This window comes from Chitinophaga rhizophila (genome assembly GCF_019492185.1).
GTDB classification, from domain to species: Bacteria; Bacteroidota; Bacteroidia; order Chitinophagales; family Chitinophagaceae; genus Chitinophaga; species Chitinophaga rhizophila.
This window is the reverse complement of the sequence record NZ_JAICCF010000007.1, coordinates 57672-115342: the sequence shown is the minus strand read 5'-3', so window position 1 is coordinate 115342 and position 57671 is coordinate 57672. Positions and strand designations below refer to the sequence as shown.

The 57671-nt window shown below is 47.9% G+C and carries 19 protein-coding genes (2 of these 19 cut by a window edge); 13 read left to right on the top strand and 6 right to left on the bottom strand.

Annotated features, from left to right (window positions below):
* The 12 genes in view from K1Y79_RS28355 to K1Y79_RS28300 are tightly spaced (at most 41 nt apart) and all read left to right on the top strand, a layout consistent with a single transcriptional unit that may run on beyond the window.
* Positions 1-17085 carry the 3' portion of an SDR family NAD(P)-dependent oxidoreductase gene (locus K1Y79_RS28355; RefSeq protein WP_220253607.1) on the top strand. 381 nt of this gene lie to the left of the window's left edge, so 17085 of the gene's 17466 nt are visible here — the last part of the coding sequence; the start codon falls outside the window, past its left edge; it ends in the stop codon at positions 17083-17085.
* Positions 17082-40331, top strand: a complete 23250-nt coding sequence (locus K1Y79_RS28350; RefSeq protein ID WP_220253606.1) for an SDR family NAD(P)-dependent oxidoreductase — start codon at positions 17082-17084, stop codon at positions 40329-40331. Before K1Y79_RS28355 ends, K1Y79_RS28350 begins: the two co-directional genes overlap by 4 nt.
* 18 nt (positions 40332-40349) lie before the next feature.
* Positions 40350-40589: an acyl carrier protein gene (locus K1Y79_RS28345; protein WP_220253605.1), complete on the top strand. Its 240-nt coding sequence runs from the start codon at positions 40350-40352 to the stop codon at positions 40587-40589.
* Positions 40576-41799, top strand: a complete 1224-nt coding sequence (locus K1Y79_RS28340; protein WP_220253604.1) for a beta-ketoacyl synthase N-terminal-like domain-containing protein — start codon at positions 40576-40578, stop codon at positions 41797-41799. Before K1Y79_RS28345 ends, K1Y79_RS28340 begins: the two co-directional genes overlap by 14 nt.
* A 41-nt stretch (positions 41800-41840) precedes the next feature.
* Positions 41841-43100, top strand: a complete 1260-nt coding sequence (locus K1Y79_RS28335; RefSeq protein ID WP_220253603.1) for a hydroxymethylglutaryl-CoA synthase family protein — start codon at positions 41841-41843, stop codon at positions 43098-43100.
* On the top strand, positions 43097-43858 hold the full coding sequence (locus tag K1Y79_RS28330; protein ID WP_220253602.1) for an enoyl-CoA hydratase/isomerase: 762 nt from the start codon (positions 43097-43099) through the stop codon (positions 43856-43858). Before K1Y79_RS28335 ends, K1Y79_RS28330 begins: the two co-directional genes overlap by 4 nt.
* A 28-nt stretch (positions 43859-43886) precedes the next feature.
* The gene (locus K1Y79_RS28325; RefSeq protein ID WP_220253601.1) at positions 43887-44636 is read left to right on the top strand and encodes a polyketide synthase; all 750 of its coding nucleotides are present in this window, start codon (positions 43887-43889) and stop codon (positions 44634-44636) included.
* A gap of 6 nt (positions 44637-44642) precedes the next feature.
* Positions 44643-45722, top strand: coding sequence for a thioesterase domain-containing protein (locus tag K1Y79_RS28320; protein ID WP_220253600.1), 1080 nt, complete (start codon positions 44643-44645; stop codon positions 45720-45722).
* A 23-nt stretch (positions 45723-45745) separates the two neighbouring features.
* Positions 45746-46033, top strand: a complete 288-nt coding sequence (locus tag K1Y79_RS28315) for a DUF5952 family protein (RefSeq protein ID WP_220253599.1) — start codon at positions 45746-45748, stop codon at positions 46031-46033.
* Between the two features lie 16 nt (positions 46034-46049).
* The gene (locus K1Y79_RS28310) at positions 46050-47405 is read left to right on the top strand and encodes a glycosyltransferase (RefSeq protein WP_220253598.1); all 1356 of its coding nucleotides are present in this window, start codon (positions 46050-46052) and stop codon (positions 47403-47405) included.
* An 11-nt stretch (positions 47406-47416) separates the two neighbouring features.
* A complete protein-coding gene (locus tag K1Y79_RS28305; RefSeq protein ID WP_220253597.1) occupies positions 47417-48772 on the top strand; it encodes a glycosyltransferase in 1356 nt (451 codons plus the stop codon).
* Positions 48773-48783: 11 nt separating this feature from the next.
* Positions 48784-49545 (top strand): glycosyltransferase family 2 protein, encoded by a 762-nt coding sequence (locus K1Y79_RS28300; protein ID WP_220253596.1) that lies wholly within the window; start codon positions 48784-48786, stop codon positions 49543-49545.
* A gap of 26 nt (positions 49546-49571) precedes the next feature.
* Here K1Y79_RS28300 and K1Y79_RS28295 read toward each other — a convergent pair whose 3' ends face one another.
* Positions 49572-50912, bottom strand: a complete 1341-nt coding sequence (locus tag K1Y79_RS28295; RefSeq protein WP_220253595.1) for an outer membrane beta-barrel protein — start codon at positions 50910-50912, stop codon at positions 49572-49574.
* 263 nt (positions 50913-51175) lie between these two features.
* Between K1Y79_RS28295 and K1Y79_RS28290 the strand changes: the two genes are divergently transcribed.
* Positions 51176-51604, top strand: a complete 429-nt coding sequence (locus tag K1Y79_RS28290) for a thioesterase family protein (RefSeq protein ID WP_220253594.1) — start codon at positions 51176-51178, stop codon at positions 51602-51604.
* Positions 51605-51726: 122 nt separating this feature from the next.
* Here K1Y79_RS28290 and K1Y79_RS28285 read toward each other — a convergent pair whose 3' ends face one another.
* From K1Y79_RS28285 to kdpB, 5 genes are all read right to left on the bottom strand, one after another.
* Positions 51727-53427, bottom strand: a complete 1701-nt coding sequence (locus K1Y79_RS28285; protein WP_220253593.1) for a HAMP domain-containing sensor histidine kinase — start codon at positions 53425-53427, stop codon at positions 51727-51729.
* Position 53428: 1 nt separating this feature from the next.
* The gene (locus K1Y79_RS28280; RefSeq protein WP_220253592.1) at positions 53429-54553 is read right to left on the bottom strand and encodes a sensor protein KdpD; all 1125 of its coding nucleotides are present in this window, start codon (positions 54551-54553) and stop codon (positions 53429-53431) included.
* Between the two features lie 96 nt (positions 54554-54649).
* Complete coding sequence (locus tag K1Y79_RS28275; RefSeq protein ID WP_220253591.1) at positions 54650-55207, bottom strand: N-acetyltransferase; 558 nt, start codon at positions 55205-55207, stop codon at positions 54650-54652.
* Positions 55208-55218: 11 nt separating this feature from the next.
* Positions 55219-55782 carry a K(+)-transporting ATPase subunit C gene (locus tag K1Y79_RS28270; RefSeq protein ID WP_220253590.1) on the bottom strand — a complete coding sequence of 188 codons (564 nt, stop codon included), beginning with the start codon at positions 55780-55782 and terminating at the stop codon, positions 55219-55221.
* A gap of 27 nt (positions 55783-55809) precedes the next feature.
* Positions 55810-57671, bottom strand: the 3' portion of a protein-coding gene (gene kdpB / locus K1Y79_RS28265) for a potassium-transporting ATPase subunit KdpB (protein ID WP_220253589.1). 196 nt of this gene lie beyond the right edge of the window; only the last 1862 of its 2058 coding nucleotides appear in the window; the start codon falls outside the window, past its right edge; it ends in the stop codon at positions 55810-55812.

The following is a 57671-nucleotide window of genomic DNA, read 5'->3' as shown; positions in this document are numbered from 1 at the left end:
GCGGAGAATTTCCTTGCCTGGATAGATCTTACCGATGCTACTTTACAAGCGTTGCCGGCCGTCCTGACCGGTGGTAAACCAGCAACGGACATCATATTTCCCGGTTCTTCCATGCATCTGGTAGAAGGCGTGTACAGGAACAACCAGGTTTCTGATCTCTTTAATGAAGTGTTGGCCAACTGCGTGATCGCCTATGTACGGCAACGGATTGAAGCTGATCCTTCAGCCCGCATCCGGATACTTGAAATCGGAGCAGGCACCGGGGGAACAAGCGCACTTGTGTTTAAGCAGCTGGAACCTTATGTAGCTAACATTGCTACCTATTGTTATACAGATATCTCAAAAGCATTTCTGTTTCATGCAGAGAATACCTTTAGCACGCAGGCCCCATACCTTGAGACTGCACTACTAAACATTGAGCAGCCCCTAGCTATGCAGGACGTTGCTATTGGCAGTTATGACCTGGTTATCGCGGCTAACGTACTGCACGCCACGCGAAATATTCGCTTTACACTTAGAAACGCAAAGGCATTGTTGGTCAAACGGGGCCTGCTATTACTGAACGAGATTACCGCTGCCAGCCTTTTCCCTCATCTCACTATGGGATTATTGGAAGGATGGTGGCTGCACGAAGATACCGTACTGCGTATTCCTGGTAGTCCCGGACTCACCACACAATCATGGCAGTCCGTTTTACAGTCTGAAGGATTTACCAAAGTGAAATTTCCCGCTACCTCGGCGGCTGAATGGGGTATGCAGATTATCGTGTCTGAAAGTAATGGAGTCATCAGGCAGCCGGTGGTAAACAAGGAGCGGACAGCAGCAGCTGCCGGACAAGAAATAATGCTAGAGCCGGTGGTGGTACCAAGCGCACCACCAGTTACTGCTGTACTGACTGCGCACATCAAAGATACCGTTGTCGAAAAGATAGCCCAGTCGTTAAAGATGCCTATTGACAAGATCCGGAGTGACCGACCTTTTGCTGACTATGGACTGGATTCAATCACCGGCGTTAGTCTGGTGCAAAAGATCAATAAGGCGCTGGCAATCGATCTTCAGACAACCACATTGTTTGACTACAGTACCGTCAATGAACTGACTGGTCATATTGTTGAGACTTATGGTCAGCAACTACAGCCGTCCGCTCCGGTTATACATGCAAGCATCACGCCTCCTGTTTCAGCCGGCACGACACCCAATACGCTGGCACCAGTTGCGGAACGCATCAGCACAGATGGAATCGCTGTCATCGGAATAAGCGGCAGATATGCTGACTCACCTGATGTGAACGCCCTCTGGCAACATATCGCAGCGGGACACAACCTGGTAAAGGACATTAGCAGGTGGGATCTGTCAAAAGTGTATGATCCGGAAGAAGATACAAGGAACTATTGTAAGCGTGGAAGTAGTCTTGATGAGATAGACCTTTTTGATCCTGTGTTCTTTAACATTTCCGGACTGGAAGCTACTTATATGGATCCGCAACAGCGGCTCTTTCTGGAAGAGTGCTGGAAGGCGCTTGAGCATGCCGGTTATGCGGGGCAGGTAGTGAATGGCCTGCGTTGTGGGGTGTATGTAGGGTATGGTGGCAATGATTATGCGCGATTATTGGGTGATAATCCGCCACCGCAGGCTTTATGGGGTAATCAGGGGGCGGCATTACCAGCACGTATTGCATACTATCTGAATCTGCAGGGACCTGCCATCACAGTAGATACTGCCTGTTCCAGCTCTTTGGTCTCGATCCATCTGGCCTGTCAGGCGTTAAGATCTGGAGAGACGGACATGGCACTTGCGGGTGGCGTAGCCGTTGCAACAACACCAGCTTACCTGATGGCACTGAACAGGGCAGGAATGTTATCTCCTACAGGTACCTGTTACACCTTCGATGACAGGGCAGATGGATTTGTAGTGGGTGAAGGTGTGGGTGTAGTCGTATTGAAACGATTGTCAGATGCCCAGCGCGATGGTGACTATATTTACGGTGTTATCAGAGGAAGTGGTATCAATCAGGATGGTACGAGCAATGGTATTACAGCGCCTAGTGCTTTGTCGCAGGAGCGTCTGGAGAAACAGGTGTACGATCGTTTCAACATTGATCCTGCTGGTATTCAGCTGGTCGAGGCTCATGGAACGGCTACCCGTCTGGGAGACCCTATAGAATATCAGGCATTGACAAAAGCTTTCCGTCACTATACCGGTAAAACGCATTATTGCGCGATAGGATCTGTTAAAACTAATATTGGACATACGACAGCCGCGGCGGGTGTGGCCGGCGTATTGAAAGTATTACAGGCATTGCAGCATCAGCAGTTGCCCCCTTCATTACACTATGAAAACGGGAATAGTAATATACGCTTTGAAGGAAGTCCGTTTTATGTCAATACTACATTGCAGCCATGGACCGTTCCCGCCGGAGAAATACGACGGGCTGCTGTGAGCTCATTTGGGCTAAGCGGTACGAATGCACACATGGTGATTGAGGAATCAACAACACCACTTAGGGTGCATACTCCTCGTCCCGGGTACCTTATTGTGCTCTCTGCACAGAATGTCGCCGCGCTGAAGCAACAGGTAATTAACCTGCGGGACTATGCGGTATCACATCCAGGTAACAATGCAGGAAATATCAGTTACACGCTTTTACTTGGAAGGAAACACTTTAATCACCGGCTTGCTTTTGTGGCACCAACAACCACTGTTATCGCGGATGTACTCTCAACATGGATGGAAAATAAGCAATTGGCTAGTGTGTACACCGGCGTGTTGCCGGATAGTGATATTGTTGAACGATCAGATACCAGGCTGCAAGGACAGGAGGCTATCCGGCTTTGCAATACAACAACTGAAGATACTATTTACCTCGCCGCGTTACAGCAGATCGCGGGTTTGTACGTCCAGGGGTATACACTTGCTTACAACCAACTATTTCCGGAAGGAGAATACAATCGTATTACCCTTCCTGCATACCCATTTACAAGGCAGCGATACTGGGTAGATGCACAGCGGGACGCTGTAGTTAAGAATGCAGATATACCTGCCAAACCGACAGATACTCTCTTACTTCAGCCTACTTATACAAAGGCAACAGCGACATTGCGGCAAGTTGTAGATGTGCATATTATATTATTGTGTACCGATGCTTCGGGTTTAACTGAAGCCATCAGATCAGCATATCCGGCGGCTACCATACTTGCACCGGATTACGCTGGATTAGCGATAGCAGAAAGATATTTTAGCTATGCGACATTACTTCTGGAGCAATGTCAATCCCTGAAGTCCTCCGCTCTGATACAGGTATTGGTAAGTGAGGAGAATGGGCAGCATGTATTCACCGGTCTGCAAGGATTTTTAAAGACAGCAGCGGCCGAATATCCTGCAATTACGACCCAACTATTATCAGCTGAAACTACCGCAGCATTGCACTCATTTGTACCTGCGTTATTGCATTATACTGCTTATCCATTGGTGAAATATAGTGATGAATTTTATGTGCCTGGTTGGGAACCATTACCTCACCAGAAATCAGCTCCTGTGGTATGGAAGGAAGAAGGCGTTTATATCATCACTGGGGGCGCTGGTGGATTGGGCTGGCTATTTGCAAAAGATATCGCTTCGCACATTTCCAATGGAGTGATTGTGTTAACCGGCAGGCGTGAGTTGTCAGCTGAGAAGGTGCAACAATTAAAGACAATACAGACAGATCGGCTGCGGGTAGAATATCGGCAGACGGATATCACAAACAAGACCGACACAATGTTGCTTGTACAGGATATCAAACATCGATACGGACGGCTGGATGGAATTATTCATAGCGCCGGCGTCATTCAGGACGGTTTGATCAGTAGTAAGTCAACTGCTACACTCTACGACGTACTTGCTCCGAAGGTCAAGGGACTTATCCATCTGAAAGAGGCAGCCGCTATTCTAGCGCCGGAATGGATTGTTTGCTGCTCTTCCGTGTCCGCTATTACGGGTAATCCGGGCCAGGCAGATTATGCAGCCGGCAACGGATTCATGGATGCCATAGCGGGAGATAATGTAATCTCTATCAACTGGCCGTTGTGGAAAGACGGGGGTATGCAGATCCCGCCGGACGCGCTTGCGCTGCTACAGGAAGAAGGCCTCCAACCAATGGCAACTGAGGAGGGTATGAAGGCATTCCACCAGATAGTGCAGGGGAAGCATCGCAATGTATTGGTATTACATGGTGATACAGCGTTACTTCAAAGGGGGGGGCATAATACCCAGATCGCAGCAGCCAGCCCATCTGTCAATGTGCAGCAAGCAGATAATGACCAGCTGTACGAAAAGACCCTGAGTGCACTCAAAAGATTATTTGCAGAAGAAACACGACTGGATGTATCTCATTTTTCTGCAGATGCGCCACTGGACCAATATGGTATTGACTCTGTACTGACTACGGCCTTGAACCGACGACTGCAAAAGGTCTTTGGCAAGATCTCCCGTACATTATTATTCGAATACCAGAATCTGGGGGCATTGACTAACTATTTCCTTCAGCATCATGCGCAGCAGTGTGTTGAATGGTCAGGATTGGCTGTTCGCAGTACTGTTCAACAGCAGCCAATCGCTAAAGAACCAAATAGCAAGGTAACACGTACTGGCAGTGACCAGTCCTTGTTAAGAGAACCAATAGCTATCATAGGTATAAGTGGCAGATACCCACAGGCAGAGAATCTGGATGTTTTTTGGCAAAATCTGGCCGCTGGTAAGGATTGTATCACTGAGATCCCGGCAGAACGGTGGTCGATTGACGGTTTCTATGAAGCTGATAGAGAAACGGCCATCGCTTCAGGAAAAAGCTACAATAAATGGGGTGGATTCCTGGAAAACTTTAGTGCCTTTGATCCTGTCTTCTTCAATATAACTCCCACAGAAGCCAGGGATATGGACCCGCAGGAGCGGATATTCATAGAGGTATGTTGGGAAGCGCTGGAAAATGCAGGATATAGTAAGACTTTACTGGAACAACGTCATCAGCGTAAAGTGGGGGTGTTTACTGGTATTACCAAAACAGGGTTTGACTTGTATGGTCCCGCACTCTGGCAACAAGGGGTACAGCAGTATCCGCATACCTCGTTTGGTTCAATGGCTAACCGCATCTCATATCTGCTGAATCTGCAGGGACCAAGTATGCCAGTAGATACGATGTGTTCATCTTCATTAACAGCTTTACATGAAGCCTGTGAACACCTGTTAAGGGGCGAATGTGAAATGGCAATTACTGGTGGTGTAAATTTATATCTGCATCCGTCTTCTTACGTGGCGCTCAGCGCATACAGAATGGTGGCGGCAGATGCCCGTTCCAAGAGTTTTGGTGCAGGCGGAGACGGTTTTGTGCCGGGTGAAGGCGCCGGAGCTGTGGTGCTGAAACGTTTGTCACAGGCTGAAGCCGATGGTGACCATATCTACGCGGTTATTCGTGCAACAGGTGTTAATCACGGTGGTCGTACCAAAGGCTATACTGTACCCAATCCGGTAGCACAGGCGGAACTGATCAGGAAAACACTAGACAAAGCGGGGGTGGATGCTGCTACGGTAAGTTATATTGAAGCGCATGGCACTGGTACTGAGTTAGGCGACCCAATTGAGGTGACAGGTATCACGCAGGCCTTCGCAAAAGACACCGCTAATAAGCAATATTGTGCTGTAGGTGCGGTCAAATCTAATATCGGTCATCTGGAAGCGGCCGCAGGTATTGCTGGTCTCACTAAAGTGGTGCTGCAGATGCAACACCGTCAGCTTGTGCCTAGTCTCCATGCCCGTGAGCTGAATCCCAATATTGATTTTGAAGACACGCCCTTATTCGTACAACAGACGCTGACGGAATGGAAAAGACCTCTCATAAGTCTTAATGGCGATCTGAAAGAGTATCCACGGATAGCTGGCTTGTCTTCCTTCGGTGCCGGTGGTGCAAATGCACATGCGATCATTGAAGAATATACAATGCCGGCTGACCAACCACATTACGACAAACCTGTCGTTATTATCCTTTCCGCTATAGACGATGACCGGTTATTAGAAGTTGTAAAAAGACTGTTTGCAGCTGTTACCGCGCACAAATACACAGATCCGCAACTTGCAGGTATCGCGTTTACCTTGCAAACCGGCAGGGAACATTTCTCTTCCCGTATAGCGTTTGTGGCAGAAAGCATCGACATGTTAGCTGACAGGTTGAATGCATACATCCAAAAAGGGGCACAGGCTGAGCAGGTCTATACCGGGCATGTGAAAAGATATCAAGAAAACTTACTGGCTACATTATTACAGAAAGAGGTTAATCATCTGCTGCCTGGTTATGTAAAAGATGGCGCTTATCACCGTATCGCAGCTTTATGGGTCAATGGTGTTGAGCCGGACTGGCATTTGCTATATACAAACGCTGTTCCTCGTAGAGTACCATTGCCAGCATATCCCTTTTTAAAGGAACGGTACTGGTTCGATACGCTGGTTACTCATTCTCAGGCAGCTACTCCCTCTAAAGTTATTGCTAAGCAAGCGCCCATTCATACCATGCTATTGTCGCCAGGTAGAGTTGCGGCGGCACATGCTGTGCAAGCATATATTCCCGGCGTACATCACGTGCTGTTGATCAATACGCCTGATGCCCTTGTGACTGCATATAGACATTATTTCCAATCCGCACAGGTGGAAATCTTGCAGGCAGATAGCTACACGTCAGTTGCTACAGCAGTACTAACAATCTTGCAGCAGCTGATCCGCCAACAGAATGTATTACTACAGGTTGTCTGCCAAAAAAGTGACCTGTTGTATACTGGTTTGTCAGGCATGTTACTGTCTGCCGTTGCGGAGCAACCGGCTATCGCTGTTCAATTGATTGTTACAGATAGTTGGGAAATGCTGGAACCTGCATTGCCAGAGTTGGGTCAATATGCTGCCTATCGGCAGCTTTATCTGAAGAAGGACGGTATCTATACAAACGCATGGAATTACTGCCCTGAAGACGTGAAAACCGGCTCGCTATGGAAAGATAAGGGTGTCTACCTGATTACTGGCGGAGCGGGCGGACTGGGATTGCTGCTTGCTAAAGACGCAGCAGCTAAAAGTGAAGGAGCAACGATCATCCTGGCAGGACGTAGTCCGCTAACAGCCGACAAACAAGCCTTGGTACAGTCATTGTCAGCCACCGGAACAACCATTGTATACGAACAGGCCGATATAGCGGATGAGGATCAGACACACCGTCTGGTGACCGATATCATTAATCGGTATGGTGGCCTTGATGGCATTATACATAGTGCCGGGGTAATCAGAGATAGCTTCATTATTAAGAAAACCATAACAGAGCTGATTACGGTGTTACAACCTAAGGTACAGGGGCTGATCAATCTTGATAAAGCCACTGCACAGCTGCCATTGGACTGGTTGATCTGCTTTTCTTCGCTATCTGCAGTAGCAGGGAATGCAGGACAATCTGATTATGCAGCTGCTAATGGCTTCCTCGATGCCTTTGCTGTATACAGGAATCAGCTGGCGAGGACAGGAGACCGTTCAGGCCACACATTGTCAATCAATTGGCCATTGTGGGAGCATGGAGGCATGCAGGTTGATGCAGCAACACGCAGGCAGCTAAAAGCAATTGGTATAGTTCCTTTGGATAATGCAGCAGGCATACGTGCGTTGGAGACGGCGCTTAAAAGTAAAGTAGCGCAGGTTGTCGTATTGCATGGCGCTTCAGACCTGCCGGAGAAACTATTAAACAATATTAACCCGCTTTCCCGGACAGTGATGCCTGGAAAACAGATCGATAACCAGCTATTGCATGATAAAACGTTGTCGGCATTGAAGGAGCTGTTTGCTGCGCAGACCAGACTGGATATCACGAGAATAGATGCAGAAGAACCCCTGGAAAGTTATGGAATTGATTCAATCCTTGTTGCTCAACTGAACCGTCATCTGATAGCTGTATTTGGCAACATATCCCGTACGCTTTTCTTTGAATATCTCACGTTAGGGGCATTGGCCAAATATCTTGCCAGTACATATCCTGACAAATGTATCGAGTGGACTGGTATAACGGCAGCCATTGATCTGCCAGTTGAAGATGTGCCTCGCCCATTGCCAGTACCAGTAGTTCACCCGGGGAATGAGCGAGAACCTATAGCAATCATTGGTATAAGTGGCCGATATCCGCAGGCAGACAATATCCGGACCTTCTGGGAAAATCTGAAGACAGGGAAGGATTGTGTCACTGAGCTGCCCGAAGACAGGTGGCCGTTGCAAGACTTTTATGAGGGCGATAAGGAACAGGCCATTGCTATTGGGAAGAGCTATAGTAAGTGGGGTGGATTTTTGCAGCACTTTGCAGCATTTGATCCTGTGTTCTTTCACCTTTCCCGTAGAGAAGCACAGGGTATTGATCCGCAGGAAAGAATTTTCCTCGAAGTATGCTGGGAAGCGCTGGAAGACGCGGGATATAGCAGGACAGCATTGGGTCACCTGTTTGACGGGCGCGTTGGCGTATTCGCTGGCATTACTAAGACAGGATTCGATTTGTATGGTCCGAAATTATGGGAGCAAGGAGATCGGCTTTATCCGCATACATCATTCAGTTCGGTCGCTAACAGAATATCATATCTGCTGAATCTACAGGGACCAAGTATGCCGATAGATACGATGTGCTCGTCTTCACTGACCGCTATTCATGAAGCATGCGAGTACCTGTTGAGAGGCGACTGTGCCATGGCTATTGCCGGGGGCGTGAACATTTATGTACATCCATCTACCTATATCTCACTAAGCGCTTACCGGATGCTGGCAGCAGACGGCAGGTCAAAGAGCTTCGGTATAGGTGGAGACGGTTTTGTACCTGGAGAAGGCGCTGGCGTATTAATATTGAAACGACTGAGCGATGCAGAGAAAGACGGAGATCATATTTACGGTCTTATCAAGGGTACTGCTATCAATCATGGTGGTAAGACCAATGGTTATACGGTGCCAAATCCTAATGCGCAGGCTGCTGTGATCAGTGATGCCTTACGTAAAGCCGGGGTACATGCACGCACCGTTAGTTATTTTGAAGCCCATGGTACCGGAACGGAGCTAGGCGATCCGATCGAGGTAACCGGTATCACGCGTGCATTTGAAAAGGACACCGAGGACAGGCAGTATTGCGCACTGGGAACCGTTAAATCAAATATAGGTCACCTGGAAGCCGCCGCCGGTGTTGCCGGACTTACCAAGATCCTGCTACAGATGAAACACCGTCAGATTGCACCTAGTTTACATGCGCAGGTGCTGAATCCTAACATCGTTTTCGAAGCATCTCCTTTGTTGTTACAGCAACAACTGGGCTTATGGGAGCGGCCGACAGTAACTATCAATGGAGAAACCAAAGAATATCCACTGATTGCAGGCATATCATCATTTGGCGCGGGCGGATCTAATGCACATGCAGTCATCCAGGAGTATATACCTGCAGCAAAACAAATAGCATACTTTGACGGACCGGTAATTATTATACTATCTGCACCCCATCCGGATAAGTTGAGGATGTTGGCTGAAAGGCTGCTTGCTCACATTGATGATGAAGGATATTCCAGTCAGCATCTGTACAGCATTGCTTATACGTTGCAATCCGGGCGGGAATACTTCAGTGAGCGACTGGCTATTGTGACCGACAGTATCACACATCTGCAGCAATCGTTGAAAGACTATCTCGCAGGTATTACTGCCGCACATATACTTTCCGGCAGTTATAACAAGTATCAGAAGGAAATTGGAGTATCTGTAGGTGTCCCAACTGCCTATCCTTCACTAGTCGCTGCCAAAGCCTTTAATGAGATAGCAAACCGCTGGCTGCAAGGTGAAGATCCCGACTGGAAACAGCTTTACACACCAGGTACTCCACAAAGAATATCACTTCCTGTCTATCCATTCACCAAAGAAAGAATCTGGTGGGCAGACGATCTTTCATCTACAACACAAGCTACTATGCCTGAAAATAATATTTCTAAACCAACAGGTATTTCACTAACCAATGTCCCGGCGGAGGTGTCTGAATCAATAGATAATCCGCCGCCAGCATATATTCCGGAGACAGCCGCAAGGACTCAGGAGGTGGTTGTTGCCGATACAAAGCAACTGGAACGAGAGCTGACTAAAACTTTTGCCGAGGTGCTATTGCTGGATATCAGTGAAGTAGATCCTGACAGACCCTTTGTGGATATGGGACTTGATTCTATTGTTGGTGTGGAATGGATACGTATTGTAAACAGGCAGTTCGGAACAGCAATGCCCGCCACGAAAGTGTATGATCATCCAACGGTAAGAGAATTTGCAGCATTCCTGGCTACGCTGGTAAAAAGTGAATCTCCGGCCACTATTCCGGAGCCGGTAACTATTCCGGAGAAGACAATTGTACCTGAACAACGCCCGCTTGGCAAGGAGTTCGGATTAGTAGTAGATGGTGTGAAACTACTGGACGAGCTGGTTTTAGATAACTGGAAAGTGCCTGCTCCGAAGTCTGGCGAAGTCCTCATACAGGTAAAGGCATCAGCAGTGAATTTTCCCGACGTGATGTGTGTGAAAGGACTTTATCCCACCATGCCTTCCTATCCTTTTGTCCCTGGCTTTGAAGTCGCCGGGATTGTAGCAGCAATCGGGACAGGTGTTACTGATTTTATCCCTGGTGATGAGGTAGTTGCTTTGACTGGTGTACAGCTGGGAGGACATGCAAATTATGTATGCACGCCAGTGGTCAATGTGGTGCGTAAACCGGTGAACTGGACCTTTGAAGAAGCTTGTAGCTTACCGGTAGTATTCGGTGCTGTGTATCATGCGTTTGAACTGGCCGGGCTTTCTGTCGGTGATAAGGTTCTTATTCAGACGGCTACGGGTGGTTGCGGATTGATTGCCCTGCAACTGGCGCACTTATACGGATGTGAGGTATATGGTACTTCCAGTAAAGAAGAAAAGCTGGATATACTAAGGCAAATAGGTATTAAACATACACTTAATTATAAGGACGATTTCGATAAAGAAATAAAAGAGCTGACAGCAGGAGAGGGTGTCAACGTAGTACTGAACCTGTTATCCGGTGAGCCTATCCAGAAAGGTATTAACAGCCTTGCTCCCCGTGGGCGCTACCTCGAACTGGCCGTACAGGGATTGAAAACCAGTATGAAGCTGGATCTCTCAAACCTGGTGGAAAATCAGTCTTTCTATAGTGTAGACCTGCGCCGGCTCGCCTTTATGCAAGGCGTAGATATCAGGCAGTTGCTGCAGTTAATGGTAGAAATGGCTGAGCACCATCAGATCGTTCCGATAGTGTCCAGGATATATCCGGTCAAGCTTGTGACGGATGCGCTTAAATATGTTGAGAGTGGTCAGCACATCGGTAAAGTGGTGGTCAGCCATAATGTAAGTACTGTCAAAGATCTGACGAAAGATTGTATTGATGCATTGCGTACACACCGCTTACGGACAGTGGGCGGCCAGCTGCAACCATTGGGTAGAAAGACCGCTCCAGCCGTACTGCCTGTCGGGACAACTCGTGTTGCTTCAGCCCCGGTAATGGAAGGAATAGCAATTATTGGTATGAGCGGCCAATTCCCCCAAGCAGCAAATTTGGACATCTATTGGGATAACCTCGTTAATGGGCGAGACTGTATTACAACGATTCCGGAGGAAAGATGGCCAGCTGATGCTTTTTATGATCCTGATATTACAGTACCGGGGAAAAGCAATAGTAAATGGATGGGTATCGTTCCTGATGCAGATAAATTTGATCCATTATTCTTCAATATTTCTCCTGCAGAAGCAGCACTGATGGATCCGCAGCAACGTCTCTTTTTAGAGAACTGCTGGCATTGTATAGAAGATGCCGGCATCCGTCCCGCTGATCTATGGGGCAGTCGCTGTGGAGTCTATGTAGGTTGTGCAGCCGGAGATTACGACCGGCGTATGACAGGAGATGCCTTAAATGCGCAGGGATTGATGGGCTGTTCGCCCTCTATTCTTAGTGCCCGCATTTCTTATCTGCTGAACCTGAAAGGGCCCTGCAAAGCAATTGATACTGCCTGCTCTTCCTCCCTGGTAGCTATTGCAGATGCCTGTGACAGCCTGTTGCTTGGATCCAGTGATCTGGCACTGGCAGGTGGTATAAGTATGATGCTTAGTCCGATGACCAACGTTGTAATCAGCAAGGCCGGGATGCTTTCGCCAACAGGTCATTGTTATACATTTGATGCCAGGGCCGACGGATTCGTACCCGGCGAAGGCACTGGTGTTGTGCTGCTGAAGCGACTCAGCGATGCAGAGCGGGACGGCGACCATATCTATGGCGTAATCCGTGGATGGGGCGTGAATCAGGATGGTAAGACAAACGGCATTACTGCTCCAAGCGTGAAATCACAGATAGCGCTGGAGAAAGAGGTATATGAGCGCTTTGCCATAGATCCTGCAACAATTACACTTGTTGAAGCCCATGGTACAGGTACCTTGCTGGGAGATCCTATAGAAGTGGAGGCTTTGACTACCGCATTCAGACAGTTCACCCCCAGCGAGCAATATTGTGCATTAGGATCTGTGAAAAGTAACATCGGCCATTTGCTGACCGCATCAGGGGTAGCTGGTGTGCTAAAAGTGCTGTTATCCATGCAGCACCGGCAACTTCCGCCTACTATCCATTTCAATAATCTGAATCAGCATATCAATCTTACCGGGTCGCCTTTCTATATCAATGACAGGTTGCAACCCTGGGAGGTTGCCAATGGTGTGCCAAGAAGAGCAGCAGTGAGTGCATTTGGCTTTAGTGGTACGAACGCCCATATCGTAATAGATGAGTATGTCAACACGTACGCAGCAACACGGCCAGAAACGCCGGTATTGATCATCTTATCTGCCGCTACCCTGGAACGTTTACAGACCTATGCAGGTTTACTGAAGGAGTTTGTAGGCTGTCATGAGAACTACCAGCTGGTAGATATAGCCTATACCCTACAAACAGGCAGAAACGAGATGTTACATAGAATGGCAGTGACGGTATCGACGGTCGCGCAGCTTTTACTTGTCCTGGAAGAATTTTCAGCCCATGGCAAAGCCGCCGGTGTTTACACAGGTATTGTCAGAAAAAATGCAGAGGAACTGCCATTAGGCACTGAAGATCTGCAAGCTTTGTTGTCTACCTGGATACAGCAACAACAGTACGACAAGATAGCGGCTTTGTGGGTCAAGGGAGCCCAGATCGACTGGCACAGATTGTATGCGGTAAGGCCTTCGCGTATCTCCTTACCGGGATATCCATTCGAGCGGGAAAGTTACTGGATCCCTGCAACGTTTCCGACTCCGGGTACTACTGTCAATAGTGAGCCTGTTGCGATGTCCGTTGCTTTACCTGGAGATGTCTATACCTTCAGGGAAGACTGGAAGCCTGCTGCTGCAGTAGCAGGGTTGATCCGATTATCGTGTGTTGTCTGCTTTATAACAGGTTCACATGCCCAGGACCAGCTTACTGCCTGGGCCAGAACTCAATCTCCGGCTACCCGTTTGATATTTGTTAGTAAAGGAACAAAATGGCAGGAGCATACGGCTGCACACTATACAATCGATGCTGATGCTACTAATGATTACGAAAGGGTGTTCCGTGCTGTTACCGCTGCATACGGCACCATTGACGGGGTCTTTTACGGCTGGCCGGCAGAAGATGGTGGATGTATTCCCCGGTATGGATATATACTATCTCTTTTACAGGGATTACATCGCGCAGCTATACAGCCCTCCCGCATCGTATTAGGCGCTATTATAGACGGAAACCGGTCACGTAGCTATGTGGATAGCTGGATCGGTTTTGAGCGCTCTTTGGGCTTTATTCTGCCCGAAACGAAGCTATATGTAGTAGGTGACTCCGCCGGCAACCTGCAAACGATTTTCGAGGCGCTATTTGCAGAAACGGCGGAGAGCGCCCTACACATAGATAGTGTGCGTTATACTACACATGTCAGCAAGATTGTTGCTGATCATCAGGCTCCTGTCTTTAAGCAGGGTGGTACCTACCTGATAACTGGGGGCGCAGGCGGATTAGGCAGACTGCTAGCACAATATATCACCTCCAAATATCCTGTTAACCTGGCTCTTATTGGCCGGTCTGCACCCGATGCATCTTTTGCAGCATTGAAGACGGCCTTACAGCAGAATGGCAGCCAGGTAATATACCTCCAGGCAGACGTCACTGATGAGGCCAGCCTGACGATGGCTATTGATACAATTCACAAACAATTGGGCGCTATTAATGGTGTGATACATGCTGCCGGTGTAATGGGTAATGAGCTACTCACCGATACTACTGTAGCTGCATTTGATAAAGTGTTGTTACCAAAAGTACAGGGTGTCTTGTTGCTCGATAAGATCCTCAGCCAGCAGCAGCCGGAATTTATCTGTCACTTTTCCTCTTCCGCAGCTATATTGGGAGATTTCGGGTCGGCAAGTTACGCGGTAGCTAATCGCTTCCAGACAGCTTATAGCTGCCTGCAACAGCGCCCGCAAGGTGCAGGAAAAACTGTGGTGATCAACTGGCCATTATGGCGGGAAGGTGGCATGCACTTGCCCGCGGAAGGAAGTACTGCCCTTTACCTGCAAACCAGCGGACAACGATTGCTGGAAAGACAGGAAGGATTGCAGCTGTTTGAACGGTTATTGTCTCAGTCAGGTAGACAATATCTTGTACTGGCCGGACAGGAAGACCGGATCAACACTTTCCTCCGTAAAACAGAGGCTCCTACCTCATCACTTGAAGAGAAAATCGAACAGGATCTTAAACAACATATCAGCATACTGCTGAAGATAAGAGAAGAGAAACTGAACCTGCAGGATAATCTGGCAGATTACGGCTTCGATTCCATCAGCCTCGCAGCGCTGGCTCGTCAGCTCAGCGAGCATTTTAAGCTGAATATTACACCGGCACTATTTTTTGGCTATTCTTCTATCGGTAAACTTGTTAGCTACTTCGCCGATAATCACCGCCAGGAAATGACCGCCTATTATACGCAAGCTCAATCTGGTCAGGTAACACCAGTCGTGCGCACTGCGGATCTGATCAGCGAACAGCCCGTTACGCGTCAGGACCGTCCAGCTACAGCTGATGAACCAATAGCAATTATCGGTATGAGTGGCCGCTTTCCAGGAGCCAGGAGTATAGAAAAACTCTGGCAATTACTACTGAACGGGAGAGAGGCGATTGAAGAAATTCCTCCGCAACGGTTTGACTGGAAAGCGTATTATGGTGATCCGGTGAATGAGCCGGGAAAAACGAATGGAAAATGGTGCGGTATCATACCCGGTGTGCGGGAATTTGATGCAGCATTTTTTAATATCTCCCCCAAAGAAGCAGCGGATATGGATCCCCGTCAGCGGTTATTGCTGCAGGAATCCTGGAATGCATTGGAAGACGCCGGTTATGGACCTGACAGGATCCGGGATGAAAAAATAGGCATGTTTGTCGGAGCAGAAGACGGAGACTACAGCATGCTGTTAAATGAAGGTAATATCACCGGCAATCACAACGGTATTCTGGCCGCCAGAATGGCTTACTTCCTGAACTTTAATGGTCCAGTTATGACCATCAATACCGCCTGTTCTTCCGGATTGGTAGCAGTACATCAGGCCTGTCAGAGTCTGCGTACCGGCGAATGTGATACGGCGATGGCTGCAGGCGTTAACCTGTTGCTGACTCCCGCAGGATTTGTTGGAATGGGACAGGCTGGCATGCTGTCTCCGGACGGTACCTGTTATGCGTTTGATAAACGTGCCAACGGGCTGGTTCCCGGTGAGGCTGTAGCAGTTGTAGTATTGAAGCGGTTGTCGGCAGCACTGGCTGACGGTGATCCGGTAATGGCTGTCATACGCGGTAGCGGTATAAACTATGATGGTCATAGTAATGGCATCACCGCACCCAATGCCGTTGCACAGGCAGCCCTGCTCAAAGGTGTTTACGACAGGAATGGTATTCACCCCGAAGACATTGGCTATATCGTTAGTCATGGTACAGGAACCCGGATCGGTGACCCCGTAGAAGTGCAGGCACTGGATACCGCGTTTGCAGGCTATACCGCTAAAAGGCAGTATTGTGCTGTCACCTCCGTTAAAAGCAACATCGGACATACATTCGCCGCTTCCGGCCTGGTAAGTATGCTTACCCTGGTGAAATCCCTACAGGAAGGCGTTATACCGGCCAGCCTGCATTGTGAGCAGGATAGTGATTATATCAACTGGAAAAACAGCTGCTTTTACATTAACAAAGAAAACAGGAACTGGTCAGCCAACACCAGCGGTCACCGCCTTGGTGCTGTCAGCGCCTTCGGTATGAGTGGTACCAATGCGCATCTTGTGCTGGAAAGTTATGCAGCTGAAGAAAAAGAAGTGCGCTCCTTATCAGCTTACCTGTTGGTGCTGTCAGCAAAAACTGAACAGGCGCTGACTGAACGTGCCAGGTCCTTGCTTGCATGGTTATATGAAACGCCTGCTTCCCCGGGTCTGCTTCCTGCACTTGGTTATACTTTGCAAACCGGCCGGTTTCATTTCCGTTACCGTTGCGCACTCATTGTACACGACCTGCAGGACGGTATCCAGCAGCTGCAAAGTATGCTGGAGGGAAAACATCCGCCCAGGGTGTTCCGCGCGGCTGTTCCGGCAGGGTTTAGTCCGCAGCCGTCTCTCCAGCATTACATGGAAGAACTGCTCCGTGAATACGCCGGAAGAGGAAATGAACCTTCCGGTTATGACGAACAACTGCATGGTCTGGCCACCCTGTACTGCCAGGGGTATGATATCGACTGGGATGAACTTTACCGTGACGAAATACCCGGTAAGATCCATCTGCCGGGGTATCCATTCGAGAGAACAGAGTACTGGACCAAAGAAAAGTCTCCCGGAAATGTGCCTCAGGCAGCCCCGCTTACGCTGAAAGCTACAGCGCCGGCATCGACATCCCGAGAGCCTGACAACTTACATTATTACGATCGTCTGCTGGATGAAGTAATAGACGATACCATCGATATAGAAAGTGCTATCCTTAAAATAATGACTAATCCTCCCCAGGTATGAAAGAACAGAACACCACAGATCAGCTGCAATTCCTGCTTCAGCAATTGCGCGATAAAAAGTTATCCAAAACAGTGGCACTGGAAATGATCCGTCAGTTGAAACAGACGGGAAGTTATACCCGGCAGACCATCAAGACACCGGTAGTTACTCTAAGTCCTGCGAATGGCAATGGACATACCGACACCCAGGAAGTACTCACCCTTCATGAAGATGATGCTATCATCATGCAGATCAGGAATACGCTGGCAGAAGTCATGATACTCCATCCCAACGATATCGATATTGACCAACGCTTTATTGATATGGGGGTTGATTCAATTGTAGGTGTTGAATGGGTTCGCCTGCTGAATAAAGCTTTTGGTATCAATATACCCGCTACCCGTTTATATGATTTTCCCACTATTACCGGTCTGGCCGGATTTATAGCAGCGGAAATGAAAGAACGGCCTGCTATCACCCAACAACCAAAGCCTTCCCCGGCAACCGATCACCTTATTATTGCTACTGATATAGAAACCACCTTGAAAAACAGTCTTTCTGAGGTGCTTTACCTGGATACGGCTCAATTGGACAGTAATGCCCGATTTACAGACATCGGAATAGACTCTATCATCGGCGTAGAATGGGTACGTACCATCAACAGGATCTATTCTCTTAATCTGCCTGCCACCCGGTTGTATGATTATCCCTCCATACGGGAACTGGCCGCTTACCTGCGTACATTGAAAGAACAAGCTCCTGCGCCTGAAAAACTACAGCCGCCGCAGCCCATTATAGACAGACTACCGGAAAGTTATGGCGTGGTATTATCCGGGGTACAGACGTTGGATGAAATCAGTATTCAGCCCTGGCATGTACCTCCGCCAACAGAATGGGAAGTTACTATACAAGTGAAGGCTTCTGCGATCAATTTCCCGGATACAATGTGTATCAAGGGGTTATATCCGACAATGCCCGATTATCCGTTTGTCCCGGGATTTGAGGCTGCTGGCATTATTACAGCAACTGGTAGTAGCGTAACGCAGTGGAAAGCAGGAGATGAGGTGGTGGTAACCGGCGGACAACAACTTGGTTGCCATGCCAGTTATGTGAACGTCCCCGTAGCTGGCATAGTCAGGAAACCTGCCACATGGTCGTTCGAGGAAGCCTGTTGTATGCCTGTAGCGTTCACTACGGTATATCATGCCTTTGAGCTGGCTGCATTGAAGCCGTCAGAACGCATATTGATACAGACAGCCACCGGCGGTTGCGGCCTTCTGGCATTACAACTTGCCAGTCTGACAGGCTGTGAATTGTCTGGTACCTCCAGCCGCCAGGAGAAACTGGATATATTGACAGCGTTAGGAGTATACGCCATCAACTATCTGGACGAACAAGCGACGAACAAGCGACGAACAAGCGACGAACAAGAGGTGGACGTGGTGCTTAATATGTTAAGTGGTGAAGCTATTCAAAAGGGGCTGGATATACTGGCTGCGGGGGGAAGATACCTGGAACTGGCAGTACACGGCCTCAAGACGAGTAAAGCGCTTGATTTCTCCCGCTTACTGGATAACCAGGTGTTCTATAGTATCGATATGCGCCGCCTGGGAGCTACTGATCCTGAACGGATTGCAGGGTATATGGCAAAATTAGGTAAAATGGCTGCATCCGGTGATCTGGTGCCTATTGTGTCCCGGATCTACCCCGTTAGCCAGATTGCCGAGGCCTTACGTTATGTTGAAAGTGGCGCACATATCGGCAAGGTCGTGATCAGTCATACGGCGACCGTCATGGAAGATCGTACTGAACGGATGCTCAAAGCATTAAAAAGTCAGATGCAACGCAGATCATTTCCGGATCTGTTTTCAAATATACCCGCCGCTGCGCCGGTGCAGGAAGAGCATATTGCCATTATCGGGGTAAGTGGCCAGTTTCCTCAATCTCCGACATTGGAAGCATTCTGGGATAACCTGAAAGAAGGCAGGAACTGTATAAGGGAAGTCGGGCCGGAACGCTGGTCCGTTGAAAATTTTTATAGTCCTGACCCGGAAGCTGCCGGAAAGACGAGCTCTAAGTGGATGGGAGTATTGGAAGACGCAGACAAGTTTGACCCACTGTTCTTTAACATATCGCCGGCTGAGGCTGTACTGATGGATCCGCAACAACGGTTGTTTCTGGAGAACTGCTGGCATAGTATCGAAAATGCAGGTATCAGTCCTGCCTCCCTGGCCGGTACCCGTTGTGGTGTATTTGCCGGTTGTGCAGTAGGAGATTACGGTGTAGGGTCAGACCAGCTGACTGCACAGGGACTTATGGGCGGCGCAAGTTCTATCCTGAGCGCTCGTATCTCTTACCTGCTCGATCTCAAGGGTCCATCCCTCGCCATTGAAACTGCCTGCTCTTCTACACTTGTTGCCATCGCTGCTGCGTGCGACAGCCTGGTCCTTGGCCGTAGCGATCTGGCCCTGGCCGGCGGAGTCTGTGTAATGGCCGGTCCTTACATGCATATTATGACCAGTAAAGCAGGCATGTTATCACCTACCGGTCGCTGCTACTCTTTTGATAGCCGTGCAGATGGTTTTGTTCCCGGAGAAGGAGCAGGGGTATTCCTGCTGAAAAGGTTATCCGATGCCGAACGTGACGGCGACTATATCCATGGTGTCATACGTGCATGGGGTGTGAATCAGGATGGAAAAACCAATGGTATCACTGCGCCGAGTGTTCGCTCTCAACAGACGCTGGAACAGGAGGTATATGAACACTTCAGGGTAGATCCGGCTACTATCACTATGCTTGAAGCGCATGGTACCGGAACGCCACTTGGAGATCCGATAGAGGTTGAAGCCTTATCAGGCGCTTTCAGAAAATATACCAGGCAGACCGGCTTCTGTGCATTAGGCGCTGTTAAAAGTAATGTGGGACACCTGATGAATGCCGCCGGTGCAGCAGGACTTATGAAGATACTGTTGTCCATAAAGCATAAGTCCATTCCACCTACTATACACTTTGAACAGCTCAATGAGCATATTAATTTGGAAGACGGCCCTTTCTATATCAACACAACATTACAGCCATGGACCCCTCCGGCAGGTACGCGGCGGCGGGCAGCTATCAGTGCTTTCGGCTTCAGTGGTACTAATGCTCACCTGGTAATCGATGAATATAGCCTGCCTTCAAAACAGGTGAAGCCGAACATACTGGGTTCATTGTTCTTGCTGTCTGCCAGGAACGAAGAACGGCTCAGGGCATATGCGCAGGAATTGTATCAGTATGTACAGTCAACAGATGAACTTACACTCCCCGCGCTTGCCTATACGCTGCAGACCGGAAGGGATACAATGAACAGCAGACTGGCAGTACTGGCAACAAGTAAAGACCAACTATTGTCAGGCCTACAGGATTATGTTGCTGATTCTCCGAATCCTGCCTACATATCAGCTCAGGTAAAGAAAGGTCGGGAAGGCTTTTCCGGATTGGGCGAGGATGAAGATGTGCAGTCGCTGGTACACAACTGGCTGAAGAAAAGAAAGCTTGCCAGGGTGGCGGAATTATGGGTAAAAGGGTTAGCTGTTGAGTGGGATATCTTCTATGGAGATGACCGCCCATACCGTATACCAGTACCCGGGTATCCGTTTGCAAGAGAGCGTTACTGGCTCAATAATGAACCCTTGCCGGCAGTACAACAACCTTCTTACAATGTTGTCGGTCCTGTATGGAAGCCCGCCCCCGTAACCGCCAATCAGGTAAAAGTGTTTGATAAACACTGGGTGCTGTTATGCGGAATACAGGAAGACTATATACAATGGCTGAAGCAACAACTGCCTGCTGTGCATGTTGATGTTATACAGCCACATGGCGAGTACATAGCGAGTAGTTATTCCATGCACGCAACAATGATTTTTGAGCAGTTGCAGGAGTTTCTACAAAACAAAGGCCATGCACAATTATTAGTACAAGTGATTATTGCTGACAAGCCGGCTAACAGAATCTATGAAGGATTAACAGGATTGCTGAAAACAGCAGGGCTTGAAAATCCAAGAGTAACAGGTCAGGTGATTGTATTACCAGCTACAGTAAAGGAAGAGATACTGGAAGTGATCGATGAAAATGCTGCAGTTAATGACGCATTCGTACGTTATCAGGGACAAGCACGGTTGGTGCAGGACTGGGAACCGGTTACCGCACAACATGTACTGCCTGTATGGAATGCAGGTGGCGTTTACCTGCTTACCGGCGGACTTGGTGGTATCGCCCTGCTGTTTGCAAGGGAGATATTGCAGCGGGAACCGTCAGCCACATTGATACTGGTGGGCCGGTCTCCATTGACTGCAGAGAAGGAAGGTCAACTAAATAGCCTGCAGACTCAGGTAGGTAATGTTGAATATTATCAGGCCGACTGCTCCCAGCGGGAAGCAGTAGCAGCACTGTTTCAGCATATTATCAGGAAATATGGAACCCTCAATGGCATTTTGCATAGCGCCGGCCAGATAAAGGACAACTTCATTATTCGCAAGACAGTCGAGGAATTTGAAAGTGTACTATCTCCCAAAATTCACGGTGTTCAGTATATCGATGAATTGAGCAAGGAGTTGCCGCTGGACTGGTTTATCTGTTTCGGTTCCGTAGCCGGCGTATCGGGTAATGCAGGCCAGGCAGATTATGCGGGCGCAAACGCCTTCCTGGATGCGTATATGCACTACAGGCATACCCTTATGCTAGCCGGACAACGTTCAGGTATCAGCTTGTGTATCGACTGGCCATTGTGGAAAGACGGTGGTATGAAAGTAGACACCGCAACGGAACAGGCCATGACAAAAGCAGGCATGCCATCCCTCGATACTGCTACAGGTATAGCTGCCTTCTATCAGGCGATGGCCGCCGACCAGCCACAGGTGATGGTAGTAGGTCGTACTACAACATATAGGGATACGTCCACCGACGTTGCTGTAGCGGTATCAACAGCCAGGAAGCGAATAGCAGTCACCTTATCAGCTGACGAGTTGAAACAGACTACACTAGCATTGTTAAAAGAATTACTGTCTGAACATATCCAGTTGCCCGCATCCGCTATTGATGAAGACGAAGCGTTTGAGAGCTATGGTATTGACTCAATAATGATTAATCAACTCAATCAGCGCCTGGCACGCATATTCGGTAGCATCTCCCGGACGCTGTTTTTTGAATATCAGAGCTTGCGTACACTTGCAGATTTTCTGGCAATACACTACCCCGACGCTTGTCATCAATGGGCTGGTGTAAGCGAAGAGGAGGTAGTTGTCGCACCTGTAGCGCGGGAAACGAAGATAGCGCCGGATGTTACGCCAAATAAACGAGTGCCTTCGTCGCCGGCTGAACGGGAGGCGATTGCGATTGTTGGTATCAGTGGTCGTTATCCGCAGGCGGCCAATGTACATGCCTTCTGGGATAATCTGCGTGAGGGGAAAGATGTCATCACGGAAATCCCGGCTGACCGTTGGTCACTTGAAGGTTTCTGGACACCTGATATAGACGAGGCAATAGAACAGGGTAAGAGTTATGGTAAATGGGGTGGTTTCCTGCAGGATCATACCGCATTTGATGCAGCCTTCTTTAACATATCTCCCCGGGAAGCATTAAGTATCGATCCCCAGGAGCGCTTGTTCCTGGAAGTTTGCTGGGAAGCACTGGAAGATGCAGGATATACCCGCAAGATGTTGCTTGAACAATATAAACAACAGGTAGGGGTGTTTGCCGGGATTACCAAGACTGGCTTTGATCTGTATGGCCCGGCACTGTGGGCACAGGGAGAAAAGATATTCCCGCATACGTCTTTTAGTTCAGTCGCTAACAGGATCTCTTACTTCCTGAATATACATGGACCAAGTCTACCTGTAGATACCATGTGTTCGTCATCACTCACAGCGATTCATGAAGCCAGTGAGTATCTGTTAAGAGGTGATTGTACAGTAGCCATAGCTGGCGGTGTAAATCTTTACCTGCATCCGTCCAGTTTTATCAGTCTGTCAGCACACAGGATGTTATCTATCGATGGTCGTTCAAAAAGCTTCGGTGCAGGCGGAGATGGCTTTGCACCTGGCGAAGGGGTCGGCGCGGTTGTACTGAAACGCCTTTCTGATGCAGAGAAAGACGGAGACCATATATATGCCCTGATCCGCAGCACAGGCATTAATCATGGAGGCAAAACCAATGGATATACAGTGCCGAATCCCGGAGCGCAATCATCGCTGATTCGTGCTACGCTTGATAAAGCAGGTATTGATGCCCGCCAGATCTCTTATGTAGAAGCGCATGGTACAGGTACCGCACTGGGGGACCCGATTGAAGTAACCGGCCTGACACAGGCATATGAGAAAGATACGCTTGACAAACAATATTGTGCGTTGGGAGCAGTGAAGTCTAACATTGGACATCTGGAAGCCGCTGCCGGTATCGCGGGTCTTACAAAAATTGTATTACAATTAAAGCACGAACAGCTGGCACCTAGCCTGTATGCCGGTGTTGCTAATCCTAACATCTTGTTTACCACGACTCCATTTGCCGTACAACAGGAATTGACCGCCTGGAAAAGACCGGTACTGGATATCGACGGTAAGCAACAGGAATTTCCACGTATCGCCGGATTATCTTCTTTTGGAGCAGGCGGCGCTAATGCACATATAATAGTTGAGGAGTATAGTCGTAAGCCAAAGGATTTGAAGATAGGAGATGCGGTGATTGTACTGTCTGCACATGATGCTGACAGGTTACCATTGATAGCCGAACGGTTGCTCACCACCCTGGAACGTGAAAGATATACCGACAGACAACTGGCGGCTATCAGCTGGACATTACAGACCGGAAGAGAGGCAATGGAAGAGCGTATTGCGTTCACCGTTTCGGGAATGGATGAACTCCGTCAGAAATTAAAAGCCATTGCAAAGGAAGATCATACAGGTATACATCGCGGGAAGGCAAGCAGGCGTAAGCAGGAAGCGGCAGCTGTACCGCCTAAATGGATCTCCGACAGGGCGCTGGATAAGATAGCAGCAGCATGGGTAGTCGGCGCAGATATACAATGGGAATTAATGTATACGCATGGTACACCAACACGTATCAGTCTACCGCCTTACCCTTTCAAAAAGGAGCGCTACTGGCTGCCTGCATTGGTTACTCCCGTATTGCAAGAGATTGAACGACTGGTTCCCTCATCAGCACCACTATTGAAAGTAGAACTCGGTAATATTACCTTACAACCGTTAGTAACTTCAGGGCCTCATATCCCCGAAGTGGTTACACCGGTTGAAATAGCACCGGGATCTGTCACTGATGTAGTATCAGCTGTTCCTATAAAACGGGAGATAGGTTCAGAAACTGCCCCGTCGCTGCCCGCCATTCAGAACATCCTGATCAACACCCTGGCTGATGTATTGTTGATGCAGCCGGAAAGTGTGCAGTCAGACAAGAGCTTCCTGGATATGGGGCTTGATTCTATTGTAGGCGTAGAATGGATGCGCACTGTAAATCGGGAATTTAACATAAACGTACCTGCTACCAGGGTATATGATTATCCTACTATAGAGGAGTTGACTGCTTTCATTTCTGATGAATTGAACAAAGCCGGACATGCCGTTCCAGCTGTTGCTATAACAGAAGAACCGGTTAAAACAGCTGCCCCGACAGAGGGGTTCCAACAAAGAAATCCGGTGAAGAGAAAGGGATCCTCATATGGACTGGTTGTATCCGGTGTGCAAACCCTGGACGAAGTGTGCATGAAAGAGTGGGACGTGTCGCTCCCGGCCGCAGGCGAGATCACAATAGAGGTGAAAGCATCTGCTGTTAACTTCCCTGATACGCTTTGTGTAAAGGGATTATATCCAACCATTCCTGACTACCCTTTTGTGCCCGGTTTTGAAGTGGCAGGACTGGTGAGTGTAGTAGGAGAAGGTGTAACGGACGTTAAAGTAGGGGATAAGGTAATTGCTACTACTGGCACGCAGCTGGGCGGCCATGCCGGTTTTGTAAATGTGGCGGCAGCACATACAGTCAGAATGCCAGGCAACTGGACATTCGAGGAAGCTTGTAGTCTGCCGGTAGTGTTCAGCACTGTCTTATATGCTTTTGAACTCGGGCGACTGTCGCCGGGCGAAAAGGTACTCATACATACCGCTACAGGCGGATGCGGATTGGCAGCCCTTCAGCTGGCGAATCTGAAAGGATGTGAGATCTACGCTACAGCGGGTAAGGAACATAAGCTGGAACTATTGCGGCAGCTTGGTGTAAAACATGTGCTGAGCTATAAAGGAGATTTCGATAAAGAGATCCGGGAAGTTACCAATGGAGAGGGAGTACAGGTAGTACTCAATATGCTGTCAGGTGACGCCATTCAGAAAGGATTACGTGTACTGGCAAATGGTGGCCGCTACCTGGAGTTGGCTGTCCATGGATTAAAGACCAGTGCCCGGTTAGACCTGTCTTCTTTGCTGGCCAATCAGTCCTTCTACAGCATTGATCTGCGCCGAACCGGCACTGGAGAACAGGAGCAGGGCAAGGCCTTGCTGGATAGTATCGTTGTCATGGCAGAAGCAGGCCTGATTGTACCAGTAGTATCCAGGGTGTACCCTGTTGATCGTATTCAGGAGGCGCTGGCATATGTAGACCAAGGAGAACATATCGGAAAGGTAGTGATCAGTCACGTAGCAACAGAAATGCATGACCTCACAACGACCTGTATCACCCGGTTAAAGCAGCAACGCAATAAACGGATGCCAGGAAATCACCGGCAGACAACACAGCAGCTGCACGCAGCGGTGAAAGAAACGCCGGTTGCCAATGAACGCATAGCGATAATAGGAATGAGCGGACAATTCCCGCAGTCTCCGGACCTGAATATTTACTGGGACAACCTGCGGAATGGGAAGGACTGTGTCACAGAAGTACCTGCTACGCGCTGGCCGGTTGAGCAGTACTTTGATAAGGATGTGAAGGCCCCAGGTAAGACCAATAGTAAGTGGATGGGAGTATTGGAGGATGCAGACAAATTCGATCCGCTGTTCTTCAATATCTCGCCCGCTGAGGCAGCGCTTATGGACCCTCAGCAACGCGTCTTTCTTGAAAACTGCTGGCATTGTGTAGAGCATGCGGGAATTGCACCGTCTTCTTTATGGGGCGCACGCTGTGGTGTATTCGTAGGCTGCGCTACCGGCGATTATGGTGCAGGAGATGACAACATGAATGCGCAGGGGTTGATGGGTGGTTCTATCTCTATATTGAGTGCAAGAATCTCTTATCTGTTGAATCTGAAAGGCCCATGTCTGGCAATAGAAACAGCCTGCTCTTCTTCCCTGGTAGCTATTGCTTCAGCATGTGATAGCCTGTTGTTACACAGGTGTGATAGTGCTCTCGCTGGGGGAGTATGTATACTACCATCGCCGCTCACCCATGTAATGACCAGTAAGGCGGGCATGCTTTCACCCACGGGGCACTGTTATACTTTTGATAGCAGGGCAGATGGTTTCGTACCAGGTGAAGGAGCAGGCCTAGTAATGCTGAAAAGACTGAGTGATGCAGCGCGCGACGGCGATCATATCTATGGTGTGATTCGTGGTTGGGGCGTGAACCAGGATGGTAAGACGAATGGCATTACTGCACCTAGTATGAAGTCGCAGGTGCAGCTGGAGCAGGAAGTGTATGATCGCTTCCGTATTGATCCGTCTACTATCTCACTATTGGAGGCACATGGTACCGGCACCCAGTTAGGAGATCCTATAGAGGTAGAAGCATTGGTTAATGCTTTTAAAAAATATACGGACCAGACTGAATATTGCGCCCTCGGTGCTGTCAAAAGCAATATGGGGCATCTGTTGACAGCAGCAGGAGCTGCCAGTGTAATAAAAGTATTACTGGCATTACAGCATAAACAGCTACCACCTACCATCAACTTCCGCAAGTTGAATGAGCATATTTCCCTGGAGGGAAGTCCTTTTTATGTGAATACTGACCTGAAGCCATGGGAAACTGCATGCGGAACTCCGCGTCGTGCGGCAGTCAGTGCGTTTGGTTTCAGTGGTACCAATGCCCACCTGGTAATCGAAGAATATCCTGTAAACATTGATATTCCCTCAACCGCAGGACCGGTATTGTTTACGTTATCTGCTCGTAATGAGGAACGACTGATAGCTTATGCAAAGGTACTAAGAGCGGCCATAGCACCTGATGCTGATGCAGGTTCAATTGCATGGACGCTGCAAACAGGCAGGGATGCTATGGAATACAGACTTGCGTTTATAGCAAATGGTATAGCGGAAGTGTATACTCGCCTGGATGCTGTTATTGAAGGTAATGCAGATAGCAGCGTTTACATCGGAAGGGTAAAGAAAGCACGTGAGAAAGATGCGCTGCTCGATACGAATGATGATGACATGGCATCACTGGTGGAAACCTGGATCAGTAAACGTAAGCTGGACAAAATCGGCGCATTATGGGTCAAAGGATATGCCATAGACTGGAAGCTGTTATATGACCGGACGCCACGGCGCCTGGCGTTGCCGGGTTATCCCTTCCTTCGTGAAAGTTACTGGCTGCAATCATCCAAAACGCCGGTTCAAAAGGAGGCGCTAAGCGATGTGCATATTTTTGAAGAATATCGTCATCCGGTTAATATCTTATCCGGAGAGCTGCTCTTCTTTCCGCTACTGGTTGTGCTGACCGCTAAGGATGTGGCACAAAGTGATATCAGTAGCTGGCTTGAATTGGCCGCACCCGGTACAGATGTTGTTTTTGTTGGTAGTGAAACAGCCCCTGAAGATTACCTGGATATGTTCCTGCAAATAGAGGCCAGTCATGGCGCGATTAATGGCATCCTGTATCTCGGAGGTAAAGAAGAGGGACTGGAAAGGATTGTTCCGTTAATGCAGGTACTACCACAGCTGACTAAAGCGCCACAGCAGGTACTGTTATCTACAAATGCGGATATTGGCAGTTATTCCGCTGTCTGCATGGAGGCATGCAAAGGCTTCCAACGATCCCTGCAATTCGTTTTACCTGATACAAAGGTGTTGATTGCTACCGGCAATGAGACAATTGCAGCGTTGATGGAATTGTTCTACAATAGTCAGGCAGAGAGTGTCAGTTGGGTAGATGGGGCTACCTATGCGAAACGTCTCCGTCGAATTGACTTGCCGGAATCTCCTGGTGCTATAAGGAACGGCGCTACCTACCTGATTACCGGGGGCGCTGGAGGATTGGGATATAAAGTGGCAAAACATATAGCAACACAGTATACCGTCAACCTCGTGCTAACAGGACGGTCACCGCTCGACGCCGCCAAAGAGGCGTTACTCGCTGACCTGCAGGTAAATGGCAGCCGGGCTGTGTATTTGCCTAGCGATATAGCTGACGAACGTGATCTCCGGGCAATAGCTAGGGTGATCGCCGGTGAATTTGGTCCTTTACATGGTATTATTCATGCAGCAGGCATTGCAGATGGGCGGTTACTACATCAGAAATCTGCAGACGCCTTCCGGGAGGTGTTACGGCCAAAGGTGGAGGGCACGTTGTTGCTTGATGCCGTATTCGCAGCAGCGCCTTTGGACTTTGTTTGCTATTTCTCTTCCTCGGCAGCAATCCTGGGTGACTTTGGTTCGTGTGACTATGCGGTAGGCAATAGCTTCCAGCAGCATTATATTGACTATCGTCGAAGCGCAGGTTTGCCAGGGAAGACAGTTGTTATTAACTGGCCATTATGGAGAGATGGAGGTATGCACCTGAGTGGTGATGCCAGCACCGAATTATATCTGCAAACAAGTGGGCAGCGTCTGCTGGAATCAGCCGAGGGCCTATTAATGTTCGACCGGTTATTGGCCGCTGGCGAAGGGCAATATCTGGTACTCGCAGGTGATCTGAAACGCCTGGAACAATTTACCGGTATTGGCAAATCAGCGGTTTCTTCGATAACAAAGCCTGTTGTTATCTCCCGGCAGGATAGCGCGCTAACATCAGCTGCGATTGACGACCAGGAATTGAGAATATTACTTGAAGCAGATCTCAAGCAACACATCAGTGAGTTGCTTAAGATACCGGTGACAAAGCTGGATATAGAAGAGAACCTGGCCGGCTTCGGATTCGACTCAATCAGTCTTTCCGCATTGGCTCGCGAACTGAGTAATCATTTCAATGTCAATATTACTCCAGCCCTGTTCTTTGCGCATGCCAGTATCGGTGCAGTTGTAAAATACCTCTGCAGCAACCATGCTATTGCGCTAAAGGCTTTTTATCAGGCGGATGCTGAAAAGGTTATACCCAAAGAGGTACATGAGCCTGTAAGAAAGGCTGACAATGCCAAGCCTGTATTTCAGCAAAAACAATTACAGCCGCCTGTCAATGATCGGTTTACAGATGAACCGATCGCTATCATTGGTATGAGCGGCCGTTTTCCTAAAGCGCGTACTGTTGATGAAGTATGGGAATTGCTGAAATCAGGAAAGGACGCTATTGAAGAAATCCCGGATTATCGGTTTGACTGGCGGACATTCTATGGGGATCCGTTGAAGGAACCAGGGAAAACCAATAGCAAATGGTGTGGTTTCGTACCTGGAGTAGGAGAGTTTGACGCTGCATTTTTTGAGATCTCTCCTAAAGAAGCCCGCACTATTGATCCGAGACAACGCTTATTGTTACAGGAAGCCTGGAATGCACTGGAAGATGCCGGTTACGGAGAAGCAAAGGTCAGCGCTTCCAGGATAGGAATGTATGTGGGGGTTGAAGAGGGCGACTTCGGATTGATCAGTGCAGAAAGAGGAAGTATTACTGCTACACATAATGGAGTACTGGCTGCCAGACTAGGTTACTTCCTTAACTTTAAGGGACCGGTTATGGCAATCAATACCGCCTGTTCTTCCTCACTGGTGGCGTTACACCAGGCTTGCCTGAGTCTGCGTAACAATGAATGTGATACCGCAATTGCAGCAGGAGTTAACCTGATGCTTAGTCCGGAGGGATTTATTGGCATGGGGCAGGCGGGTATGCTTTCTGCAGATGGCGTATGCTATGCTTTCGATAAACGGGCCAATGGACTGGTGCCGGGAGAAGCAGTGGCGGTAGTAGTACTGAAGCCATTGTCTAAGGCTATTGCAGATGGAGATCCGGTATATGCGCAGATTACAGCAAGCGGTATTAACTATGATGGCCGCAGTAATGGTATCACTGCACCAAACGGTGCTGCTCAAAGCACCTTAGTTGGCAGTATCTATGAGCGTTATAATATTGATGCAAGAGATATAGGTTACATCGTTACACACGGAACTGGAACGCGTCTTGGAGACCCGGTTGAAATACAGGCATTGGACGAAGTATTCAGGACATTTGGTCGTAAAGGGCAATACTGTGCGCTGACATCTGTCAAGAGTAGTCTCGGACATACCTTTGCCGCTTCCGGCTTGGTAAGCCTCGTTTCTTTGGTGAAGTCCGTTGGCGAAAATATCATTCCGGCCAGCCTGCACTGTGAGCAGGTGAGCGATTACGTCGATTGGGCAAATAGTTCCTTCTATGTAAATACAGCGTCGCGTCCATGGCCGGAGGGATTACGCACCGGTGCTGTCAGCGCCTTTGGTATGAGCGGCACAAATGCACATGTGGTGGTCAGGCAGTTTGATGCCTGCACTAACACTCCGCCAGTATTGCCGGCCTACGTGATTGTATTGTCTGCCAAAACGGCTTTAGCTTTACAGGAGCGCGTCAAAGGATTGTTGGCATGGTTACAGGCAGGACAGAAGAGTAATATTGACCTTGCTTCTCTTGCCATCACCCTTCAGACTGGGAGGTATCATTTCCGGCACCGGTATGCTTTTGTTACTACATCGCTCGATCATCTCAAGGATACCTTACAACAATTGACAATAGGAACTTATTCCCCGGATCTCTTTAGAGGGGTTTTAGAGGGTGTTTTTTCGCCAAATTCGGTTTTTGAGACCGATATCTCTAGTCTGCTGGAAAATGCGCCAAAAATGGCTGAAAATGCGAAAGATTACACCTCAATAGTCACCAGACTTGCTGCATTCTACAGTCAGGGCTATAATATTAAATGGGCGGCCCTGTATGGTGGTGAGCTGCCGGAAAGGATGCATCTGCCAGGATATCCTTTTGCGAGGGATGAATATTGGCCAGGCACGACGTCGAGGCAACGGTCTGTACTATCATCAGGAGGGAACCAAAACGTGCCGGCTCAGGGAAATGTACTACCAGCTGCTTCACCTAACTGCCTTCCGTTGACTAATGCAGCAGTAGAGCAATCAATTGCGCTATATAACCAGAAGGTGCCAGCTCAGGGCAATGTACTACCAGCTGTTCCTGCTAACGGCATTCCATTGACTAATACAGCAGTAGAGCAATCAATTGCGCTATATAACCAGGAGGTGCCAGCTCAAGGTAATGTACTACCAGCTGTTCCTGCTAACGGCCTTCCATTGACTAATACAGCAGCAGAGCAACCAATTGCACTATCATCAGTAGATAACCAGAAGATACCAGATCAAGGCAATGTACTACCAACTGCTTCGCCTAACGGCCTTCCGTTCACTAATGCAGGTGTAGTGCAACCGCCTGTATCACCAGTGGTGGTAACTCCGGAGTCACCTGCGCACGTTAATGCGATACCTCAGGTTCCAGTACATGGACTGCTGCTCAATGATTCTTCCTCCGCTCAATCCCCTGCCTCGGAGTCTGCAATTATACCTGGTAAGCCGGGTGGCATTATACTTAATACCATTGCTGATACAGGAGATACTCCGGTGATTTCGGCAACTGGTTTTGAAAGGCCTATACCAGCTACTACGGATTTTCCTCATTCAGCTGGTCCTGCTACGCTAAAACAAGTAGACAGCTTGCAGCTGGAAGCGGAACTTGCAGCTTCTCTTGCAGAGGCGCTGTGCATGGATGAATATAGTATAGAAAAAGACAGGAAGTTTATTGAAATGGGACTCGATTCCATCGTCGGTGTAGAGTGGATCCGTACTGTCAATAAGCAATATGGACTGAATATTACCGCTACGAAAGTATATGACTACCCCACATTGGCAGAATTTAGCGCCTTTATTGCTGCACAGCTTGCGGTTGTACCAGACATGGGGTCTGAGCCGTCTGCCAGGGTCATACCTGTCGTGCCGGTTCCACCGGTGCGGCAGGAGGCAGCGGCACCTGTGCAACCGCCAGTCAGGGAGCAGATCGCTACCGTGCAGTCGCTGCCCGGTCGTGAGTATGGACTTGTCATCAATGGTGTACTACAGCTGGAAGAGTTAGCCCTTCGCAGCTGGCAGGTACCCCCGCCGGCATCAGACGAAGTAACGGTAGCCGTGATGGCATCTGCCATTAATTTTCCGGATACGATGTGCGTCAGAGGGCTATACCCAACAATGCCAGCATATCCTTACGTGCCTGGATTTGAAGTAGCAGGTGTGGTGACAAGTATTGGAGGGAGTGTCTCAGGTATTAAACCAGGTGATGAGGTGATTGCACTCGCTGGTCAACAGTTGGGCTGTCATGCCAGCCATGTTAATGTGCCGGCAGCAAACGTGGTAAGAAAACCTGCGAAATGGACTTTTGAAGAAGCATGCAGCTTACCTGTAGTATTCAGTACAGTGTATTATGCTTTTGAGCTTGGACAGTTGTCTGATGGCGAAAAAGTATTGATTCAGACGGCTACGGGCGGATGCGGCCTTGTCGCTATTCAGCTGGCGCAGCTCAAAGGATGTGAAATATTCGGTACTTCCAGCCGTTCTGAGAAGCTGGACATTCTTCGCAGGTTGGGTGTAAAACATGTAATGAATTACAGAGGCGACTTTGATAAGGAGATCCGCGCGCTCACCAATGGTGCAGGAGTAGATATTGTGTTGAATATGCTATCGGGTGATGCCATTCAGAAAGGTATTAATAGCCTTGGGGCCGGAGGCCGGTACCTTGAATTAGCAATACATGGACTAAAGACAAGCGCCCCTCTTGACCTTTCCCGCTTACTGGCCAACCAGGCGTTCTTTAGCGTGGATCTGCGTCAATTAGGTTTCCGCCACGGATTCTCAGGTAGCCGTTTATTGGATGTGATGGTCGAAATGGCTGAAGCAGGACAGATTGTACCTATCGTATCCCGCATCTATCCCTTATCCAGGATTGTTGAAGCATTGCAATATGTAGATAAAGGCAGTCATATCGGAAAGGTGGTAGTCAGTCATCGCTCCTCTGAAGTGCAGGATCTTACCGATCACTGTATCGAACAGATGATTGAACATAAATATCGGCACGTAAGCAGGAACAATATCAGACAGACAGGTGCTCATCCTGGTTCACAGGCACGCAATAGTCAGACATTACCCACGTCATCACTGACTGAAGGTATTGCCATCATTGGTATGAGTGGACAATTCCCGCAGTCGCCCGACCTGGATACCTACTGGCAGCATCTCCGTGATGGTAAAGATTGCGTGACAGAAGTACCTGCTTCACGTTGGCCGGTAAATATGTTCTATGATCCTGATCCGAAAGCGACAGGGAAGTCTACAAGTAAATGGATGGGAGTACTGGAAGACGCAGACAAGTTTGACCCGCTGTTCTTCAATATTTCTCCGGCTGAAGCTGAGATGATGGATCCACAACAGCGCTTGTTCCTGGAAAACTGCTGGCATTGTATAGAGCATGCTGGTATCAGACCAGGTGCGCTGTCTGGAAGTCGCTGTGGTGTGTTTGTTGGCGTGGCTACAGGTGATTACGGGCAATTGCTGGGCGGTGACGGACTTAATGCGCAGGGACTTATGGGAGGAGCAACCTCTATATTGAGTGCCCGTATTTCGTACCTCCTTAATCTGAATGGTCCAAGTATGGCAATTGAAACTGCCTGTTCCTCGGCTTTAGTGGCCATTGCGGATGCCTGTAATAACCTGGTGCTGGGAAATGCAGACCTTGCGTTAGCTGGAGGTGTAAATGTCATTGCTGCTCCTTTTATGCACGTATTGACCAGTAAGGCCGGGATGTTGTCTTCTACAGGACATTGCTACACATTTGATCACCGGGCTGACGGTTTTGTGCCTGGTGAAGGGGTAGGGGTGATACTGTTAAAACGCCTCTCTGATGCAGAACGCGACGGCGACCAGATATACGGTGTCATTCGCGGCTGGGGAGTGAATCAGGACGGTAAAACAAATGGTATTACTGCTCCCAGTGTAAAGTCACAGCGTATGCTGGAGGAGGAAGTGTATGATAAGTTTGGTATCGATCCTTCAACAATCACTATGCTGGAAGCGCATGGAACTGGTACACAATTAGGTGATCCGATAGAAGTGGAAGCGTTGGTAGCAGCCTTCAGTAAGTATACGCACCAGCAAGGTTATTGTGCGCTTGGTTCTGTTAAAAGCAATATTGGTCATCTGCTGACGGCGGCCGGTGTATCCAGTGTAATAAAGGTTTTACTTTCCATCCAGCATAAGCAGTTGCCTCCAACTATCAACTTTGAGGCATTGAATGAGCATATACATCTTGAAAAAAGTCCTTTCTTCATTAATACATCCCTCCAACCCTGGCATACTCAGGGTGGTCCGCGCAGAGCCGCGGTGAGTTCTTTTGGCTTCAGCGGTACCAATGCTCATCTTGTGATAGAAGAATATATACAGCCAACCAGGTCGGTCCAATTGCCGCCGCCAGTTTTATCTTCTCTGATTGTACTTTCTGCCCGGTCAGAAGAAAGATTACAAGTATATGCAAGGCTACTCAGAGAATATGTGGCTGCAAAAGAAGATCTACAGCTGCATGAACTGGCATACACGTTGCAAACTGGAAGAGATGCAATGACGCACAGATTGGTCGTTTCAGCAAATAGCACTGAGAAGCTCTTGTTGTTACTGGATCAGTATCTTTCCGGAAAGAAAAGCCCAGATTGGGTGACCGGACAGGTGACCCGTAACAATCCCGCTTTATTATGGCCAGACGAGGAGGATGATCTAAACGGCATGGTAATGAACTGGCTAAGCAAAGGCAAGTTCAGAAAGGTAGCCACATTGTGGGTCAATGGTTTGCAAATCGATTGGGATATCCTTTACAATAATATCAGACCTGCCCGCATAGCTTTACCTGTATATCCTTTTGCCAGGGAGCGATACTGGATACAGCAATCACTTATAGCTACTCCTGTTGCCAAGGGGGAATCTCCGTCCGTTGAGGTACAAATGCTGGTACCGGTCAACAAACCAGTAAATAATCATACTGCTTCTTATGATCAGCACCTAGTACTCTTATGTGCAGCTCCGGATAATATTCCGGCACTACCTGCAAATGTCGCCTGTTACCATATACCGGTAGCAACAGGCTCGGTAAGTGAACGTTATGAGGAGTATGCCTCGTATGTGTTCACGCTATTAAAGGATTTACTACAGGTAAAGGCTACTACTTCAACGCTGATTCAATTTATATACCCTGAAAACGAAACTTATTGCCAGGGTCTACATGGTTTGTTACGCTCAGCAGCATTAGAAAACCCGCGTATCACAGGTCAGGTGATCAGCATATCCAACTGGCAAAATCTGGAGAGTCTGGTAGTGCAATCTGCCAGTGCAGCGGCGGTTGACATCGCCGCTGCTTCTTGGACGACTACAGATTGGAAACCCGAGTCAGTCAACCAGGCAGCACCTATATGGAAGGAAGGCGGCGTTTACCTTATCACAGGTGGAGCAGGAGGACTAGGGTTCTTATTTGCAAAGGAAATTGCCAGTCAGGTACAGCCGGTAACAATTGTGCTTACAGGCCGGCGTATATTAGATAATTCACTGGAGGAAAAGATCCGTAGCATACAACAACCAGGAGTAATCATTGATTACAGGCAAACCGATGTGACAAAGCAAGAGCGTGTGGTGTCGCTTCTGAATGACATCCGTATACAGTATGGGCGTCTGGACGGTATTCTGCATAGCGCGGGTGAGAAAAGGGATAACTTCATTATCCGTAAGTCAACAGCGGAGTTCCAATCAGTGATCGCTGCGAAGGTTCGCGGTACTCAATGGCTCGATGAAGCCAGTCAGAATATGCCCTTGGACTTCTTCGTGACCTTCTCTTCTGTTGCTGGCTGTTTTGGCAATGCGGCGCAGACGGATTACGCCGCCGGTAATGCATTTATGGATGCTTACATGGCGCAAAGGCAGCGATTGGTGATAGCAGGTAAACGAAGCGGTAAAAGTCTTTCGATTAACTGGCCTTTATGGCGATGGGGCGGGATGCAGGTGGATACAGCAACATTAGATCATATGCAGCGGGGGGGACTCCTTCCTCTGGATACAGCAGCCGGTATATCAGCTTTTTATAAAGCTATGTCGCTGGATAGTACCAATGTGTTAGTCCTTTGTAAGGCGAGGCTAGCTTCCGCTCCAAATGTACCGGTTAGACAATCAGGTACTGGTACTTCGACAAGGGCATTGTCAGCAAAGGAATTGGTTGGTGCCGTGTCATACAATATGAAGCAGCTCTTATCTACCCATATAAGACTAGAGGCTGAAAGAATTGATATAAACGAGCCTTTTGAGAGTTATGGGATAGACTCTATCATGATCACTCGCCTGAATCAGTCACTTGGTGAGATATTCGGTAACATATCCCGCACGCTTTTCTTTGAATATCAGACCTTGTATGAACTCTCTGCTTATCTGGTACAAGCTTATCAGGAGACATGTATCAGTTGGGTAGAGGCAATTCCGGAAGCTAAAATGGTGATAACTGCACCGGATATTCCTACCAGGGAAACTATACAACCAGAGCAAAATATAAGTATATCGACCCCCGTTCGTCAGGCAAGCCTTCGTTCTCCGATAGCCATTATAGGACTGAGTGGACGGTATCCTGATGCAGATACATTGTCTGATTTCTGGAATAATCTGGCCACTGGTAAAGAGAGTATCCATGAGATACCAACAGACCGATGGGCACTTGACGAATTTTATGTACCCGATCAGGACGAAGCCGTACGACGGGGTAAGAGTTATAGCAAATGGGGCGGGTTTCTCAAAGACTTTGCTGCATTTGATGCAGGTTTTTTCAACCTGTCTCCACGAGAGGTGATGGGCATGGACCCACAGGAGCGGTTGTTCCTGGAAATCAGCTGGGAAGCACTTGAAGATGCCGGATATACCCGCGAATTGCTGAAAGCCATGCACCAGCGACAGGTGGGTGTGTTTGCAGGCATAACTAAGACAGGCTTTGAACTATACGGTCCTGCATTATGGGAACAAGGCCAGGCTATATTCCCAGGTACGTCTTTCAGTTCTGTCGCCAACCGGATTTCTTATATACTGAATCTACAAGGACCTAGTATGCCGGTAGATACAATGTGTTCCTCGTCGCTTACTGCTATTCACGAGGCGTGTGAGTATCTGTTACGAGGTGATTGTGAAATGGCTATTGCCGGTGGTGTAAATATATACGCACATCCTGCGTCTTATGTGCGTCTATCTGCTTATGGTATGCTGTCTGCTGATGGCCATTGTAAAAGCTTCGGCGCTGGAGGTACTGGTTTTGTACCGGGAGAAGGGGCGGGGGCTGTCATACTGAAACGTTTATCTGATGCCGAACGTGATGGAGACCATATATACGGTGTAATTACCAGCTCTGGTATCAACCATGGTGGACGTACTAACGGTTACACCGTACCTAATCCAGTTGCGCAGGCAGGATTGATCAGGAGGACGATGGATAAGGCAGGTATCAACGCCCGTACAATTAGTTATATAGAAGCTCATGGAACAGGTACTGAACTAGGTGATCCTATAGAAATAACGGGGCTTACCCAGGCATTCAGGAAAGATACGGCCGATGTCCAGTATTGTGCGATCGGCGCTGTAAAATCAAATATCGGGCATCTCGAGGCGGCAGCAGGTATCGCTGGATTAACGAAGATATTACTACAGTTGAGGCATAAGCAGCTGGTTCCTAGCCTTCATGCAGAGCAGTTAAACCCTAATATAAGTTTTGCAGAGACGCCTTTTGTGGTACAACAGACACTTCGTGCCTGGGATAGGCCATTGCTTAATGAAAATAAAGTTATAAAGGAATATCCGCGCACTGCAGGCCTATCTTCTTTCGGCGCAGGTGGTGCTAATGCACACCTTATCGTTGAAGAATACGTAGAAGAGCAAGGGCCTGTTACTAGAGGTCCATCTCCTGCTATCATTGTTCTGTCCGCGGCAAATGAGGCGCGACTGTCAATACTCATATCCCGATTAATTAATTTCCTTCAAACTTCCGGTTACGGAGATCAGGATCTCATGCGGATTGCCTATACCCTACAAACTGGAAGGGAAGCTATGAATGTACGTATCGCATTTGTGGCCGAAGACATTACTGCCTTAAAGAATACACTTATTTCCTGCCAACAGGGTGATATGCAGGACGTATATCGTGCCACAGTAATTAAAGAATATAGCCGGCCTGTACAGGATCTTTCTGTCACAACAGACTTGATTAATAACAAAGAATATGAAAAGATCGCGGCTGCTTGGGTGAGTGGTGCAGAGGTGACATGGCGCTTACTCTACGGAACAGCACCCAGAAGGATTAGCCTACCTCCATATCCATTTGCAAGAGACCGCTATTGGCCCGGAGACTTGCTTAAGCAAAGTGATAAGAAGGTTCTCTCCACTGCCTATACTTTCAGAGAAGTATGGGAACCAGCTGAGCTATCTGCAAATGAAAGGATTGTTATCAATACCTTGCTGGTCTGTAGTGCGGATCAATCTGTAGCTACAGAACTGCAAGCATGGACCATTGCACAAGGACTGACTACTGAGGTTATTGTGATGACGCCCGACCAGCTGCGGCCATTGTCTCACCCCGTGGAGGCGGTGCTATATTACACCACGTCTCCTGAGGACCTGAAGTCATATACAGAGATCCTGCATTTGTTGCAGCATGTGGGTGATCTTCCAAAGAGCCCCGGCAGGATTCTACTGGCTGGCGATATCTCGGAGCATACTTTTGCACGCTCTTTTATTGATTCTTGGATTGGCTATGAACAATCGCTTTCCTTAGCATCCAAATCAAGAGTGCTGGTTGGGGGTTTGCGGGATTCTCTTATTACTAAATTGTTTGAATTGCTCTTCGCTGTAAAGGCAAGGACAACTGTCTTTGAGAAGGACCTTCCGTTTGTAAGGAATGTACAGCCTGTTATATTGAAAGAACCACAAGTAGTATTTAGAACCGGGGGCACATATTTGATCACGGGTGGTGCTGGTGGTATCGGATATCAGGTTGCCGGCTATCTTGCTGCAAAGTATAAAGCCAATCTCATACTTACCGGACGCACTGCGTTAGATGAACAGCGCAAGAATAAGATTGATGCATTATCGGCGCTAGGCGGTACCGCTATCTATGTTCAAGCAGATAATAGCAATGAGTCAGACGTTTACCGGCTTTCCCGCAAGATCAATAATCAGTTCGGACAACTACATGGTATTATTCATTCAGCTGGTCTAAATAACAGCATACCGCTGACTCAACAGACTGCTGATCAGTTTCATCAGGTTCTGGCACCTAAAGTCAGCGGTACACTCATACTTGATAAGATATTCTCGGATCAGCCTCTCGATTTCGTTTGTTACTTCTCGTCTATCGCTGCTTTACTAGGTGATTTCGGAGGTTGCAGCTACGCCGTAGCTAATCGCTTTCAGATAGGCTATTCCCATCAACGGACCGCCACAGGTAAATCTGTTGTAATCAACTGGCCATTGTGGCGAGAAGGCGGCATGCAGTTAGATAGTACGAGCGCCCAGGCATATCTCCAGCAAAGTGGTCAACGGCTAATTGAAAGTGATGAAGCATTGCAACTAATGGAACAGCTGATTGGCCAGCCGGGTGGTCAGTATATCGTGATGGCAGGAGAACAGGACCAGGTAAGTCATCTGCTCGGGATAACAGGTAACACTAAGGCTGGTTTTGCTCAAGCACATAATGCAAACGAAATCGATAAACTTATTAAACATGCCATTGGTCGAATACTTCTAACTGACCCGCACCAGGTACATACTCAGTTGCACTTTTCAGAAATGGGCTTCGACTCAATAAGCCTGTCTGCATTGGCGAAAGAACTAAGTTCTCACTTTGGCATCACCCTGACTACATCCACATTCTTTACATACCCCACTGTGCAAGAGTTGGTTGATTATCTGTCGCCATCGCTTACAAACGATGAACAACTGGATACGCTTCTTGCCAAAGTAAAAGACGGATCACTGGACATTGACCAGGCCGATAAGCTATTATTTCAGTTATAACCCATAAAAATGACCCTTATGAACAAAGACACCATCTTCGAATTAATCGTAAAACACACCCGCGAGGTAATCCCTGAACTTGAAGGACATGCTTTTAGCCGTACAGATGCCCTGAAGGAGTTGGGTGCAAACTCGGTAGACCGCGCCGAAATTGTTCAATTGACACTTGAAGCACTTTCACTGGACGTGCCGAAAATTGAATTGTTTGGCGCTCAGAATATTGACCAACTGGTAGATCTGTTTTATGAAAAGTTATGATCACCAGGAGTTGGTCATTACAGGTATAGGTATTACAACGGCTGTCGGGCAAGGCAAAGAAGCTGTTACCAATGCATTGCTGGAAGGCTGTCATGCGTTTCGCATAATGGAAAGACCAGGGAGGCAGGAGGCTTCCGCTTTTATCGGGGCAGAAATAGATGGATTAATCTATCCGCCTGATATTAGTAAAAAGACGTTGCGTACAGCTTCCTATGCTGCGGAAGTAGCCCTTGTTACCCTCCACGAGGCATGGGAAGATGCCCAACTCCAACATGTTGACCCCACAAGGGTAGGGCTAATTATCGGGGGTTCCAATGTACAGCAGCGTGATCATACAATGTTGCAGGACAATTACCGTGGACGTACCCAGTTTATCCGGCCAACCTATGGCTTGTCTTTTATGGACAGTGATCTGTGCGGACTATGTACAGAACAATTTGGCATCAGAGGGCTTGCGCATACGGTAGGTGGCGCTTCTGCCAGCGGACAGTTAGCTATTTTGTCAGCTATCCAGGCCGTACTTAGTGGAGAAGTGGATGTATGCATTGCTATAGGATCTCTCATGGACCTTTCATATTGGGAGTTCCATGGTCTGAGGGCGCTCGGCGCTATGGGAACTACTAAGTTTGCCGATAATCCCACTGAAGCATGCAGACCATTTGACCGCGAACATGATGGATTTATCTACGGAGAATGTTGTGGTGCCCTCGTAATAGAACGTTCTTCCTTCGCTTCTCAACGTCATGCGTCACTCTATGCCGGCATTGCTGGATGGGGTATGACAATGGATGCAAACCGAAATCCCAATCCTTCACTGGAAGGCGAGTGTACTGTTATCCGTAAGGCGTTGAACAAGGCAGGACTATTGCCGAAGGATATCGACTACATCAATCCGCATGGTACTGGTTCTCTGATAGGCGACGAGATAGAACTGGAAGCAATTCAGACCTGTAATCTTTCTCATGCCTATATGAATACTACCAAGTCCATCTTTGGTCATGGCCTGACCGGAGCTGGCGCTGTAGAACTCATAGCCACTATTCTGCAAATGGAAACCGGTATGCTGCATCCAAGCCGGAACCTGATCAATCCTATCGTGCCTGGTATGAACTGGGTAAAAGAGCAGGCAATTGCTCATCCTGTACACTATGCGCTAAGCCTGAGCTTCGGCTTCGGTGGTATAAATACCGCTATCTGTCTCCAGCGCTGACAACAATTTAATTCATCAACTAAATATTAAATCACAACACTATGAACGTAGGAATTGAAGCAATGAATGTATTTGGCGGAACGGCTTATCTCGATGTAATGAAGTTGGCCCGGCACCGCCGCCTGGATACTGCCAGGTTTGAAAATCTGCTGATGAAGCAGAAGACAGTGGCATTGCCCTATGAAGACCCTGTCACTTTTGCCGTAAATGCGGCCAAGCCGGTAATCGATAGTCTTACGCCGGCCGAGAAAGACCGTATTGAATTACTCATCACATGCACCGAATCAGGGGTGGACTTCGGAAAGTCTATGAGTACATATGTACACCATTACCTGGGGCTGAACCGGAACTGCCGGTTGTTTGAAATAAAGCAGGCTTGTTACTCAGGTACTGCCGGTTTCCAGATGGCGGTGAACTTTATTCTCGGACAGGCGTCGCCTGGTGCGAAAGCTTTAGTAGTGGCAACTGATATCTCCCGCTTTATGGTGGTAGAAGCCGGTGAGGCAATTATGGAAGATTGGTCTTTTGCGGAGCCAAGTGGTGGTGCGGGAGCTGTAGCTATATTGGTAAGCGATCGTCCACATGTCTTCCAGGTGGATGTTGGGGCAAATGGTTATTACGGTTTTGAAGTTATGGATACCTGCCGCCCTGTTCCGGATAGCGAAGCTGGTGATGCAGACCTATCACTGATGTCTTATCTCGATTGCTGTGAGCGGGCCTTCGGTGAATATCAGAAGCGCGTAACCGGCGTCAGTTATAAAGACACTTTCCAATACCTCACATTTCATACGCCGTTTGGAGGTATGGTGAAAGGAGCACACCGCACAATGATGCGCAAGGTAGTAAAAGCAACGCCGCCTGAAATAGAAGCCGACTTTTCTTTACGCGTCACACCGGGTCTGACCTATTGTCAGCGGGTAGGTAATATAATGGGTGGAACTGTATTTATGTCTTTAGCCAGCACTATCGATAATGGGGTGTACAATGCGCCTAAACGCATCGGTCAGTTCTCTTATGGCTCCGGATGCTGCTCAGAATTTTATAGTGGCGTTGTTTCTGCTGAAGGGCAGCAACGCCAGAAGCAGTTTAGCATAGAACGGGGACTATCCTCCCGCTATGAACTGTCCATGGATGAATATGACGCCCTTTTACTAGGTAATGGCGCGGTACGTTTCGGTACGCGTAATGTTACGCTGGACACCCAGATTGTACCGCGTGCCTGGGATGTAACCAGGAATAAGAAAGTCCTCTACCTGAAGCAAATCCATGAGTTTCACCGCAAATATGAATGGTCCGCATGAGTTATCAAACATTAAAAGTGCGCTACCAGGACCCTGTTTGTTTTATACAGTTTTACCGTCCGGAAGCTAACAACACAATAAATGACCTGCTGGTAGAAGAGTGTTTACAGGCACTCACCCAATATGAGCAGCAGGCAACTATCATTGTACTGGAAGGTCTTCCGGAGGTATTCTGTTTCGGCGCTGACTTCAAAGGCATGCAACAGTCAGATAACGGACATACAGCAAATCGCCAGGGGCCGGAGCCATTATATGACCTATGGTACAAATTGGCAACAGGTCCGTTTATTACCGTCGCGCATGTGCGTGGTAAAGCAAATGCCGGTGGTATCGGCTTTGTTGCTGCATGTGATATTGTACTGGCGGAAGAAGCAGCAGTATTCAGCCTGTCAGAACTCTTGTTCGGACTGTTGCCTGCTTGTGTGATGCCTTTCCTTATCAGGAGAATAGGCTTCCAGAAGGCGCAGTATCTCACGCTGATGACGAAACCGGTGTCAGTACAACAGGCGCATAGCTGGGGTTTGGTGGACGCTTATGAGGCAAACAGCGATTCGCTGCTTCGTACTCACTTGTTACGGTTGCGCTATCTGTCCAAGACTGGTGTTGTACGATACAAAAAGTACATGACCAGACTCGCAGACCTCGCGGCGGCTAAGCCATTGGCCCTCGCTGCAAATGTAGAAGTGTTTTCTGACACGGATAATCTGCAGCGTATCGCCAGATATGTACAGACGGGACTATTCCCTTGGGAGTCCTGACATTCATTGATTACTTAACTATATTATTATGACACAGGTTCCGGTAGATCTACGGGAAATTGAACCCGGTATAGTACAGATCACTATGCAGGATAAAGAACATAAGAACACATTCTCTGACGGATTGATGGAGGGCTTGATCAGGGCGTTTGCTGCTATTAATGCCAATGATCGCTATAAGGTGGTGATCATTACCGGCTATGATAGTTACTTCGCTTCCGGAGGTACACAGGAAGCCCTTCTGGCCATCTATGAAAGTAAGGTGAACTTCAATGATACCAACTTATATAGCCTGGCCCTGGATTGCCGTATCCCTGTTATATCTGCAATGCAGGGACATGGTATCGGGGGTGGTTTCGTATTCGGATTATTTGCTGATTTTGTCGTTCTGAGTAAAGAGAGTATTTACACTACCAACTTTATGAAATATGGCTTCACGCCAGGTATGGGAGCTACCTATGTACTACCCTGGAAACTAGGTATTGCGTTAACACAGGAGTTACTCCTGACCGCCAACAATTTCAGAGGGGTAGAATTGGAAAAAAGAGGTATCCCTTTTCCAGTTCTGCCCAGAGCGGAGGTGCTGGACTATGCCCTGCAACTGGCACGTCAGCTGGCAGAAAAACCGCGTGTTTCGCTTATCACACTGAAGGATCACCTGGTGTCAGGGGCCAGAGAGCAATTACCCGGTATTATTGAAAAAGAAGTAGCCATGCATGGTAAGACTTTTCACCTCGCTGAAGTGAAAGACCGCATCATGGGGCTTTTCGGTAAATAATAAATTATGGATACCAGACAGGTCCTGCAGGCACTGCAGGAAGGAAAGATCAGCGCATCTCAAGCTAAAAGAGCCTTACTCAACCTGCTTACTCCTGCAACGCGCACAACCGCTACCCGTTTTCCGGAACTGGTATGGCTTAACAGGCAGACTGAAGGCCGTCCTATATTCTGGATACACGGTAGCGGGGGAGGCGTAGAGGTTTACAGTAAGGTAGCGGCTATGTCGCAACGACCATTCTACGGCATACAAGCCAGAGGATGGCAAAGCAACAGGTTGCCGCTTCAGGGTATCCAGGCAATGTCGGCCGCATATGTACATGCCATTCAGTCCCTTCAACCGAAAGGGCCCTATGACCTGGGCGGATTTTCATTAGGCGGTACTCTTGCATACGAAATAGCCAGGCAGCTACAGGAATATGGGGAAACGGTCAGTTCTATTGTACTGGTAGATGTGCTGCAATTGCAGGGCCTCGATGCCCTACCTGAAGAAGATTCAGGAGAAGGCGGTACAAAGGTGCTATGGTGGCAGACAGTCAATCTGTTACTCACTCCTTATGTCACGCAGGTGGGCCATGCTGATAAGGTACTCATCCATCGCCATACACTTGACTGGAACTTAGATAATGATACCTTTATTGATGCGCTGTTATCAGCAGCAGCCACTACAGGCTTTGTACAGGATCGTGCTGCGCTATATCAACTGGCAGCTAAAAGCGTTGCTATCCAGCAGGCATTTGAAACTGAGCGTTATGTTTATCATCCGTTACCGGAACCGGATAAGACACAGTGCTATTATTTCCGGAACGTGAACGGGCAGTTCCTTGGTGATATGTTACCCTATTTCTCATTAAATGATACGCGGGAGAAATGGTTGCAGCAACAACCCTACTGGGAGGGCTGGAAACGTTACTTTCCCCACTTTCATACGACAGACGTAATTGCAACAAATCACATGGTGATGCTGTCGGAAAATGATGCTTTGGCAACGTTTAGAAGTGTATTATCCGGACTGTATGCAAGCGGAACCCGTCAGGATTCATCTGTAGACAATCCGCCATTAGCGGCTGCCGGTTCCATTCAATAGCTAATATGTAAAACCTGCATTTTATGGAAAAGTATCTCCTGAAAATCGACTGTGATGTTTTAAATGAGATGGGGTTGACCGTCAACCGCATGATCTGTGCTGTCGCACAGGACGAACCGGCTGTTGGCGACGTGTACTGTTTCCTCATAGGTGAAATCTCACATCCTATTACAATAAAGGTAATCTCACTGGTCGCTGTCAATAAAGTATGCAATAACAGTATTGAAGTGTATTGCTGCGGAGAAGAGATCGATGAGGATGATGATCCTATCAAAGAGCGCTTTGCCTGGCAGACGTTCAGTATTGACTAATTATCAATTTATAGCTATGGCAAAGTTCCTGTTCGCTGCAATACCTGCACATGGACATGTTAACCCTATGCTCGCAGTTGCACAAGCGTTAATCGCCCGAGGCCATGAGGTATTGTACGCCTGTCACACACAATTCCAATCTGTTATTGAAAAAGCCGGTATTCCGTTCGCGGAAGATTTCTCCTGGGGTGACGGTACTGTTCTGTATAACGAGGTGATGACGGAAGGCAATAGTAAGGACCTAAAGCGCATATTTAAACAACGGTTGGGTATCTCTCCTGATTATGGGGGTTTCTATGACATCAACGGTGGTACACAGCAATTCATCGCACTGATCGACCGCTTCAGCCCCGATGTATGTTATATAGATTCATTATTCTTCCCAGGAATCACTGCTGCTGAGGTCCGGCGTATTCCTTATGCCCTGAGTGTCGCCACTCCTTTTGCGTTACCTAGTACAGAATACTTACCTCATGAGAAAGGTAAACGGATGCATCCGCTTAAACGCTTTGTCATCTGGCTCTTGTTCCGCAGGTCGGAATTATCCATCACTGCTCTCCTCAACGCTGTCAGGAGTAAATATTGCCTGCCATTGCTTAAAGATTTCCGCCATCCTACAGGAGTAGCTGCTTATCTGCTGTATAGTACCTGCGCTTTTGAGTTTAAGCGAAAGGATCTATACCCGCAAACCTTCTACATAGGTCCTGCGCTGGGCAAACCGCCGGGCGGTGATGATATGCAATTTCCCTGGCATTGGCTGGACGGTCGTCCTGTAGTATACTTTACCATGGGAACCATGTTTGTTGACAAGCGCCGCTTCTTCCAGATGATCAAGGCTGCTAAAGGTGCTGACTGGCAGGTAGTGATCACCACCGGGCGTTCGCTCAAGGATGTCGATTGGGGGCCGTTACCTGATAATGTACTTATGCGCTCTTATGTGCCCCAGTTAGCATTACTACAACATGTATCTGTGATGGTCACCATAGGCGGCTATGGCACTGTAGGTCAGGCGCTGGCATCAGGTATACCACTGGTGGTATTACCTCCGGAACTGGAACATATTGTTACGGCCTCAAAGGTGTCATACAGAAAGGCGGGTATCACGCTGCGGTCCTGGGCTGTATCTGCTAAAAGTATCCGGAGGGCTATTGATACTTTGCTGCATGAGCCTTCTTATAAGGCACATGCTTTGACTATTGCCGAAGACTATGCCAGATGCGATGCTGCCGAAACCGGCGCAGATATATTAACACATATCTCAATGGTGCGCAAGCCAATCTTGCGTCCGCATGGTGTACCGCCAACATTATACAAAGACGAAGTACACAGCGTCCTGAGCGTACTTAGTCACTCTTCCAGCCACCAACTTTAAATCGCTATCCTATGTCAACATTTCTATTTGGTTGTATTCCGGCGTCCGGACATATAAACCCTACGCTGGGTATTGCTCGGCAGTTAATTAGTGAAGGACATACCGTTATTTATGCCACTCACCCTGCTATGAAGGAAACATTGAGCCGGGAAGGCATCTCCATTGCCGAAGACTTTTCCTGGGGTGATCCCGCACTCTTATTCAATGAGCTAATGGCCAGTGACCGGGAGAAAGAGATATCTAAAGCCATGAAGGCCCGATATGGTGTATCACTGGTAGGAGCAACGGTGTATAACCTTGAACAGGGGGTAGCTGATTTCATTCACCTGATCGATAAATGGCGTCCCGATGTTTGCTATATAGATAGTCTGTTTCCTGTCGGCATCATTGCGTCAGAGGTGCGTAATATACCCTGTGTAGTAAGTGCTGCCGGTTTCGTATATCTTGCGGCGCAGCAGGCGTGGCCATACTTTAATGGTAAAAAGATCAGCTTTTTCTTTCGCATGGTGATCCGGTTAATGTATGGCCGGGAGGCAGACAAGGTACTACGCCGGCTGAATATACTGCGCCGGCAGTACGGACTACCACTCCAGCAAACATTTATGAAGCACCCCAGAGTGGCAGCATTCCTGTTGTACAGCAGTGCAGGTATGGAGTTCAAACGTACCGATCTGCTGCCACAAACATTCTACATCGGTCCTGCAGTAAGTCTTACAGAAAAAGCTATTCCCTTTCCCTGGGATTGGCTTGACGGCAGACCTGTGATCTACTTTACAATGGGAACTGTCTATATCAGGAAGACGCTGATCGATCATATGATCGCTGCTGCAAAAGATGCTCCCTGGCAGGTTGTGATCAGTACAGGCAGGACTTATAAAGCTACTGATTGGAATGACTTACCCGAAAATGTACTGATCTGCGAATACGTACCTCAGATCGCTCTGCTGGATAAAACGACTGTTGTAGTCACAGCCGGTGGTTTCGGTACCGTCGGCCAGGCTGCTATGAAAAGCATTCCAATGGTCATTATTCCGTTCTCTATAGACCATTATTTTACGGCTAAAACAATCGTTATCAGGAAGGCGGGTATACTTCTACCCAGGAAGCGTGCTACCGCCCTAAAACTAAGAAAAGCTATCGATATCTTACTGAATAACCCTGTATATGAGTGTGGTGCGAAAGCGATCGGCAATGACTTTTCCTGTTGTGATGCTGCTGCTACTGGTGCGTATGTTCTAAAGTATCTGGTGCTTAACAGGCACCCGCTCTATCGTCCTGATGATGTTGCTCCCACCTTATACAAAGATAATGTAGCGGAGGTACTGGCGTTGTCTTCAAGACGGCAATTCCTACGTGTAATATCCTAATAACTATAGATATGGTTCCTGTAATTACTATTATATCTGTTGTTTACAATGGCGCGGACACGCTTGAAGACACTATCCGTAGTGTGCTTAGTCAGTCCTATCCGAATATCCGGTTCATGATCATTGATGGTGGATCAAAAGACGGGACACTGGACATTATTACGAAGTATGCGGAAGATCTTCATTACTATTGTAGTGAGCCCGATCAGGGTATTTATGATGCAATGAATAAGGGTTGGGGGAAAGCAGCTTCTGATAGCTATATACTCTACCTTGGCGCTGGTGACCGTATCCTGCAGCTGCCCTCACCTGCGGATCTGCAAAAGGCGGATGTCATATATGGTACAACACTCGTAGGCAGTATCAAATTTAAAGCAAAGGCAGACGACAGCCTAAAGATCATGAATACTCTGCACCATCAGTCATTGCTTGTCAAGAAACAGCTACATCCCGATCCGCCGTTCCGGATACAATACCGTACCTATGCAGACTTTGACTTTAACCAGCGACTTTATAAAGCCGGAGCCAGCTTCTATCACGTTCCTGACTTTGTCGCTTACGCCTTACCAGGTGGAGTAAGTAGTACTATCAAACTGAAGGAAATCCTGCAGATTGTAAAGGCTAATTTTGGCAGAAGGTATATGTTGCTGGCATTTCCCGTTTTATTGCTGATTATTACCGTAACATCCATCTTTTATGGCTCCCGCCGGTTATACAGGTATATGCCGGGTATGAAAAAGGCCGAAGTATCAAATACTCCGGCCGGTAGCTAATATTTAAGAACAGCAAACGCTTCGTATTATAATCTGAAGTTTACTGCCATTATCAGACGATTCTCTGTTTTTACCAGATCAGGTAACCAGCCCGGGTCTACCGGATCTGTACTGAAGCCTGTCTGGGATGTTGTACCTCCCGGACCAGCAAAGTAAGGTACATTGGCATTCCTGTGCGCAAACTCAAAACGGAACGTCACAAAATCATTCGGCATAATATCAAAAGTGGCACTCAATTGTCCCATCTTAAGATCCTTTCCAGACGCTATCGCTTTATCATATGCGTTGGGCGTTGCACTTGGTGCGGCAGGTACAAATGCCAGATATCCACCCGGATTTGTCACGAAGTCTCCTCTCATGGTCAGCGCCAGTTTGTTCCTGTTGAACCAGACACGGTTAGTCAATGAACTACCGGTCATATAGTTGTCCTTTGCTTTAACACCATCGCCTGCCTGGAATCCGTAGTGGTTATTCAGACTGAAAGCAGCCTGGGAAATACCTTTAGATGATGGATTCTTGAAATATCTTGCTACAATACTATTGTCGTGATGGAAGCGGCGTACTTTGGAATAAGAGGTAGATCCTGCTACATGCGTGTCATTGCCATAATAGAAGTTGGCTACCAGCTGTACATTTTCTGAAGGACGGTAATAGTTCGAGTTACCAAAACCGATATTCTTGCTCCATCTGTTATATGTCTGCCAGCCATTCAGTAACCACAGCTCTACCTTATACTTTTTGGTAGGATAAAACTGTACTCTTGCTCCCTGAAAATAGAAGGGCGTGAAGTCACAGACGCTACTACGCTGATAGCTCCAGTTCTCCTGCAGCACATAACTTTCCAAGCCAATGTAACTCATAAAGATGCCCGCCTCGATGTTCAATCCATACTTGTAGTTGAAATGATATCCGGCGGCTGCCTCACGTATAAATTTCAATGCTCCGGTACCTGTGTTACGGCCCCTTCCAACAGAACCATCTGTTTCCTGTACAATATGGGTCATGCTGCCGGTCTGTAACCACAAGCGACCGATAACATTCTTGTAATTACTCTCTATACCAAAGCTTGCCTGGTTAATAGAAAACTCATTCGCTCTGCCGGTTGCCGCGGAAATAGTTTGCGTGTTGTCCTTTGGGCGTGCAAAGTTGTAGTTGAAATAGGCGTCTGTCAGTACTGTTCCTGTTAGAATAACCTCCCCGTCCTTATCTTTCAGCTGTAACGGAGACGTTGACTGCCTGTTTTGTCCGTTAACCCAGGTTAGGTTCATTCCCTCAAAAGGAATCTTCGCTGCGGGTTGAACGTTTTCCTGCGCCATGGCTATCGCACTTGCACAGATGCAGGCAGCCGTAAATACATACTTTTTCATACAAAAGGTTATAATGTTTATTCTGCTGGGAGTAGCCAAAGAAAATGCCCAAAGCAAGGGTTGGTGTTTAACCTGTTGATTGCTATTCGTTTGTGATTATTAATGCCTGATGCCGATTCATAAAACCATCTCGTTTTGATAGGGGCTTTATTAATTTTGATAGGGTAGGAGGTCACGCTCCCCGGTTTCGGTGACTGCCGCCTATACCGGAATAAGCAAATCAGTCTTTATCTTTGCGGCCAATAAAAACCAGATCGTAATTCATGGAGTATTCAAAAATATATACAGTTAAAGCAGAGCATATAGACGTACAGGGTATCATGGACGGCTTATACTATCCTTTTTACATGGAATATTGCAGACATGACTATATCAAGGAAGTACTCGGCTTCGACTTCGCTGAAGAAGCCGCCAAAGGGGTACACATGGTACTATCTCAGTATACCCTCAAGTTCCTGCGCTCTCTGAAAAAAGATGACGAATTTACCGTTACGTGTGAGTTATTTGCTGATGCCGGCGGACAACCAAGACTGCATTTCAAACAGTCTATTATCCTCAATGGGAAAGTAATGACCACAGCAGTATTTACCGGTACCTGTGTAGCTGCTACCGGCGGTCGGCCCTATCTGCCTGCTGAAATGGCCGAAAAAGTGAAGGATGCTCCCAAACTGGATGTTGCTACACTCAAATAAATGTTATTTAGTTACAGTTAACTACCCCGTATGGCACATGCTATCCGGGGTTTTGCTTTTACCCCAGGCCGGGTAATACCCCAATATCACCAATAGTTGATACCACCGGCTGGTACCTGGGCTTAAACTACCTTATACAATGGTAGACTGAATCCGAACGTACTTCCTTCTCCCAATTTGCTGTCCACCCAGATCTTTCCTCCCTGCGCCTCTATAAATTCACGGGAAATGGATAAGCCCAAACCCGTACCTACCTTCTCCGGTGTACCCGGTACTTTAAAGTAACGGTCAAATATGCGGGAGAGATACCGCTCTTCAATACCCCTTCCATGATCTGTAACTACAAACTCCACATTGTCTTCCTTCACATTGGTAGTCAGTTCAATCTCGCCTTCTTCTGGCGAGTATTTCACCGCATTAGTCAGGAAATTAGTTAGTACCCAGGCTGTCTTCTCCGGGTCCGTCAAGATCTGCTGTCCGTTGGTATGCTGATGTATACGGATAGTAATGTTCTTTTGCTGTGCCAGCGCACTAACGGTATTAGCCGCATTATCTATAATAATATCCGGGTATACTGGCTCAATTTTCAGCTGTATATGACCTGTCTCTACCTGGCTGATGTTCAGCAACTCACTGGTAATCTTCAGCAGGCGGTTAGCATCATCAGCAATACTCTTTACCAGCTCTTCCTGTTCTTTGTTGACATCACCTATGCGCTCGTCTGTCAGCAGCTGTGCACTCATCTTAATTGACGCAATCGGTGTTTTAAGCTCGTGTGATATGGTGGCAATAAAGTTGGTCTTAGCCTCATTCAATTCATGGAATGGTGTAATATTACGTAGTACAATCACCTGTCCGATCACTTTATCATTGCTGGATACATGCAGGATGTCCAGGTGGAAATAGCTCTCTTTCTGGTCTGCAAATATCTTCAGTTCCTTATTGGTACTCTCTGTCTTCAGCAAACTACGCATCAGGTCATTATGCAGGGCTATATCCGGTGCGTACTGCCCCATGATCTCTACCTCCCGCAGTCCCAGCAGCTTTTCTGCTACCTTGTTCAGAAACAATAGCTTTCTGTTCTCATCCAGGCCGATAATGCCATCATTCATCTGATTGATAATAGTATCAATACGGCGTTTCTCAAACTTGATTTTCGCCAGATTACTATGCTCGTACTCATCCAGCTTCTCGGCCATGCTATTAAATGCCTGGGCCAGTTCACCAAATTCATCGTGTTGGGATATCCTGATACGTTTGGAATAATCCTTATTCACAATAGCTTTAATACCGTCTGAGAGCGATTTTACCGGTTCGCTGATAATACCCGGGAAGTTAACTGCCAGGGTAAATGCAATCAGTGCCAGGAATCCGAAGATGAACATAGTGAAGTTGCTGAACCGTTGTGCATTGCTTTCAGCCTGTAAGTTCTTACGGAGTATGGCCTCCTGGTTAGCTGTATTGATCTGGTATATCTTTCTACGGATAATGCTCTGGAGGGAATCATTGTCAGGGTCATGCCGCAGTTGTTCAAATAGGTCTCTCACAGCGCCTGTTGCTGCTCCTTCTCCCGGTTCCGTAATATTGGCCTCCTGTTTGGCGAGGTTCGTCTCAAACATCCTGAGTACGGCTGAGTCAAAAGGTACTCTGTCCATCAGCGCCAGCATATTATTGCTGTATACCAGTGTTTCATAGTTGTTTTCCAGTATAAGACGCGCGTCTTTCTTCAGCTGGTGTATTGAGTAGATGCCCAGTATACCAGAGATCAATATAGCAATAAAAAGAAATCCGATGCCGATGCTTAATTTGGTCTTCAGGCGCATGTCAGGAAAGAATTATAATGTCAATATCCGATTCAGACAACTTGCCCAGCAGCTGTGAAAATACGGCCGTATTCAACAGCATACCCATCACGTTCAGGTGAGGCTTGCCGAGGCAAATGGTGGTTACCTTTTTCTCATCGGCTATCTGCATAATACTTTTGGCAATATTACTGTTTTTTACCTTTACGACTTCTCCTCCCAGTTCCATAGCCATTTTGAAATTGTTGATCAGGTGCCGTTGCTGTGCTAACCCAATCCGCGCACTATCTTCTTTCGGCGTTTCCACATACAATACAAACCACTTCGATTGATAGTAGGCGGCCAGCCGGGCTGTCTTCCTGATCACTTTCTTTGCAATAACATGATTACTGCTGATGCACGCAAGAAAGCGTTCATTTCTCGGGTGAGCAGTACGCGGGAGGGAAGACTCGATCTTCCTTTCTACCTGCGTAGCGACTTCTTTCAGGGCCAGTTCCCGCAGCTGGAGTATCCTTTCCGGCTGGAAGAAGTTCTTCATGGCTACAGCTATCTTATCCGCAGTGTATATCTTGCCTTCCTTCAAACGGGTAATCAATTCATCGGCGGTCAGGTCTATATTCACCACTTCGTCTGCCTGTTGCAGTACCAGGTCGGGAATACGCTCTGCAACATCCACACCAGTGATATTCTTCACTTCCTCCTGCAATCCTTCAATATGCTGAATATTCACGGCGCTGATCACGTTGATCCCGGCTTCCAGTATTTCCATTACATCCTGCCACCGCTTTTCGTTCTTACTCCCTTCTATATTGCTATGCGCCAGTTCGTCTATTATCACCACTTCCGGATGGAGGTTCAACACGGCCTGCATATCCAGTTCTTCCAGTGCTTTACCTTTATAGAACAGCTCCCGACGCGGTATGATAGGTAGCCCCTCCAGCAGTGCATGTGTCTCTGCCCGGTTGTGTGTCTCGATATAGGCAATCTTAATATCTACACCATTGCGCAACAATGTCCTGGCCTCCTGTAGCATACGGAAGGTCTTACCTACGCCGGCGCTCATGCCGATATATATCTTAAACTTCCCTTTCCTGGATTGACGGATAAGGTCAAGGAAGTGCTGGGCATTATTATCTTTTTCACTCATGGACTGTAATGTTCAAAAACTCACTTTCCGTACTGGCATAGCACTGATCTTCTCATCAAGAGAAGCGTCCTTTTGCCGGGTACGGAAGGTGTGAGGTTAGTTTTCTGTCTCTACGCCTGGTGGCGTGTAAAGCATGGCTGTACACAGACAATGCTGGCATCCCTTCTTCTGCAGAATGTTGAAGTTAACACAACTCTTACATCCTTTCCAGAACTCCGGATCCCTGGTTATTTCATTAAAGGTGACTGGTAAAAATCCTAGTTTGCTATTCATCCGCATGATGGTCAGTCCGCTGGTAATGCTGAATACCTTGGCCTCCGGATATTTCTCCCGCGATAAACGGAATATTCTCTTTTTTATCCTTGATGCAACGCCGAGTCCACGAAAGGCTGGATTGACGATCATACCCGAGTTGGAAACAAATGTGCCATCGCTCCAGCTTTCAATATATGAGAAGCCTACCCATATCTTACTGACTGTCAGTGCAATCACGGCCTTCCCCTCCCGTATCTTCTTCATAATCGCATTCACAGACCGCTTACTGATGCCTGTTCCTCTTGCTCTGGCGGATGCTTCCATTTCTGCCGTAATTATAGCGGCGTATTTACAATCGGATAGCACCGCCTTTCTGACTATCACTTTGTCATTATCCATGTCAGATCTGTTTATTTTAACGTATCCAGTGCGATATTGAGTTTCAGTACATTCACTTTCTCCGGACCTGCAAAGCCAAGTAATGGCCTGTGGGTCTGATCAGCTATCAGTGTCTGCAGCCTGTGTTCCGGTAACCGGCGCGTTGCTGCTATACGCTTTACCTGTATCATTGCCGCCGCAGGTGATATATCCGGGTCCAGACCACTACCTGAAGCTGTCACCAGTTCCGCGGGAATGTCTTCTTTCTGTACGCCCGGGTTGTGCGCCAGGAAACTATCAATACGCTCCTGCACTGTTTTCTGGTAGTCCGGATTGGATATCCCTTTATTGGATCCTGCCGATCCTGCGGCGTTGTAGTCTACCGCCGACGGACGGCCATTGAAGTATTTATCTTCAGTAAATCGTTGCCCCACATTCTCATAACCTACTACCACTCCGTTTACAGAGAGTGTTTCTCCTTTTCCTTTACCCGGCGCTGCCTTCCCAACTGCCGCAATCAAAGACGGATACAGTACGGCTAATACCAGTACCATAAACAGGGTGAGTTTTACTGAAGGCCATATATACTTTTTCATGATAGTTGCTTATTTTAAATCTGTGTATTACATAAAAAGACTCAGGAACAGGTCGATGATCTTGATACCTATAAAGGGAATGATCACACCGCCGAAGCCATAGATCAGCAGGTTTCTGCGTAAGAGGGCACTCGCTCCGATAGGCTTATAGGCAACGCCCCTTAAAGCCAGCGGGATCAAGGCCGGAATGATCAGTGCATTAAAGATCACTGCGGATAGAATAGCGCTCTCCGGAGATGCAAGCCGCATCACATTAAGCCCTTGTAATGCAGGAATAGCTGTCACAAACAATGCCGGTACAATGGCAAAGTACTTGGCTACGTCGTTTGCTATAGAGAAGGTAGTCAGTGTACCTCGTGTCATCAGCAGCTGTTTGCCTATTTCTACGATCTCAATCAGCTTGGTCGGATCATTATCCAGGTCCACCATATTACCTGCTTCCTTTGCTGCCTGCGTACCACTATTCATAGCAACGCCTACATCTGCCTGTGCCAGTGCCGGGGCATCATTGGTACCATCCCCCATCATGGCCACCAGTTTTCCGCCTTCCTGTTCCTTGCGGATATAGATCATCTTATCTTCTGGTTTCGCTTCTGCAATGAAGTCATCTACGCCGGCTTTTTCGGCAATGTATCTTGCGGTCAGCGGATTGTCTCCGGTTACCATCACTGTCTTTACTCCCATACGGCGCAGACGCTCAAAACGTTCCTGTATACCTGGTTTGATGATGTCCTGCAGCTCTATTACTCCGATCACTTCCTCATTACGGCTTACCACCAAAGGTGTACCTCCATTAGAGGATATCTCTTTTACCTTTTCCTCCATCTCTATGGCAAAGGCATGACCGGCACGCGTTACAATATTGCGGATAGCGTCAAAAGCGCCTTTGCGGATACGTACGCCATCCAGGTTAATACCACTGCTACGGGTCTCTGCTGTAAATTCAATAAAGGTGGCTTTATCGCTATTCAGTGTGTTGGCCTTGATGCCCTTTTCAGCTGCCAGTTCAATAATTGACTTGCCTTCCGGCGTTTCATCTGCCAGGGACGCCAATGTGCAGGCCTCAAAAAACTCCTTCTTACCGACTGCATACGCCGGCCAGAAATGTGTTGCTTTCCTGTTACCAATAGTAATCGTCCCTGTTTTATCGAGCAATAAGGTATCAATATCACCTGCGGTCTCCACTGCCTTACCGCTTTTGGTAATTACATTCGCTCTTAGCGCCCGGTCCATGCCGGCAATCCCGATGGCGCTGAGTAGTCCGCCGATAGTTGTAGGTATCAGGCAAACAAATAAGGATACAAATGCAGCAATCGTAATAGGCGTATTTGCATAGTCGCCAAAGGGTTTGAGGGTTACACATACAATAGTGAAGACCAGTGTAAAGCTCGCCAGTAAAATGGTAAGCGCTATCTCGTTAGGCGTTTTCTGACGGCTTGCCCCTTCTACCAGGGCAATCATTTTGTCCAGAAAACTCTCCCCCGGATCAGTGGTTACGCGTACCTTGATGCGGTCACTTAATACTTTAGTACCTCCGGTTACGGAGGATTTATCACCGCCTGACTCTCTGATTACCGGGGCTGATTCCCCTGTAATGGCTGATTCATCAATAGTAGCAAGTCCCTGCACAATCTCACCATCCATAGGTATCATATCACCGGCTTCACATACAAAGAAATCTCCTTTACGAAGCTGTGAAGAGGGTACAATCCTGATCTCATTGGTATATACTTCTCCCACTGCCAGTACCTTTTTGGCAGGGGTTTCTTCTCTCGTCTTCCGCAGACTTTCTGCCTGCGCTTTACCGCGTGCTTCTGCAATTGCTTCTGCAAAGTTGGCAAAGAGTAATGTCAGCAGCAGTATGATAAATACAGTCAGGTTATATCCGA

What these genes read in the sequence shown, in the direction of transcription:
- K1Y79_RS28315 (WP_220253599.1), top strand. Translation starts at nt 45,746, where the DNA reads ATGGAAAAGTATCTCCTGAAAATCGACTGTGATGTTTTAAATGAGATG.
- K1Y79_RS28285 (WP_220253593.1), bottom strand. Translation starts at nt 53,427, where the DNA reads ATGCGCCTGAAGACCAAATTAAGCATCGGCATCGGATTTCTTTTTATT.
- K1Y79_RS28280 (WP_220253592.1), bottom strand. Translation starts at nt 54,553, where the DNA reads ATGAGTGAAAAAGATAATAATGCCCAGCACTTCCTTGACCTTATCCGT.
- K1Y79_RS28295 (WP_220253595.1), bottom strand. Translation starts at nt 50,912, where the DNA reads ATGAAAAAGTATGTATTTACGGCTGCCTGCATCTGTGCAAGTGCGATA.
- K1Y79_RS28270 (WP_220253590.1), bottom strand. Translation starts at nt 55,782, where the DNA reads ATGAAAAAGTATATATGGCCTTCAGTAAAACTCACCCTGTTTATGGTA.
- K1Y79_RS28345 (WP_220253605.1), top strand. Translation starts at nt 40,350, where the DNA reads ATGAACAAAGACACCATCTTCGAATTAATCGTAAAACACACCCGCGAG.
- K1Y79_RS28275 (WP_220253591.1), bottom strand. Translation starts at nt 55,207, where the DNA reads ATGGATAATGACAAAGTGATAGTCAGAAAGGCGGTGCTATCCGATTGT.
- K1Y79_RS28335 (WP_220253603.1), top strand. Translation starts at nt 41,841, where the DNA reads ATGAACGTAGGAATTGAAGCAATGAATGTATTTGGCGGAACGGCTTAT.
- K1Y79_RS28300 (WP_220253596.1), top strand. Translation starts at nt 48,784, where the DNA reads ATGGTTCCTGTAATTACTATTATATCTGTTGTTTACAATGGCGCGGAC.
- K1Y79_RS28310 (WP_220253598.1), top strand. Translation starts at nt 46,050, where the DNA reads ATGGCAAAGTTCCTGTTCGCTGCAATACCTGCACATGGACATGTTAAC.
- K1Y79_RS28340 (WP_220253604.1), top strand. Translation starts at nt 40,576, where the DNA reads ATGAAAAGTTATGATCACCAGGAGTTGGTCATTACAGGTATAGGTATT.
- K1Y79_RS28350 (WP_220253606.1), top strand. Translation starts at nt 17,082, where the DNA reads ATGAAAGAACAGAACACCACAGATCAGCTGCAATTCCTGCTTCAGCAA.
- K1Y79_RS28320 (WP_220253600.1), top strand. Translation starts at nt 44,643, where the DNA reads ATGGATACCAGACAGGTCCTGCAGGCACTGCAGGAAGGAAAGATCAGC.
- K1Y79_RS28305 (WP_220253597.1), top strand. Translation starts at nt 47,417, where the DNA reads ATGTCAACATTTCTATTTGGTTGTATTCCGGCGTCCGGACATATAAAC.
- K1Y79_RS28330 (WP_220253602.1), top strand. Translation starts at nt 43,097, where the DNA reads ATGAGTTATCAAACATTAAAAGTGCGCTACCAGGACCCTGTTTGTTTT.
- K1Y79_RS28325 (WP_220253601.1), top strand. Translation starts at nt 43,887, where the DNA reads ATGACACAGGTTCCGGTAGATCTACGGGAAATTGAACCCGGTATAGTA.
- K1Y79_RS28290 (WP_220253594.1), top strand. Translation starts at nt 51,176, where the DNA reads ATGGAGTATTCAAAAATATATACAGTTAAAGCAGAGCATATAGACGTA.